The sequence below is a fragment of the Bradyrhizobium sp. Ken01 genome (genome assembly GCF_055807355.1).
Map to the genome: position 1 here is coordinate 114,914 of NZ_JBVVPC010000014.1, position 41,111 is coordinate 156,024.

Sequence of the window (41,111 nt, forward strand, 5' to 3'; positions counted from 1 at the left end):
TGCGGCCGCGGTCGCACCGGGCCACGAGCCCGACAATTCGGGCACCGACTTCAACGGCCATGCAGTGATGAGCGCGGCGAGCACTGTGCCGAAGCTCGGCTGGAGCGTGTTGTTCGAGCAGCCGACCACGCAAGCCCTGATGCCGATCCGCGACCAGCTGGTGCGCATCGCGCTTTTGATCGGCATGGGCCTTCTGGTCGCGATCCTCGCCGGCACGCTTCTGGCGCGCCGCATGATCATTCCGATCACGGCGCTGCGCGACGGCGCGCACAAGCTCGGCGAGGGCGATTTCAGCCATCGCATCGAGGTCCACACCGCGGACGAGCTGGAAGATCTCGCCGGCCAGTTCAACCGCATGGCCGACCAGATCCAGGAGACCTATTCGGACCTGGAGACCAAGGTCGAGGAGCGCACCCGCGATCTCGCGCAGTCGATCAACGAGCTCAAGGTGCTGGAAGAGGTCGGCCGCGCGGTCGCCGCCTCGCTCGATCTCAACGCCGTGCTGCCGACCATCGCCGCGCGTGCGATCGAGATCACCCATGCCGACGCGGTGCTGATCTACGGCTATGACGCCGAGGTGCGCCGCTTCAATCTGGTCGAGGCCAACGGCATCGACAAATCCGCCGACGGCGCCCATGTCACGATCGACGAAGGCGAGAATATCCTGAGCGATGCGGCCGGGAGCGGCGAACCGATCGCGATTGCCGATCTCGACCAGGCCTCCGAGCAGCCGCTGCGCGACGTCGCGGTCGATGCCGGCTTCCATTCGGTGCTGGTGGTGCCGCTGGTCGACCAGCAGGGCACGCTCGGCTCGCTGGTGGTGCTGCGCCGCGCCAACGGCGAGTTCGCCCCAAGCATCATTGGCCTGATGCGCACCTTCGCCAACCAGGCCGTGCTGGCGATGCGCAATGCGCGGCTGTTCACCGAGGTCGACCACAAGGGCCGCGAGCTCGCGGCTGCGCACGAAACCGTGCAGCAGCAGGCCGCCAAGCTCCAGGAGCAAACGGAGCAACTCCGCAACTGGAACCGTTCGCTGGAAGAGCGGGTCGAGAAACAACTCGGCGAGATCGGCCGCATCAAGCGGCTCGAACGTTTCCTCGCGCCGCAAGTCGCGCAGCTGATCGCCTCGTCCGACGGCCACGACGCGCTGCTCGACAGCCATCGCCGCGAGGTCACCGTCGTGTTCTGCGATTTGCGCGGCTTCACCTCGTTCACGGAGGCGACCGAGCCGGAAGAGGCGATGAACGTGCTGCGCGAATATCACGCCGCGCTCGGCGAGCTGATCCACCGCTATGAAGGCACGCTCGACCGCTTCGCCGGCGACGGCGTCATGATCCTGTTCAACGCGCCGATTCAATTTGCCGACCACACCAAGCGCGCGGTGAAGATGGCGGTCGAGATGCGCGATGTGATCGGCCAATTGACCGAGAAATGGAAGAACCGCGGCCACTCGCTCGGCTTCGGCGTCGGCGTCGCCATGGGCTACGCCACGCTCGGCCAGATCGGCTTCGAGCAGCGGCTCGAATATGCCGCGATCGGCAGCGTCACCAATCTCTCCTCCCGCCTCTGCGACGAAGCCAAGGCCGGCCAGGTCGTCGTCAGCCGCCGCGTCTACGGCATGGTCGAGCCCTGGGTCGAAGCCCGCGCGCTCGACGATCTCGTGCTCAAGGGTTTTAACCACCCCGTGCTCGCGATGGAGATCCTGTCGTGGCGCGAGGAGGTCGAGAACGTCGTGGATGCCGCCGCAGCAAGGCGGCGCGGGTAGCCAAAACAAAAGTGCGAAAAGAACCCCATGCACAGTAGCCGGGGCCTGCAAGATCAATGGGTTACGCGGCGCCGAAAATGACCGGAAGCGGTTTGACTCGTCGGGCAAAACACCGGCAGGATGGCAGCATCCCCGCGAACCACATCTCTCATCGTCGCGACTAACGATCGCCTCCGCGTCGAGGCGTTCGGATGGAGACGACCTGTGGCGTTTGCCTTGCCTTCGCGTGCGTATGATTTGCAGATGCTGGACCGGCCCGCCGATCACGCGCGTGATCACGGTTGGGTCTATGGTCTGCCGCCGGGCATCAGCAGCGAGCAATGGCCGCTTGATCCCGTCACCGGGTTTCCGCTGATGCACGGCTTCACGCTAAAACTGCCGGACGATTATCGCGTGCACGGCGAGGACATCGTCGCGGTGTCGTTCTTTGCCACGGCGTCCGATCACAATGACGGCGGGGCGCCCGACGATCCCGAAATTCGCGAGGCGGTGCAGGCGCGCCCCTCGCATCCGCGGCTCTCGCGCATGACTGACATCCTTGACTACGAATATGCCGCGCTGCTGTTGACGAAGCGTGAGTATGAGGGCGCGTTCGCGACGCCGCCGGCACCGCTTGCGCTTGTGACGGCGGAGCGGCCGCGCTGGCTCGATGTCGGCGGCGCCAGCGCTTTCTTCGAATCCGCCCCGCCGTTCGCGCAGAAGATGTTCGCACGCCCTCCGCGCGCCGATCTGGCGGAGAATCTCGCGATCGCCTTGATGCCGCGCGCGACCGATCCCAATGCCGGCAAGGCCCCGCAGGACCCGCACTTCCCGCGCAACCCGCCGAGCGGCTATCAGCCCTATTACCATTATGCCGGCGGCGTGCCGAGCCGCGACAATTTCCGCTTGCACGATTGGAGCAAGGACCACGCCCACAACCATCTCGGCGGCACCATGCGACCCTGCCAGGCGGTGCCGGAGATGAGCCCGTTCTACGTCGAGTTCGAGGAATATTTCGGCGGCTATAATTTCGGCGGCGGCAACGCGCAGCTCGACTTCAAGGACATGAAGTTGGAGTGGGCGTGCGGGTGATCACACCCCGCGCTTCGGCCCCATCGCCTCGAACCCCGCCTTCTGCTCGTCGCTCAGATCCGCCTCGAAATCATCGAGCGCGTCGCTGACGCCGTTCACCGCTTGCAGCATCGTCTCCAGCCGCGCCTTCACGGCGGTGAGGCGGGCCTGTGGTGTCGCTGCCGCCTGTGACGGACAGGCGCTGAGCGTTTCCATGGTGCGCAGCGTGGTGTCCTGGAGCACGTCGAGGCGGGCGCGGCCGGTGTCGTCGAGCTTGAGCGTGGAGGCGATCTCGGCCGCGGGCCATTGCTGCTGCACGAGCTGCTCATATTGGCGCTGCAGCTTCTCGTCGTAGCGGGGATCGCTGTCCGCCTGGCAGGCCGATGCCGCCTGCGGATTCTTTTGCTGGACCGCTGCGAGCGCGGCGCGACGGTCCTTGGCCAGGCCATCGAGTTTGGCCTTCTGGTCGCCGTCGAGGAGGTCGACGAATTTTGCCAGCGCGGGTGCGACGGCGTCCGTGGCCTTGATCATGGCCTCGATGCGCTCGCGCATCAGGCCGAGGCGCTCCATGGCTGTCGCGGGGACCTGCGTCGGACAGGCAGCGCGGATGGTGTCGCGCGCGGACAGCCAGGCGGTCGCGAGTTCGTCGAGCGCTGTGCGCTGCAATTCATTCGGCTGCACGATAGCGGCGATGCGATCGACCGGCAGTCCGCCGGTGTCGCTGGCATCGCAGACCGTCTCCGCGGTCGGGACTCGCCGTCCGCGCCGGCCGTGCGGCGCGGTGTAGGCGGCGAGCTCGGTGGCCGCATAAGGCGCGAAGATCGCGGCATAGATGTCGCCATAGCCATAGAGCGAGAGGCTGGTCGTATCGCCGAGGATGATTGCAGTGGTGAGATCGTCATGCGCGAACGGCCAGAACACCGGGCCGACCCAGCCGTAGCTGCCGTCGGGGTGGCGCCACCAGCCCTGCGGACGGCGGCCGCCACGCCAGCCGGACAGCGCGGCTTGCGCCGTCATCGCTGCACGCATGACGTAAGGATTGGCAGGCTGCCCTCGTTCAACACCGCGGGGATCTTGCGACCTCAATGCTGCGGAGCGGTATCGGCCGCCCCGCACCGCCATCCGGGCATGGCGCAGGCGCGACATGCCGATCATGTGGCCGACGGCAAAGCGCGCGACACCGAGCGGACCGCCGCGGAAGCCGAACTGCGCCTCGGCGCGACCCGGCAACAGCACCGCCAGAATCACCAGGGTTGCGCCTGATAGCGCCAGCCCCAGCCTTGGCCTGAGCCCCAAGCGTGATCTCGACATGACCACTGACCTGTCCACCTTGGCCCTCCTCCGGCGCCAAGCACGCATCGCGTCGCATCACAATGACGCTCGAGGGAACCAAATGTTCCGGAAGCGCACAGGGCAAAGCGTCGCAACGCGCCCCGGCAGAGCCGATGCGGTGTTACTCCGCCTTCTGCGGCACCACGAAGGTCTGGCCGGGATAGATCAGATTGGGATTGTGGATCTTGGCGCGATTGGCGTTGTAGATCACGGCAAAGCGCGCGCCGTCGCCGTAAGCGAGCCGGCTGAGCGCCCACAGGCTGTCGCCGCGGGAGATCACCCGGCTGCCGCCCGTTTCCGCCGGTGCACCGCCGACGATTTCGGCCGGCGATGCCGATGCGACGGTCGTGGCCGCGGGCGCCCGCGCCATGCCCCCCGACGCGCCCTTGGGTTTCGGTGCGCCCATCATTCGGGGCCGGGCCGCGGGCCTATCCGATACTGATGCCACGGCATCCGACTTGTCGTCGGGCTTCTCGGCCTTCGCTTCCTGCTTCGTCTCTTGCCGCGCGACCGGAACAGGGCGCGCGGGCGGCGGTGCGGCTTCGGCGATCGTCACCGGCATGCTGCGGCCGGATTGCGTGACGGTGCCGTCAGGCGATTTCGCCCGCAAGGTCAGCTCATAGGAACCGGCGGGAAGCTGCGGCGGCGTTATCACGAACTGGCCCGACGCATCCGCCACCACCGTGTCGAGCGGCTTGCCGTCGCGCAGCAGCTCGACCTTGGCGCCCGGCGTCGCCCGGCCCGCGATCACCGCCGCCTCGCCGTGATCGTCGACGCGCGCCACGTCGAAACGGGGGCCGATATCGGCAACCGCCGACGGCGGCTTGACCGGTGCAAGATCGGCAAGCGCGGCCGTGACCTGCTTTTGCGTCTCGGCCAGTGCACCCGCCTTCGACTCGGGGGGCGGCGCCGGAGATGCAGCTGGTGCCGGCGCCGCGACAGCGGCGAGCTTGGGCTGTTCCGGCTTGGGTTCGACCTTGGGCTCGACCTTGGGTTCCGGCTTGGCGGCGATGTCGGTCTTCGCCCCCATCGGCAGCAGGCGACGCAGCTCGGTGGGGCCGATCACCAGCACGGCGCCGCCCACCGCGAGCAGACAGAATGCAATGAAGGCCTTGGTTGCGGTCACCATCGGAAACGAACCTTGATCAGGAAGAACCTTGATTTGGAAGAACCTGCAAATCAATCGAGCCGGCAAGTTGCGCCGTTTTGGCCACGGCAGCAAGACGGTCGATAGGATGATGAGCCGGCGTCGGGGATGAACCAGCGCAGGCCCGCCGGCGTCAAATGATCGAGGCCGCACCGGGGCATTTTTCTCGAGGAATTTTTACCGTGACCGCATTTTACCGTCCCGCACAATTGCCGGTACTTGGGCTGGTGCTTGCCCTCATCCTGGCCGCAACTCCGGGACTCGCCGCGTCCGGCCCGCCGCCGGATTACATCCTCACCGACAATGCCGATCTCGCCTTCACCTCGCCCGACGGCACCACGGCGATCGAGCAGTACATGAAGGACAGTGGAGATTTCGACGTCAAATGGCAGGCCTGGGCGAGGCGTGGTGGACAGATGACGGAGCTGAAGCCCGAACAGGGCTATGGGGCCGGCTTCCGTTGGACACCCGACTCGCAATGGCTGATGCGGATGCAGAAGACCGGCTCCGGCGAGCAGGATCTCTTTCTCTATCATCTCGAGAACGGCGCCTTCGTCAGCGCGACGAAAAAGAAGTCGCTCGGCGATCTCGCCTGGGCCTATTTCTACGGCCGGCCGGAGACGAAGCGGTTCGCCAAACTCGACTTCCATATCTCGGCTCATCTCATGCAAGGCAGCGAAGAGGCCTATCGCGGATTCGGCGTGGAACAGCCCGAGAACCGCTATCTCGTGATCTCGCTCGCGGGCGAATACGACAAGCACCCCAGGAATACCGTCATGAAGGGCCTAGGCGGCTGGCACTGCCGCTACGATCTCACGACTGGGCGCTTCGACGTGCCGGCGGTGTTCGCCAAGATCAACGCGGAGGCGTTGAGATGGGAGGTCCGGCGCTGATCGCGATGGAACCCGCGGGAACCCCAACCCTCTGATTCCATTCCGATTCATGTTTTCCTAACCCTTACTGGTAACGCGCTCTTGTCGGTTTTGCCGCATCTTGCATCCCACGGGAGGGCTGCATGGGCACATCGATCCGATGGAGCGCGCGCATGCGCGCGTTGCTGCGCCGTTGGCGCGGCGCGCCGCTGACATGGCTGATCGCAGGCGGCTTCGTGCTGATGGCCGCAATGGCTGTGGGCACCGCGCTCACCGTCGACCGCTTTCGGCAGAATGCAATCGAGAGCGGCCGTGACAGCGTGGAGAGCGCGGTCCGGTTGCTCGCCCGCCATTTCGACCGCGAGTTCGAGGACTTCGCGGTGCTGCAGAAGAGCATCATCGCCGAGCTCGAAAGCCATGGCATCGAATCCGCCGATGTCTTCCGCAGCGAGATGGGCACGCTCGCCGTGCACGAAGTGCTGCGCGCCAAGGCCAGCGGCTGGTCGGACGTCGCCGGCGCCAACGTGTTCGACGCCAGGGGCGTGCTGATCAACTCGTCGCGGCGCTGGCCGGTCGCCGATGTTTCGGTCGCCGACCGCGGCTATTTCAATCGCCTCAAGAACGATCCGGCTTCGCAGGAAGAGGTCGAGGTCGTGCCCGGACGGCTGGGCAGCGGACCGGCCATCGTGTTCGCGCGCCGCGTCTCCGGTCCCCACGGCGAATTCCTCGGATTGGTCTCGCGTGCGATCGCGCCGGACCAGCTCGAATCCTTCTTCGCCTCGAGCGGACTCGGCGAGGATTTCTCGATCGCGATGCATCACCAGAACGGCCAGTTGCTCGCGCGCATTCCGCATGTCGACGCGATGATCGGGCAGAACTTCCGCAACGGCACGCCCGAGCAGATGGCAGTGTTCGAGCGCACCTTCGTCACGACTCAGCTCGCAAGCCCGATCGACGGCAAGGATCGCATCGTCGCCGCGCGCCTCCTGACCGGCGAGCCGCTGGTCGTGGTCGCGACCAAGTCGCTGGACGCGACGCTGGCCACATGGCACACGCAAACCAAATTCTTCGTGACCGTTGCCGTGCTCTCGATCGGCCTGCTCGTGCTGACGCTCTATTTCATCTTCCGCCAGATGACGCGCCGGCTCGCCGTGGAGAAGCAGCAGCTCGACACCGCGATGAACACGATGACGCAGGGCCTCCTGATGTTCGACCAGGACGAGCGGCTGATCGTCTGCAACCGGCGCTACATCGAGATGTATGGGCTATCCGCCGATGTGGTGAAGCCCGGCACTTATTTCCGCCAAGTGATCCAGCACCGCCATGACACCGGCTCGTTCCACGGCGATGTCGATTCCTATTGCGACAGCATTTTGGGCAATGCCGGGGAGACGCAGAGCACGATCGTCGAGACCTCCGATGGCCGCCTGATCGAGATCAAGAACCAGCCCGGCGCCGCCGGCGGCTGGCTCGCGACCCATGACGACGTCACCGAGCGCATTCGCGCCGACGAGCGCATCGCCCATATGGCGCATTACGACGCGCTGACCGACCTGCCCAACCGCGTGCTGATGCGCGGCCATCTGGAGCGGCGCGTCGCGGAGCTTGCCCAGGGCAAGCCGTTCGCGATCCTCTATATCGACGTCGACGAGTTCAAGGGCGTCAACGATTCGCTCGGACACGAGGTCGGCGACGAGCTGCTGCGCCAGGTCGCGAACCGCCTGCGCGCCTGCGTCAGCGGCAACGACATGGTCGCACGGCTGGGCGGCGACGAATTCGCCATCGTCAAGGCCGGCACAAGCGATGAGGCCGCGCTGACGGCGCTCGCCGAGCAGATCCTGAAGGCGCTGCGCGCGCCCGTGGATTGCAACGGCCAGGAAATTCCGACCGATGCCAGCATCGGCATCGCGATCGCACCCGACCACGGCGACAATCTCGACGATCTGCTCAAGCGCGCGGATCTCGCGATGTATGCGGCGAAATCCGAGGGTCGCCGCACCTTCCGCGTCTTCGCGCCCGAATACGACGCCAAGGCGCGGCTGCGCCGCCAGCTCGAGTTCGATCTGCGCCAAGCGCTGGCTCGCGGCGAATTCGAGGTGCACTACCAGCCGCTGGTCGATCTCGCGGCCAACGTCGTCACCGGCTGCGAAGCGCTGCTGCGCTGGCACCATCCGGAACGCGGCATGGTGTCGCCCGCCGACTTCATCCCGGTCGCGGAAGAGACCGGATTGATAGGCGAGATCGGCGAATGGGTGCTGAGGCAGGCCTGCCTCGAGGCCGCCTCCTGGCCCGGCCAGATCCAGATCGCTGTCAACGTCTCACCGGTGCAGTTCCGCTCGCGGACACTGGCGCTCAAGGTCGCAGCCGCGCTCGCCGAGTCGGGTCTCGCGCCCGGACGGCTCGAGCTCGAGATCACCGAGACCGTCCTGATCCGCGACGACCAGGAGGCGCTGACGATCCTGCAGCAGCTGCGCGAACTCGGGGTGCGCATCGCGCTCGACGATTTCGGCACCGGCTATTCGTCCCTGAGCTATTTGCATCGTTTCCCGTTCGACAAGATCAAGATCGACCGCAGCTTCATCAGCGACATCGGCGAACCCGAAGATTCCTCGCCGATCGTACAGGCGGTGGTGCACATGGCCGCCGCCCGCCACATGGCGACGACCGCCGAAGGCGTCGAGACCGAAGCGCAGCGCGCGGTGCTGCTCGAGCTCGGATGCAGCCAGATGCAGGGCTGGCTGTTCAGCCCTGCCGTGCCGGCGGCGAAGTTGAAGCAGCTGTTGTCGGCACAGGCGGCCGCGGCCTAGCGGCGCCCCGGTCGTCCCAGCCCCTCCGTTTGGAGGACTGTGTCGCGGAATCGGACAAGGCTTGTCCGCTTCGAGGTTCGGCCGTCCCGCGCCACAGGCGTGCCCGATCGCGACATCGATGTGACGGCCGTGTGGCGGCCCGCCCCCCCTTTTTTCACAGGCACTTCTCCTCCACTCCCGCCCGCCGTGCGTTCGCGAAAGCGCGGGCCGGCTTGGAGCAGGATCGGACAAAGCATGCCGGGTTCAGGAAATACGCACCGCAACCGCGGCGCATAGAACACGCGCCGTTCCGTACAAATGCGGACGACTGATCAAAAGCCCGAGCTGATCAGCAGGAGCCACATCATGACCGGGAACACTGCACTCATGTGCAATCCCTCGCACAAGGGCTTGCCGCCCGCACCCGACGCACAGCCCGACGCACAGCCCGACGACCGCTCGACGTCCGAGCGGCGCGCCGCCGACGCGGAGATGGCGCGCGTGCTCAGGACCCAGCCGTTTCGCATGGCGCTGGACTCCTCCGGTGCGGGTATCGCGCACTGGAAGCACGATCCGCTGCACGACGTCGTCGAGCCCATGCGCCACCACGTGATCATGGCGCATAAGGGCGTGATGCAGCGCATGGAGCGGCGGTCGGGAAAGTCGATCGCAATCGGCACGTTTCGTTCGGGGGTCGTGAACATCGTTCCGGAAGGGTCGAGCTCCCGATGGGACATTCCGAAGCCCGTCGACGTCGTGCAGCTTTACCTTCCCGACGCAACGCTGCAGCGCGTGGCCGGCGAGGCCGGGACCGCCGGGCCGGCCGAATTGATTGAGCGAACGGCGCATCCCGACACGATCACGTCCCGACTGCTCCTGAGCGCGGCGGATTCGCTGGAGGGCCATGGCGTCCTAGATGCGCTGTTCCGGCATCAACTCACGGATCTTCTGGCCACGCGCCTTTTGGCTGCGCATGCGGGATCGCCGACCACGTTCCAGCCGACCATGGGCGGGCTGGCGCCGAAGGTCCTGCTCCGTGCGATCGAACGATTGCGCTCCGATAGCGAAGCGGACGTCTCGCTCGATGCGCTGGCGTCCGATGCCGGACTGTCGCGCTTTCATTTCTGCCGGTCCTTCAAGGAGAGCACGGGGCTGTCGCCGCATGCCTGGCTGCGCCAGCACCGGCTCGAGCAGGCCATGAACATGCTGCGGGAGAGCGATGAAACGATCGTCTCGGTCGCCGCGGCGCTTGGCTATTCCTCGCAGACCGCCTTCGCCGCGGCATTCAAGAAGCTGACGGGCGAGACGCCGAGCGATTGGCGCAGGCGCATGCGTTAGCAGCAATCTCTCGACAGCGACGGCAATCGCGCTGGGGCAACGGCAAATCGGGTCGGCTACATCATCTCCATGTCCAGACCAATCGAGGGAGACCAAAGATGACCTGGAAAAATTTCGTCAGCCGACGGCTGATGTCGTCACGCCGCCGAAGCCTCGCGACCGCGACCTTGTACGGACTCTCGCTGGCCGTTCGCTTCACGTCGGCGACGGGCGAGGAGGTGGAAATTCCGGCTTACACCATGCACCCGGCACAACCGCCCGTTTCCATCATGATCCGAAATGGCCCCGGCCTCCCCTATCAGGACTGGAATCGAAGTGAGCTGCAGCCCGTCGTCCTAGGCTACGGCCGACCGCCGAGATCGCTGCCAGCACGCTGCATCGCGCCTTAAGGCCAGCGATCCAACTCACCCCCACGCCCCGACGCCGGACGCTGAACTCAACGCAGCAGCGCGGTCGCGCGCGGTCTTTCGAAAAGCAACAAAGGAGAGAATCCATGCGACTCATCATCATCGGTGCCGGCTTCGCCGGCATGTACGCCGCCCTTTCCGCAGCCCGGCTGCGCGACATCCGCGGCGTCTCGCCGCAAGATCTGCAGATCGCGCTCGTCTCACCGGAGCCGACGCTGGTGGTCCGTCCGCGGCTCTACGAGCCGAAGCCGGAAACCCTGACGGCCCCGCTGCTCGAGGTCCTCGAAGCGATCGACGTCGACTACATCCAGGGCAGCGCCGAGACGATCAACACCGAGGCCCGAACGGTGCAGATCACGCCATCGAAGGGCGCGCGAAAGGCCTTGTCCTACGACCGCCTCGTCGTGACCACCGGCAGCCGGCTGTTCCGTCCGAACATTCCGGGCCTCGCGGAGCACGGCTTCAGCGTCGATTCGCTCGACGATGCCGTAGCGCTCGACAAGCACCTGCATGGCCTCACGAAGCGGCCCGCCGCGAACGGACGCGACACGGTCGTCGTCGCCGGCGGCGGCTTCACCGGGATCGAGGCGGCCACCGAAATGCCGGCGCGGCTGCGCGAAATCCTGGGCCCCAATGCCAGCACTCGCGTCGTCATCGTCGATCGCAACACTGCGATCGCACCCGACATGGGTGCAGGCGCCCGCCCCGTCATCGAGGAAGCCTTGCGCAAGGTTGGCGTCGAGACAAGGCTCGGTGCCGGCGTCGCCGCGCTCGATGAGACCGGTGTCACCTTGTCCAGCGGTGAGCACATTGAAACCGAGACGGTGATCTGGGCGGCGGGCATGCGTGCAGCGCCGCTGACCGCCCAGATTCCCGCCGAGCGCGACAATTTCGGACGGTTGCTGGTCGATCGCTGCTTGCAGGTGTCAGGCGTTCAGGGTGTCTTCGCGGCCGGCGACGCAGCACGCGCCGCCTGCGACGACGAGGGCAATTACGCACTGATGTCGTGCCAGCACGCCACGCGAATGGGCGCCTTTGCCGGCAACAATGCCGCGGCCGAATTGCTCGGCGTTCCGACCAGGCCCTACCACCAGAAGGCCTACGTCACCTGCCTGGACCTCGGCGAAGCCGGCGCGCTGTTCACACGCGGATGGGAGCGCAAGGTCGAGCTGGTCGGCGACGTCGCCAAGAAGACCAAGCGTGAGATCAACACCGTCTGGATCTATCCGCCGAAGGCGGAGCGCGCCCTCGCGCTCGCGTCGGCCGATCCGGAACGGGTGACCGAAGTCTAGCGCACCAAGCGATCACGGGCTGCGCTCTCCCCCGGCGGCGCGGCCTGCTCAACCACCAGCGGGAAGCCTCTATCTTTGAAACAGGAGACCAACATGAATCTGCACAACACCTCATATCCCGTGTCGTCGGGACCCGAAGAGCTCGTTCCGTCGCGCTACGCGCTGAAGATCGGCGAGATCGACGTGCTGGTGGTCAGCGACGGCGTGCTGCCGCTGCCGACCAAGATGCTCGCGCACAACGCCGACCCGGCGGTGCGGGCGACCTGGCTGCACGACATGTTCCTGCCGCAGGACGCTTTCGACTGGGCGCTGAACGCCGTCATGGTCCGCAGCGGCGGCAAGACCATCCTCATCGACGCCGGACTGGGCTCGGACCCGAACCTGAACTTGCCGCGCGCCGGGCAGTTGATCAGGCGACTGGCAGCCGCCGGCATCGATCTCGCGGCGGTGACCGATCTGGTGTTGACCCATCTGCACATGGACCACATTGGCGGCCTGCTGGTCGACGGCGTGAAGCAGCAGCTGCGGAAGGACCTGCGGATCCACGTCGCGGCCGCCGAGGTCAAATTCTGGGAAAAGCCTGATTTCTCCCGCACCGCCATGCCGGAAGGGTTTCCGGACGCGCTTCGATCGACCGCCAAGCAGTTCCTGAAGGAGTACGGCCCTCAGCTGCAGCTGTTCGATGACGAGCAAGAGATTGCGCCAGGCGTCGTCGCCCGTCGCACCGGCGGTCACACCCCGGGACACAGCGTGGTTCGCATGGCGGCCGGCGACGACGCGCTGACATTCGCCGGCGATGCCGTGTTTGCCGTCGGGTTCGAGCAACCCGACTGGCACAACGGTTTCGAGCACGACCCCGAGGAGGCCGCGCGCGTTCGCGTTCGTCTGTTGCGACAGCTTGCCGAGACCGGCGAAATGCTGGTGGCCACGCACCTGCCATTTCCGTCCGTGGGCCGCGTAGCAGCCGACGGCGACGCCTTCCGTTGGGTGCCGGCGTTCTGGGACTACTGACCGCTTGCCGGGCTAGAGCCGAAGCAGGGCGCGGACCCGATAAGTCCGCGCCCTTGAAAATAGGATCAAACATCGACCCTCGCGGTTGCCCTGCTGAGACGGCTGGAACCCGATCAGCGGGCGCCAGCCAGCATTGCGTCACGTGCAGCGCAGGCGGCTCCTCGTCTGCGCTCGTGCGCGCGCGGGATCGAGCGAGGCGACATGGCGATCGTGGCATTCAGGATGATCACTCTCGTAGCGGTTGCTGTCATGATCGGCCCATCCGTGGAGGCCCGCGACGACGGTCGCTACGCGAACTCTCCCCTCAAGGGCTGGTTCGAGAGCCTGCACAGCAAGGGCGGCGGTCCGTGCTGTGCCGACGCCGATGGCACGGCGCTGGACGATGTCGACTGGGACACGAGCAACGGACATTATCGCGTCAGGCTCCTGGGCGACTGGATCGAGGTGCCCGACGACACCGTGATCACCGAGCCAAACCGCGCCGGCCGCACCATGGTCTGGCCGTATTATGTCAACGGCCGCGCCATGATCCGCTGCTTCATGCCCGGCAGCATGACTTGAGATTTTAAGTTCTGATGTCCCGGGCGCGGCGCAGCATGCAACGATGCGCCGTTGAACCGGACGGTGCGGGCTCACTTGACCTGCTTGGCCGCGTGGATCTCGACGAACTCTGAGTCGGGATGGGCGACGATGGTGGCGAACATGATGCCACTGATGATGAGCGACCAGGCGGTGTCCCAATAAATCCAAAACACGTGCCAGCCTCCGTTTCGATCTGCTCCGCCCGCGGGATCAGGGTAACGGCAAGGCGAGGCTGCCGTTCCCGGCGCCTGTGCGGCGCGGCCGAGGTGCTATTTTGGTTTGGTCGGCGCGGAGTTGGGATCGGTTTGGCCGGTGTGGCGCTTTGCCACGACGTCCTCGTCGCGCTCGCCCTGACGCGGGCGCGGCGGCGACTTGGGCTGGCCGGCCTGACCGCCATGCTTGCCGCCCATGTCGGGCTTACCTTCAAGATCGTTTTCACGGGGCATGCCGGTTCAATGCGCTCGCGCGGCATTGGTTCGGTTCGCCTGTGAACGAGTTCATAGGATCGCCGCGATTTGCAGTGCACGATCGCCAGGCCCGCCCCTCGCGAGCATTCTCATTCATATGACTGACGGATACGGCCTGATGCGGAAGCCACTCGTCGCCTGGACGATCCTGACCTGCGCGCTGCTCGCGGTCACCGTGTGGACCGTGCTCGGGCCGCCCCACATCCCGCCCGGGCCCCATCTGCCCTCCCGCACAGCGGCGATACGGTAGATCTCCCACCGATACCATTTCGGCATCGATTGATCCCAATTGGAGTTTGGTGCGGCGGGGCGGCTGCCGCTATCCTCGCCGGCAAAACGACAAATGCCGCACCGGCATCCAGGAGGACCCCCATGGTGAGATCGACCCGACGCATCAGATCCGGCGTACCACGTGCCGCGATCGCCACCACACTTGCTTTCCTCACTCTCGTTTCTGGAGTCCGCGCCGGCATGGCCGAGACCTTCGCCTATGTCGGCAACGCCGACAGCAACGACATCAGCGTGTTCAAGATGGCCGAGAGCGGCGAGATGACGCCCGTGCAGACGGCTACCTTCCCCGGCGTCGAAAAGCCGGGGTCCTCGACACCGCTCGCGATCACGCCCGATCATCGCGTGCTGATCGCCGGTGTCCGCTCGCAGCCGTTCGTTGCGGTGAGCTTTGCGATCGATCCCAAGACGGGCCAGCTCAGCCATATCGGCAACGGCCCGCTCGCCGACAGCATGGCCAATATCGCCATCGACCGTAGCGGCAAATTCCTGTTCAGCGCCTCCTATGGCGGCAACAAGGTTGCGCTGAATCCGCTGCTTGCCAATGGCGTCGTGGGCGAGCCGAAGCAGGTGATCCCGACCGGGCTGAACGCGCACGCCTTCCTGCCCTCGCCCGACAACCGCTTCGCGTTCGCGACCAATCTCGGCTCCGACCAGATCCTGGCCTTCGCGTTCGACGCCGCGACCGGCACGCTCACGCCGAGCGATCCGCCGGCTCACAAGGTGCCGGAGAAATCGGGGCCGCGGCATTTCGTATTCCACCCCAACGGCAAGTTCGTCTATCTCCTCCACGAACTAAACGGCGACGTCGCGGCGTTCGCCTATGAGGCGAAAGGCGGCGCATGGGACGAGATCCAGCGCACCAGCGCTTTGCCCGAAGGATTTACCGGAAAGGCCTGGGCCGCCGACATCCACGTCACCCCCGACGGCCGATTTCTCTATGCCTCCGAGCGCACCACCAGCACGCTCACCGCCTACAAGGTCAATGCGACGACCGGCAAGCTCACCACGATCGGCAGCGTGCCGACCGAGAAGCAACCACGCGGCTTTCACATCGATCCCGGCGGGCGCTACCTCGCCGCGGTCGGCGAGCTCTCCGACAGCATGACCGTCTATGCGATCGACCAGAGCAGCGGGGCACTCGCCAAGCTGAAATCCTACGCCACCGGCAAGAAGCCGAACTGGGTGGAGTTCTTGAGCCTGCCGTGAGGGGGCTCCCTTTGGAGGCTGCGTGATGAGTTCGGCCTGCATGGTTCGAGACGCCCACTCTGGCGGGCTCCTCACCATGAGGGTCTGACATCTCGCCGCGAAGCATGACCTCATCCTGAGGGCCCGCCGCAGGCGGGCGTCTCGAAGGATGGCCGCAGGGACGGAGGGAGACGGCGAACCTTGGCGCCGGTCCCGTAGACTAATTCAACGGGCGGCATCGCGCCGCCCGTGCGGCTGCGGCATTCTCATCCGGCCGGCCCATGGTCCGCCGCGGTTGCTTCTGCTAACGATGAGGCCGTCAAGGCCCCAACCGGAATGACCCATGCGTTCATTGCCTGCGCGTTCTGTTTCCAGACATCTCGTTGCGCTCGCCGGACTGCTTTTGCTGTCCGCCCAGCCCGCTGCCGCCGCCGATGACGACGCGCCCAAGGGGCCGGCGGTCACGGTGCTGAAGGTTGCAAAATCCTGTTTCTCCGACATCGTCGAGGGCACCGGCACCATCCTCGCGCGCGAGGCAAGCTCGGTGCGGCCGGAGCGGCCCGGCCTGAAGGTGACGGAGGTGCTGGCGGAAGCCGGCGACACCACCACCGCAGGCCAGGTGCTGGCGCGGCTGGCACTGCCCGAGGGCGGCACCCTTCAGGTCACCGCGCCCGTCGCAGGCGTGATCGCGACCTCGACCGCCCAGATCGGCAACCTCGCCTCCGCCAAGGGCGAGGCGCTGTTCACGATCGTGGCGCGCAGCGAGTACGATCTCGTCGCCCTCGTCGCGACCAGCGATATGCGCAAGCTCGCGGTCAACCAGGTGGCGACCGTGCGCATTGCCGGCGCCGGCGATATCGACGGCAAGGTGCGCCGCATCGGCCCGACGGTCGAGCCGAACATCCAGCAGGGCATGGTCTATATCGGCATCTCCTCGCAGAAACGCCTGTTGCTGAACGCGAGCGGCCGCGCGCTGATCAAGTCGGGGCAGAGCTGCAACGTCGCGGTGCCGCTGACATCGGTGCAGTATTCCTCCGCGGGCACCGTCGTGCAGGTGATCCGCCGCAATCGCGTCGAGACCAAGCGGGTCGAGGTCGGACTGATGTCGGGCGGCAATATCGAGATCCGCGACGGCCTCAACGAAGGCGATATCGTCGTCGCCCGCGCCGGCGCGCTGCTGCGCGAAGGCGATCCGGTGCGCACGGTGATGGCCGCGGAAGCAGCGAAGTAGGGTTGGCTCGTGTCCCGGACGCGCTGCAGCGTGTAACGCTGCCGCGCAGAGCCGGGACCCATCTCCCGTCCAAGCGGCAACCTAAAAAACTGGGCCCCGGCTCAGCGTCGCATCATTGCATGATGCGCCGCGTCCGGGGCACGAGACTTCGCAGAACCTAGGAAAAACTAGCCGCCGGCTTCGCCGAAATGGACGTCCTCGAGCAGCGAGGAAGAGACGGTCGGGACCTGGTCGCCTTCGCTGGCGCGGGAGATGGCAAGGCGGGTCTTGTTGAAGACGCTCTCGGCGCTGCCCTGCGCATTGAGGTTGTTGAGGAACTCGCCGACCAGCACGCTGTGCTCGCCCTTGCCGTCGTCGACGACCTTGCCGGGCGAAGCCGAGGAGAGGATCAGCGCATTGTCGGTCGCGCTGATCGGCGCGAGGCCGTGGCTGTAGGAACGGAAGCGGCGCTCATAGGGATTGCGGCGGGAGGCGTCGACCACGACGAGCTTGGCCTTGGCGCCCTGCTCCTTCATCATGTCGAGCACGCCCTCGATGGAGACGCCCTGGCGGCGGACATCGTTTTCCTTCCAGATCACGGCATCGACCGGCAGCATGTAGCTCTCGCGGCCGGCCTGCACGCCGTAGCCGCCGAAGAACAGCATGACGACGGTGTCGCGCTTGATCCGGGACTTCAGGCGATTGACGGCGCGGACCATGTCGTCCTTGGTCGCGTCTTCCACCATGTCGACGTCAAAACCGTTCTTGCGCAGCGACGAGGACAGCGCGCGGGCGTCGTTGATCGACTGCGTCAGCGGCGCATTGGCGTCGGGGTAGTGCCCATTGCCGATGACGAGGGCGAGACGCGAGGCCTGACCGATCGAGCCGGTGACCTGGTCGGTCGAAACGGCCTTGGCGGCATCGAGCGTACGCATATTGAGAGCAGCATGGGCGCCGATCACGAGCGACACCGTGCCGATGAGGGCTGCGGCCACCGCGATCGTGCGTCGGGAAATATCGAGCTGCGTTACATTCATCTCGCGTCATTCCTGTCAGTGCCAAAGACCAGCCAAGCACGCGCACACTGTTTGAGTAGCGCGATAGCGTCTTTGGGTTTGAGGGATTGGCCGGGGGTGTGCCCCCGAATTGCGCGCAATTTGCGGCGCCGCACCAAACAAAGCCTTAACCGGATATCGCCTCCCCGGCAATAGATCTCCGAAAATTTGATCTAAGTCTCTGGAAACATGAGCTAATTCGCACCGCCCAATGTGTGATTTTTTTGCGTCTCCGTAGCCTTCCGGGGGCTGATTATGCAGGCTTCGTGCCGGCTTTTTCTGTGACTGTCATCACATTTGTATTTCCTGCGAATCCGGGTAGCTTTTTCAACGACTTGCAGGGGGTGGTACGCGGCTGGGAGCGTGCCGGCCGGCCCCCCGGCCAATTCCCGCGACCAGGTTATTTCATGAGCTTTCAATATTTTGCCGGCGCCGCCTGCCGGGCGCTGACGGCGCGGAAGGACGGCCCCTCGCTTTACGATGTCTGCGATCCCGTCTTGTCTGTTGCGGCCAGCGGCGATCCGCATCTGGCCAAGTTCTACAAGACCGCGCTCGGCAATCCCGCATTGCGGGTGCTGCTCCGCCGGGCGGGACTGCCCGAGCTGCGCGACGAAGGGAAGCTGGCCCGGCTGCGCGAAGTGCTGGTGCGCGCCCGCGACGAGGCCGAGCCCGATTGGGCGGCGGTCGGCCAGCCGGTCGCCGATCTCGTCGACAGCATCACGCTGGATCATCCCAAGCCGCCGCCGGCCATGTTCACCGGCGCCATGCCGCAACAATCGCAGATCGACGGCGTGATCCGCGACTGCGCGCAGCATCTGCTGGGCTCCTACCGCAAAAATGGCTTTCTGCCGACCTACGCCGCGTTCAACCTGATCGGCGATCCCGATTTCCGCGGGCGCGAGCTGACCATGGCGCTCACCGGCCTCAACGCGCGTGGCTACAAGAACTCATCGCTGCTGTTCAACCTCGCCCGCGTCTTCATCGCACGATCGCCGGCGCGCGCCGTCGTCAATCCGCCTTGGCGAGGGGTTGCCGAACCGATGTGGGAGCCGGTGCAGATCCGCCACCGCTCGGCCTATTACGACGCGTTCTTCATCGAGGCGCTGTTGAGCTACGCCGAGACCGGTCTGGCCTCGTCCGCCGACAAGATGGCGGCGGAGCGCGCGGTCGCGGACATGGTCGATTTCTGCGTCAACATCAGCCGCGAAGAGGTCGAGGGCCTCGACGGGGCGCGGTTCAACGTCATCACCGCGCTCGCGCCCGCACCGCATCCGCGCTTCTCGCGCTACTTCGCCCAGATCAAGCAGGACCTCGGTTTCGGCGTCTACGTGCCGGATTGCGACACCACGGCGTGTTCGATCTCCGCGGCGACCCAGGCCGGCTGCACCGATCCGATCCTCGACCAGCCGCTGCTGGATTTCTATGCAGGCTATCAGGTGCGCGCCGGCGTCAACGAACCGCGCGTGACCGTGCCGATCAACGACAATATCGACTATGAGGGCGGGGTCGCGACCTGGATCGACAACCTCAAGGGCGAGCGCCCCTACGGCAACGATCTCGATCCGACGCTCAATCTCGACATTCTCGAGGTCAGCTTCCGCAACCTCGCACGCTGGAAAGTCTTGGAGACGCCGGCGCGGCTTGCCACCGTGCAGCGCATCATCGGCTTCCAGAAGCGGCTGGCGGCGAGCGGCGCCTTCGCCAATCCGCGCTCGCACATCTATTATTTGCCGGAGCTCTACAGCGCCTATTTCGGCCGCTGCTACGCCGCCTTCCTGGCGCTGCCGCTGGCGGCGCAGGCGATCATCGATCCCGACGGCGATTTCGATTTCATCCGCCACCGCGTGCTCTCCTACGTCAAGGGCGAGCTGATGGCCGCCGAGATGAACGTGTTCGACGCAGCGCTCGCCCTGATCGCGCTCGGCCATCTCGGCGCCGACCCGCGCGCCTTTGCGCCGGCGCTGAACGTGATCGTCGCGAGCCTCGGCGAAGGCGGCCGCCGCGGCCCGTTCCGCGCCTATGAATGGAACAAGATGAAGACGCCGACGAGGATCCTTGTGGGCGGCCCGGAGGTCACGTCGGCGTTCGTGCTGATGGGGCTGGCGGTCGCCAAGCGGGCAATGACGCGGGGATAGGTTTCGTAGAGTGGGTCAGCGAAGCGTAACCCACCACTTCTGCCGCCGTGGAGACGAAAGATGACGGGAAGTTGAAAGCCCAACTGCCAGGCATATGCTGGCCGGGCGGACAAAAGCCGACCACAATTGCGAGGTCTATCGCAATTTTCATCACACGCGGACCGGCATGTTGCGAAAATTCCTGATTGCGCTGTCATTGCTTGGCTTCTCCCTGCCCGGCTTGCCATCGTCGGCTGAGGCCGCCGACATCGCGGGCACCGCGAAGGTTCGCGCCGGCGACGCCGTGATGATCGGCAACACGCGGATCAGGCTCGGCGGCATCGACGCGCCCGCGGTCGACCAGCTCTGCCTCAACAACAAGGGCGAGCGCTGGACCTGCGGCATCGCTGCCCGCGACGAGCTCGCCAAATACGCCGACGGCAAGAGCTGGGTCTGCCATGCGAGGTCGATCGACCGGCGCGGCCGCACCGTGGCGCGCTGCGACGTCGGCGGCGAGGATATCCAGAAATGGCTGGTGCGCACAGGCTGGGCGCTGGCCTACACCCGCATGTCGCACGACTACGAGGCGGACGAGAAGGCCGCGCGGGAGGCCAAGGCCGGCATGTGGCAGGGCGCCTTCATCGCGCCTTGGGACTGGCGCGTGCGCAACAAGAAGACCACCATCCTCGGCGCCACCAAGCCGCCCGACGGCGCGCATGCGATCCTGCTCGCTTCGGCCTCGGGCCCGGTCGCGCCCTCGCCGGACTGCACCATCAAGGGCAACGTCAACTCCGCCGGCGAATGCATCTATCACCGGCCGACCAGCCGCTGGTATGCGCAGATCAAGATGAAGATCAGCAAGGGCACGCGCTGGTTCTGCTCGGTGGAGGAAGCCGAAGATGCGGGCTGCCGCGAGACTAAGAGATAACCCACGTCAGACCTGCGTTTTCCGGTCTTTTCTTGCACCGCAGCGCCGCGTAAAAGTGTGAATCAGCGACCCACCATCCTGTTCTCAGGCAACAAGGACCAACTGCAATGACCGTTCGCGCGGGCCGGGAATTTCTGGCCATCCCCGGGCCCACCAATATGCCCGACGAGGTGCTGCGGGCGATGCATCGTCCGGCGATCGACATCTACTCCAAGCAGATGACCGATCTGACCGAGAGCCTGCTCAGCGACATCTCGAAATTGTTTGCGACCAAGGGCAAGTCCTACATCTACATCGCCAACGGTCACGGCGCCTGGGAAGCGGCGCTGAGCAACGTGCTGTCGCGCGGCGACAAGGTGCTGGTGCTCGAAAGCGGACGGTTCGCGATCGGCTGGGGCCATGCGGCTTCCTTGATGGGCGCCGAGGTCGAAGTGCTCAAGGGCGACTGGCGCCGCGCGGTACGGCCGCACGAGGTCGAGGAGCGCCTGCGCCGCGACAAGGAGCACACCATCAAGGCCGTCGTCGTCGTCCAGGTCGACACCGCCTCCGGCGTGCAGAACGACATCGAGGCGATCGGCAAGGCGATCAAGGCAAGCGGCCATCCGGCGCTGTACATGGTCGACACCGTGGCCTCGCTCGGCTGCATGCCGTTCGAGATGGACAAATGGGGCATCGACGTCGCGATGTCGGGCTCGCAAAAGGGCCTGATGACGCCGCCCGGCCTCGGCTTCGTCACGGCCAATGCGCGTGCGCTCGAGGTGCACAAGAAGGCCAACATGGCGACGCCCTATTGGAGCTGGAGCGAGCGCGAAGGCAGCGAGCATTATCGCAAATATGCCGGCACCGCGCCGGTCCATCTGCTGTTCGCGCTGCGCCAGGCGATCGACCTGCTGCACGAGGAAGGGCTGGAGAACGCCTTCCGCCGCCACAGCCTGCTCGGCGAAGCCGCGCGTCGCGCGGTCGGCGCGTGGTCGGAAGGCCAGGTGCTCGGCTTCAACATCGCGGAAGCCAGCGAGCGTTCCAACACCGTGACCACGGTGACCATGAGCAACGGCCACGACCCGGCAGTGCTGCAACGCTATTGCAAGGAGAAATGCGGCGTGGTGCTCGGCAACGGCATCGGCGACCTCACCGGAAAGGCCTTCCGCATCGCCCATATGGGTCACGTCAACGCGCCGATGCTGCTCGGCACGTTGGGCGTGATCGAGGTCGGGCTGAACGCGCTGAAGATCCCGCACGGCAAGGGCGGGCTTGAGGCAGCGGTCGCGTATCTCGGCGAAGAGGTGGCGGTGTAAAGCGCCCGTCCGAATTCCGCTGTCGTCCCGGACAAGCGAAGCTCCTGGCAACGCGGAGCGTTGTCCAGGACGGAGCGCAGATCCGGGACGACAGTTGAGTTTGCCGCGGCTACTGCGGCATCCGATACGCCTCGATCTGCGCCTTCAGCTCGTTCAGCGGCGCCAGCGGCGCCTTCAGATCGACCCGGTATTCCCCGCTCGCCAGCCACGACAACACCTTCGCATCGATCACCGGCGAATGGTGGATGACATCAGCGTAATTGTTGAGATCGTGCGTCACCTGCTTGATCGCGCGGAAATCATGCAGGCGTACATTTGCAAGCTGCGTCAGGCGTTCCGCGATGCGCGCCGTGAGATCGGTGACGATCTTCAGCGTCGCCGGCGAAGCGTCGCGCATCGCGACGAATTGCAGGATCGAATAGGGCGGGAAGTAGATGTCGAAGGTCACGTCCGGATGGCGCGCGATCAGGTCGACGGCATCATGCTCGAAATGCCGAACCATCGCGTCGTAACGATAGCCTTCGCCGAGAAAACGGCTGCGCACGGGATCGGTGATATAGGCGAAGGCCGCGAGCGTCCTTTTGGCATTATAGGCGCGCGCAACGTCGGCATCCCGCGACAGCGCATAGATGTCGTCGACGTCTTCAAGCGCGAACTTGACGGGCAGATAAGGCGCGGCCCGGGTCAGCGGCTCTCGCAGCGGCGGAACCGACCGCAGCAATGCGAACAGGGATTCCTTCGCCATCGCCGCGCTGAACAGATAGGACGCGATGCCTTTTGCCCTCCCGCGATAGAGATCGGCGGAGAGATAAGGATCGCTCTCGATATCGGCCGCATCGACAAAGATAAAATCGTCCATCGCCCAGATCACGCGCCTTGCGCCGCGATCGATGGCCTGCTCGAGCACAAAACCCTGCTGGCGCGAATTGGATCCGGTCATCGCCAGCTTGAGCGAGTGCACGCCAAGCGCATGGTCGATGTCGCTCTGGCGGAAATGGATCGCGAGCGAGGTGCCCATGAACGCGGTGTCGAACGACTGGCTGCGGATCAGCCCGGCATTCTGCACGCGCGTGTCATCGGAATAGAACGGCGCGACGAGGCGCGAGGGGCGAAACAGCTGCAGGGGATCGACGACATAGGTGAGCGCAGCCGCGCCCAGCACGCACGCGATGCTCGCGAGGAGAAGTCGCCCTGGATGTGTGAACGCGCCTCGCATCAGAACCGGAAATAGATGAATTCGCTGTGGCTCTGGATACCCAAAATCCCAAACGCAAGCACCAGCGACGCGCCATAGAGGACCAGCGGCCGCATCCGTCCGGTCATCAGGCCGTCGCCGACCGTGCGATTGGCATGATCGTACCCCATGATTCCTTGCGTGTTCGGCGCGAGCCACACCAGCGCGGCATAAATTGCGACCATCACCGACGCCGCAATCTCTTCGCGGCCGAACACGATATTCGAGGGATCGGCCATCGCATTCAGAATCCGCATGGCCCAATCGACCCGTTCGGCACGGAAGAAGACCCAGGCGACAACGACGGCGAGGAATGTCAGCACGGCCCCGGCGACGCGAGTTGGGCGCGCGAGCAACTTCGGAACATTCGGCAACAACGCGTTGAAAGCGTGATTGACGCAGAGATAGGCGCCATGCAGCGCGCCCCAAATGACAAAGGTCCAGGCCGCGCCATGCCAGAGCCCGCCGAGTAGCATCGTGATCAGCAGATTGACGTAACGGAGCACGCGGCCGCGCCTGTTGCCCCCGAGCGGGATGTAGAGATAGTCGCGCAGGAAGTGCGACAGCGTCATGTGCCAGCGCCGCCAGAACTCCACGATGCTGGTGGCCTTGTACGGCGAGTTAAAATTGATCGGCAGGAAGATGCCGAACATCAGCGATATCCCGATCGCCATGTCGGAATAGCCGGAGAAGTCGAAATAGAGCTGGAACGTGTAGGCAAGCGCGCCAAGCCAGGCCTGGTCGAAGCTCGGCGCGCGCGCATCGAAGGCGAGCGCGACCAGCGGCTGGATGCCGTCGGCGAGGCACGTCTTCTTGAACAGGCCGATTGCGAAGATGATGATTCCGCACAGGATCAGATGCGCATGCGGATGCTTGGTTTCCTCCCGTTCGAATTGCGGGATCATGTCCTTGTGGTGAAGGATCGGCCCCGCGATCAGATGCGGAAAGTATGTCACGAACAGCGCGTAGTGCGGCAGCGCGTAGGCCGCCACCTGCCCGCGCCAGGCGTCAACCAGGAACGCGATCTGGGTGAATGTGTAGAAGGAGATGCCGACCGGCAGCAGGATGTGGACCGCAAAGTGCGTCCCGGTGAGCGCGTTGATGTTCTCGGTGACGAAGCCGGCATATTTGAAGATGCCGAGCACGAGGAGATCGCCGGCGACGCCGAGGGCCAGTGCCGCCTTTCGTTGCGACGGAGCAAGCTTCGCCACGATGAGGAGGTGGCCCATGCCGTAGTTGAAGGCGATCGATATCAGCAACAGGGCGACGAATTGCCAATTGCCGATGGCATAGAAGGCGACCGACGCCACCGCCAGCCAGATCACCGGTGCCAGATTGCTGCACCGCCCGAGCCAGAAATAGCCAGCCAGCGCGGCCGGCAGGAACAGCAGGATGAACGGGTAGGAATTGAACAGCATCAGGCTGGACCGGCGGCGGGACTAAAGACCCGGCCCCTAAAGCATACAAGCGGCCGGTCAACAACCCGGCAACGGGCCCGCAGCGATGCTGGCAATCCACGGAATCGGGACGATATAAAGTGAAACACGCATCTGAATGAGGATCGAGTGACACAAGCCAAAACACCTTCCCAGCCCCCCGTCGCGCCGCGCCGGCCGCATTCGTTCACGCGGCACGGGATCACCGTGACCGACGACTATGCCTGGCTGAAGGACGAGAAATGGCAGGAGGTGCTGCGCGATCCCGCGGTGCTCGATCCCGACATCCGCAGATATCTCGACGCAGAAAATGACTACACCGAGAGCCTGCTTGGCCATACCGCGGCCCTCCAGAAGACGCTGGTGCGCGAGATGCGGGGGCGGATCAAGGAGGACGATTCCAGCGTGCCGTCGCCGGATGGTCCCTTCGCCTATTTCCGCAAGTTCCGCGAAGGCGGCCAGCACGAGCTGTTCGGCCGCATGCCGCGCGATGGCGGCGAAGGCCACATCGTGCTCGACGGCGATGCGCTCGCCAAGGACCACACCTATTTCAAATTCGGCGGCAGCCGGCACTCGAACGACCACAGGCTGCAGGCCTGGAGCGCCGACACCAAAGGCTCGGAGTATTTCTCCATCCGCGTGCGCGACTGGGCGACCGGAAACGACCTTGACGACGTCGTCGAGGAGACCGACGGCGGCGTGGTCTGGAGCAAGGACGCCACGTCGTTCTTCTACGTGAAGCTCGACGACAATCATCGCCCGATGCAGGTGTGGCGGCACAAGCTCGGCACTGGGCAGGCCGACGACACGCTGGTCTACGAAGAGCAGGATTCCGGCTGGTTCACCCATTTGCACGAGAGCACCAGCGGCCGCTTCTGCGTGATCGCGGGCGGCGACCACGAGACCTCGGAACAGCGGCTGATCGACCTCGCCCATCCCGACGCACCGCCGCGCCTTGTCGCGGCACGCGAGGAAGGCGTGCAATATTCGCTCGCCGACCGTGGCGACGAACTGTTCATCCTCACCAACGCCGACGACGCGATCGACTTCAAGATCGTCACCGCGCCGCTCGCTTCCCCCGAGCGCAGGAACTGGCGCGATCTGATCCCGTATCGCCCGGGCATCTATATCATCGACCTCGATCTCTATGCCAGCCACATGGTGCGGCTGGAGCGCGCCAATGCGCTGCCGTCGATCGTGATCCGCGACCTCGCGACCAAGGAGGAGCACGCCATCGCGTTCGACGAGGCGGCCTATTCGCTGGATACAATGGGCTCCTATGAATTCGAGACGACGAATTTGCGTTTCGCCTATTCGTCGATGACGACGCCGTCGGAAGTCTATGATTACGACATGGTCAAGCGGACGCGCACCCTGCGCAAGCGGCAGGAGATTCCGTCCGGCCACAATGCGGCCGACTACGTCACGACGCGCATCATGGCGAAGGCGCATGACGGGGCCGAGGTGCCGGTCTCGATCCTCCATCGGCGCGGGCTTACGCTCGACGGCGCGGCGCCGCTTCTGCTCTACGGCTACGGCTCCTATGGCATGGCGATGCCGGCCTCGTTCAGCGCCAACCGGCTGTCGCTGGTCGATCGCGGCTTCATCTACGCCATCGCCCATATCCGCGGCGGCGCCGACAAGGGCTGGGGCTGGTATCTCGACGGCAAGCGCGAGAAGAAGACGAATTCGTTCGACGATTTCTCAGCCAGCGCCCGCGCGCTGATCGACGCGAAATACACCAGCGCAAAACGCATCGTCGGCCACGGCGGCTCGGCCGGCGGCATGCTGATGGGGGCGGTCGCCAACCGCGCCGGTGAATTGTTCGCCGGCATCGTCGCCGAAGTGCCGTTCGTCGACGTGCTCAACACCATGCTCGACGACACGCTGCCGCTGACGCCGCCGGAATGGCCGGAATGGGGCAACCCGATCGAGAGCGAGAAGGATTTCCGCACCATCCTGTCGTATTCGCCCTACGACAACGTCGCGGCGAAAGACTATCCCGCGATCCTGGCGATGGGTGGCCTGACCGATCCGCGCGTCACCTATTGGGAGCCCGCCAAATGGATCGCACGCCTGCGCGCGACTATGAGCGACGGCGGCCCGGTGCTACTCCGCACCAACATGGGCGCCGGCCACGGCGGCGCCTCGGGACGCTTCAACCGGCTGGATGAAGTCGCGATCGTCTATGCGTTCGCGCTCTGGGCGGCGGGGATGGCGGAGGCCGGGGTGTAGGCCACGCTCTCCCTGGTCGTCCTGGCGAAAGCCAGGACCCATGCCAGGTGATCTATCCGATAAAGCTCGGTATCAGTACCGCGCGAAAAGACGACTACTCCCTGGGGTGATGGGTCCTGGCATTCGCCAGGACGACGACAGAGATTGTGGGACGAGTTGCCGGCCTTTACCTTCCGTTCGCCTTCCGCCATGCGGCGAAGTCGGTCAGCGTCTGCGGGTCCGTCGCGGGATAGAGACCGAAAATGCCGCGGCCCCTGTTGACTTCCTCGGTGACGAAGTCCTCGAACGCGGTCATCTCGAAGGTCTCGTTGGCGATCTCGTCAGCGAGATGCGCGGGAATTACGATCACGCCGTCGCTGTCGCCGAGAATGACGTCGCCGGGAAACACCGGCGCATCGCCGCAGCCAATGGGAACGTTGATCTCGATGGCGTGATGCAGCGTCAGATTCGTCGGCGCGCTCGGGCGGTGGTGGTAGGCGGGGATACCGAGCTTGGCGATCTCGGCCGAGTCGCGAAAGCCGCCGTCAGTGACGACACCGGCGACACCGCGCTTCATCAGCCGCGTGACCAGGATTGCGCCGGCGGAAGCGGCGCGTGCGTCCTTGCGGCTGTCCATCACCAGCACGCTGCCAGCCGGGCAATCCTCGACCGCCTTGCGCTGCGGATGGGAGCGGTCCTTAAAGACCTCGATGGTGTTGAGGTCCTCGCGGGCCGGCATATAGCGCAGCGTGAAGGCTTCACCGACCATCGTCGGCTGGCCGGCGCTGAGCGGGTGCACGTCCTGGATCATCTGGATGCGCAGGCCGCGCTTGAACAGCGCGGTTGCGACCGTGGCGGTGGAAACGGATTTGAGCTTGGTGCGGGTGGCTTCACTGAGTTTTGTCATTGCATTGGCTCTCTCTTTTCTCATTCCGGGGCGCGCATAGCGCGAACCCGGAATCCATCGGGCGGCACAGACTGCGGCCCAATGGATTCCGGGCTCATCGCTTTGCGATGCCCCGGAATGACAGGGTCATCAGTAAATCGAGGGCTCGCCGATCGGCGCGCCGAAATCGGTCTCGAGGAAATCGAAGTCGCAACCGTCATTGGCCTGCTTGATGTGCTTGGTGAACATCCAGCCATAGCCGCGCTCGAAGCGGCGCTCGGGCTGCTTCCAGGCGGCGCGGCGCTTTTCTAGCTCGGCCTCGGACACATCGAGATTGATGGTGCGGGCGGCAACATCGAGCGTGATGCGGTCGCCGTTTCGCACCAGTGCCAGCGGCCCGCCGACATAGGATTCGGGCGCTACGTGCAAAATGCAGGCGCCGTAGCTGGTGCCGCTCATGCGCGCATCGGAGATCCGCACCATGTCGCGGACGCCCTGCTTCACGAGCTTGGTCGGGATCGGCAGCATGCCCCATTCCGGCATGCCCGGTCCGCCCTGCGGCCCCGCATTGCGCAGGATCAGAATGTGGTCTTCGGTCACGTCGAGATCGGGATCGTCGACGGCCTTCTTCATCGAAGGGTAGTCGTCGAACACCAGCGCAGGTCCGGTGTGCTTGAGGAAGCGCGGCGCGCAGGCGGAGGGTTTTATGACGCAGCCGTCGGGCGCGAGATTGCCCTTGAGCACGGCGAGCGCGCCTTCCTTGTAGATGGGATTGTCGATCGAGCGGATCACATCGTCGTTGTGAACCTCGGCGTGCGCGATGTTCTCGCCCAGAGTCTGGCCGGTGACGGTGATGCAGTCGAGATGCAGATGCGGCTTGATCTGACTCATCAGCGCCGGCAGCCCGCCGGCATAGAAGAAGTCCTCCATCAGATAGGCATCGCCGCTCGGTCGCACATTGGCGATGACGGGCACCTTGCGGCTCGCAATCTCGAAATCGTCGAGGCCGATGTCGAGACCGGCGCGGCGAGCCTGCGCGATCAGATGGATGATCGCATTGGTCGAACAGCCCATCGCCATCGCCACGGCGATCGCGTTCTCGAACGCCTTGCGGGTCTGGATCGTCTTCGGCGTCAGATCTTCCCAGACCATCTCGACGATGCGGCGGCCGCATTCGGAGGCCATGCGGATATGGTTGGCATCGGCGGCGGGAATCGAGGAGGCGCCGGGCAACGTCATGCCGATCGCCTCGGCAATCGCGGTCATGGTGGAAGCCGTGCCCATGGTCATGCAGGTGCCGTAGCTGCGCGCAATGCCGGCTTCGATGTCGAGCCAGTCCTTGTCGGAGATCTTTCCGGCGCGCCGCTCGTCCCAATATTTCCAGCCGTCCGAGCCCGAGCCCAGCGTCTTGCCCTTCCAATTGCCGCGCAGCATCGGGCCTGCCGGCAGATAGATCGCCGGAATGTTCATCGAGGTGGCGCCCAGCAGCAGCGCGGGCGTGGTCTTGTCGCAGCCGCCCATCAGCACCACGCCGTCGACGGGATGGCTACGCAGCAACTCCTCGGCGTCCATCGCCAGCAGATTGCGATAGAGCATGGTGGTCGGCTTCAACAGCGACTCCGACAGCGACAGCGCCGGCAACTCCAGCGGCAGGCCGCCGGCCATCAGGATGCCGCGCTTCACGTCGTCGACGCGCGACTTGAAATGCATGTGGCAGGGCTGCGCGTCCGACCAGGTGTTGAGGATCGCGATGATCGGGCGGTCCTTCCACTCCTCCGGCGCGTAGCCCATCTGCATGGTGCGGGAGCGATGGCCGAACGAGCGGAGATCGTCGGGTGCGAACCAGCGCGCGCTGCGGAGCTGGTCGGGCGTCAGTTTCTTCTTGGTCATGATTGGGTGCCCCATTTCTGCACGGTGTTCCGCTCGATGGCGCGGAAGATCAGGTTCTCGACAAAAAGCCCGATGATGATCACCGTCAAGAGGCCGGCGAAGACCGCAGGTATGTCGAGGAGGTTGCGGTTTTCGAAGATAAACCAGCCGAGCCCGCCCTGCCCGGAGGACACGCCGAACACCAGCTCGGCCGCGATCAGCGTGCGCCAGGCAAAGGCCCAGCCGATCTTGAGGCCGGTCAGGATCGAGCCGAACGCCGCGGGAATCAGGATTTTCGCCACGTAAGGCAGCCCGCGCAGGCCGTAGTTGCGGCCGACCATGCGCAGCGTGTTGGACACGCTCTTGAAGCCGGAATGGGTGTTGAGCGCGACCGGCCACAGCACCGAATGGATCAGCACAAACACCAGACTGCCGTTGCCGAGACCGAACCAGATCAGAGCCAGCGGCAGCAGGGCGATCGCCGGCAGCGGATTGAACATCGCCGTGACCGTCTCGAGGAAATCGGTGCCGATGCGGGTCGAGATCGCAAGCACGGTGAAGATCGCGGCGAGCGCGATGCCCGCCGAATAACCCATGAACAGCACTTTGAGCGAAGCCCACGCCCGCATCGGAATTGTGCCGTCCTTGACGCGATCGTAGAGCGTGAGGATCGTGTCGTGCAGCGTCGGAAACAGCAGGGGATTGTCGAGCGTGAGGCCATAGGCCTCCCAGACCGCCGCGAGAAACAGGATGATGACCGTCTTGCGGACAAAGCCATCGTTCCACAACAGCTCGGGCACGCTCAGCTTGCGCTCGACTTCGGCCGCGCCGCCGGCGACCGGCGCCTCACGCAGCAGGATCCTGGCTTCGCCCATCAGATGCTCCCTCAATGCGCCGTTGCTTCGGCGGCGAACAGGAGATCGTGAATCTCCTTCTCGAGCCGACCGGCACTGCCATCCTCATTGGAGACCTTGTCGACGTCGATCACCTCGGCTTTGACGCGGCCTGGATGCGGCGACAGCAGCAGGATGCGGTTGCCGATACGGATCGCTTCCGCAATCGAATGCGTCACAAACAACACGGTGAATTTGGTCTCGCTCCAGAGCTGGAGCAGCTCGTCCTGGCAGGTCCGGCGCGTCAGCGCGTCGAGCGCGGCGAACGGCTCGTCCATCAGCAGGATGTCGGGCTCCATCGCCATGCCGCGCGCGATCGCGACGCGCTGCTTCATGCCGCCGGACAGCGTGTGCGGATAGGCATCGACCACGCGTGTCAGCCCGACCTTCTCGATATAGGCCCGCGCCCGCGCTTCGGCGTCCTTGCGCGACAATTTTCGCGCGGTCAGCAGCGGAAACATCACGTTGGCCAGCACGCTCTTCCACGGCAGCAGCTGGTCGAACTCCTGGAAGATCATCATGCGATCGGCGCCCGGACCGTGGATCTCGCGATCGTTGATGGTCATGCGGCCTTCGCTCGGCGCCATGTAGCCGCCGACGGCCTTGAGCAGGGTCGACTTGCCGCAGCCGGACGGCCCGAGCAGCACGAACCGATCGGACCTGTCGACGGTGAAGCTGACCCTTTCCGTGGCGGTGACGACGGCGCTGGAGGTCTTGTAACGCAGCGTCACGGAGCTGACGTCGAGCAGCGCCATCAGTTGCCCTTCAGATCGTGGGCGACGGGAAGATAATAATCAGTCCATGCCTTGGGCTGAGTCTTCAGCGTGCCGGTCTTGAACAGATGGGCGGCGAATTTCATCGTGCCCTGCGGCTCGAGATTCCACTCCATCATGCCGGGCTCCTTCAGGAGATCGAGCAGCTCGTCTACCGAGGTCTTGTCGCCGGTGATCTCCTTGTAGATCTCGACCGCCTGTCTGGTGTCGCTGCGGATCAGATCCTGCGCTTCCTTGGTCGCATCGCGCACGGCCTGGATGATTTTCGGGTTGGCATCCGCGAACTTCGTGGTGGTGAAGAACTGCGCCTGGCTAAGCGGCCCGCCCATCACGTCAGGCGACGACAGCACGACATGCGCACCCGGCACGTTCTTCAGCTCGAGGAAAGTGAACGGCGGAATCGAGAAATGGGTGTGCACCTCGTGCTTGGAATTGGACAGCGCCGCATAGGCGTCGGGATGGCCGAGCTGCACCGTGTTGACGTCCAGCTTCGACCATTGGTCGGCACCGAAGGCCTCGGCGGCGGCGATCTGGAGCACGATCGCCTGGGTCGAGACTTTTACGGTCGGCACCGCGATCTTGTCGCTGGGGCCGAAATCCCTGATCGACTTGATGTTAGCGTCGCGGCTGATCAGCGTCATCGGCTGCGCCGACGTCGCGACAATGCCCTTGACGCCGCCGCGGGTGCGGTCCCACAGCAGCAGCAGATTGCCGGTGCCGGTGTTGAGGATGTCGACGCCGCCCGCGAGCAGCGCATCGGTCTGCGCACCGCCGCCGGAGAAGGTGACCCATTTCGTGGTGACACCCGCGACCCCGAGCTGAGCTGCGTGCTTCTCGATCAGCTTCTGCTTTTCCATGATGTGGCTCGGCATGTAGAAAATGCCGGGCTGGCGTGACAGCGAGATCTCGGATTTTTGCTGCGCCTTCGCCGGCGAGGCCGTCAGCGCCGTTGCGGCGATCAGGGCGACGGCCGTGAGGCCATACTGCAATTGCTTGATCATTGTTGTTCGTTTCCTCCGGACGCCATTGACGAGCGATCTCGCTAATGCACTAATGTATTAGTGCATCAAAGGCAAGGCGGCCGGAGCTCTTCGCATGGAAACAGCCCAACCCGCGGCCCGCACGGTGGCCCGCCCCGGCGCGCGGCTCGACCGGGCCCGGCAGGCCGCACCGCAAGTGTTCGAGCGGCTGCGCAACGCCATTCTCGCGCTCGAACTGCCGCCGGGCTCGCCGCTGTCGCGCACGGATCTCGCCGCACAATTCGGCGTCAGCTCGACGCCGATCCGCGACGCCTTGATGCGGCTGGAGGAAGAAGGGCTCGTCGACGTGTTTCCACAGCACGCCACCGTCGTCAGCCGGGTCGATGTCGGTAGGGCCGAGCAGGCCCATTTCCTGCGCCAGGCGCTGGAGCTCGAAATCGTCCGGCTGCTCGCGCAGCAGCACGGCGAAGCCCTGGTCTTACGCCTCGACCACACGATCGCGCTCCAGCAGCAATTCGCCAAGGCCGGAGACTTCCAGAGCTTCATCGCCGGCGACAATGATTTTCACGCGCAGCTTTATGCCGCGGCCGACAAGCAGGAGCTCTGGACGCTGGTGCGCAGCCGTAGCGGACATATCGACCGGCTGCGCCGACTGCATCTGCCCTCTCCCGGCAAGGCCCAGAACATCGTCCGCCACCACAAGCTGATCACGCGCGCGATCGAGGCCGGCGACGCCTATGCCGCGCAACAGCATCTGCGCAAGCACCTGTCGGGCACGCTGAGCGAGCTCGACACGATCCGGAGCCACTATCCCGAATACCTGACCGACTAGGCCTATGGCGCGCGGTCGTCGCGCGCTTGTGCACGTCACCGTGCATAAGTTGCGCAACCGATTCGCCTTTTGCGAGCAATCGTCGGATCGATGGCGAAGTGCTTGCAGGCCGGATGCAATCCGCGCGACAATTTCAGAGTTGATGGTTTGATTTGCGGTCGCTGGGAAACCCCATCCGGCCCGGGAGGATACCAGACGTGGCCAACATCCTGATCGTGGATGACGATCCGGCCGTGCAGATGACGATTCGGCTGCTCCTGGAGAGGGCCGGTCATCACGTCACCGTCGCCGGAGACGGCCGCAAGGGACTTGCGCTGTTCGAGGCCAGCCAGTTCGACCTGCTGTTTCTCGACATCTTCATGCCAGGCATGGACGGCCTGGAGACGATGCGCCACATCCGGGCGCTGCAGCCGGCGATTCCGATCGTCGTCATTTCCGGCCGGTCGTTCGCGCCAGACGCGTATGCTGAGCCGGACTTCCTCAAGATGGCGACCAAGCTCGGCGCGGTGGCGAGCTTGCAGAAGCCGTTCCGGGCCGACGCACTGCTTGCCGCGGTCGCTGGCAGCCTGGACGCAGCGCGGACGGCATCGGTGAGGAATCCGGATGTCAGCACCGGCCGCCGATGACAAGAACCTTCATTCTGTTCCAACCGAGCACGGGCACGGCCCTTCAGGGAGCGGTGCGAATATCCCCATGACGCTAGCTACGCGGCTCGCTATCGCGATGATCCTGCTGGTGGCGGTCACCGTGGCCGCGGTCGGCTGGCTCGGCTATCGCAACATCACCCAAGCCGTCATTCCGCGGGTCCTGGAACGGATCGAAGCCCAGTCGAGCCTGCTGGCCACCCATCTTGAATCTTACGTTGCCGGCGCTCGTGGCGATCTGCTCGGTTATCGCTCCGCCGCTGCCATCAATGGCCTGATCCGCGCTCATGTCGGTGGAGGCATCGATGCAGTCGACGGCGTTTCGGAGCAAACCTGGCGCGAGCGCATCGCCACGCGGTTCGCAGCCGAGATCGACGCGAAGCCGAGCTACGGGCAATTTCGAATCATCGGCCTTGACGACGACCAGCGCGAACTGGTCCGCGTCGATCGCGCCGGCCCTAACGGAGCCGCACGGATTGTCCCCAACGGCGAACTCGAACGCAAGAGCGAACGAACGTACTTCCAGGAGACGATTCGATTGGCGCCGGGCGACATCTATGTTTCGCCCGTCGATCTCGCCACCCGGCAAGGAGGAACCACGGACCCTCACATTCCGACGTTGCGCGTCGCGACGCCGCTGTTCACGCCTGATAGCAAGCCGTTCGGCATCATCATTGCCAATATCGACATGCGTCCCGCACTCGACCGCGTCCGCTCGACCGCGAGCGCCGGGGGAGACATCTATGTCGTGAATTCGCGTGGCGACTATCTGGTCCATCCCGATCGCGCGCGGGAATTCGGTACATTGCATGGCAACGCCAACGATTGGCGCCGGGACTTTCCTTTCTTTGCAGCCCGGGCCGGCCAGCCGCAAGGATCCACGCAGCTGACGAGCGACCGGTCGGGCCGGCCGAGTGGAGCGGCGATCGCACCGGCGCTGCTTGCCGGCAAGGAGTGGTTGGCTATCATCGAGACGGCCCCCGCATCCGTGTTCAGCCGCGTTCCGGCGGCCATTCAAAAAACCTCCTCGCTGGTCGGCCTGCTTGCCGTTCTTGCCGCAGCTTTGCTTGCGGTATTGCTGGCGCGCTCATTGACGCGGCCGATCGGGCGTTTGACCGCGGCGGTGGAGGCGATCGGCAGCGGACGGCGCGCCGATATTCCCGTCGATGCGAGCGGAGAGACAGGCGTGCTGGCGCGGGCATTTGCTCAGATGGTCGACGAAACGAGAGCGAAGACGGCCGCTCTTGAACGCGAGATCGAGGAGCATCGCCGCACCGAGGCCGCGCGAAGCCATCATGAAGCGCGCGAGCGCTTGTTCAGCGCCGCCGTCGAATCCTCCGACGACGCGATCGTGATGCAATCGCTCGACGCCGTCATCACCGGCTGGAATGCCGCCGCCGAGCGCCTCTACGGCTATTCGGCGGATGAGGCGATCGGGAAATCCACCTCGATCATCGTCCCGCCCGACCGACGCGAGCAAGGCAAGGACTATTTGCAGCGGCTCGCCCGGGGTCAACCGATCGAACGCTTCGAGACCGTGCGCCTGCGCAAGGATGGCACGCCGGTCGAAATCTCACTCAGCCTGTCCCCGATCAGAGGCCCGTCGGGCGAGATCGTGGGCGCCTCCGGCACCGCGCGCAGCCTGACCGAGGCGCGGCGGGCCGAGCGGGCGCTGCAGCAGCAGCTCGAGGAACGGCGCCAGATCTTCGAGACCTCGCAGGATCTGATCATGGTGATGGACGCGCACGGCCACATCGCGCAGATCAGTCCGAGCAGCGAGGCCATTATCGGCTACCGGCCGGAGCAGATGATCGGCCGCAGCGGCGCCGATTTCATTCATCCCGGCCATCTCGACCAGTCGCGCGACGAGATGCGCGCGCTCAGGCGCGGCGAGCGGCTGAAGCTCGCCGACACCCGCTGCTTCCACAAGGACGGACGCGAGGTCTGGCTGTCCTGGCTCGGCAGCTGGTCCGACCATGCGCAGCGCTACTTCTTTGTCGGGCGCGACATGACGGAGGCGAGGCTTGCACAGGAGTCGTTGCGGGAGAGCGAGCAGCTTGCGCGCAACATCGTCGAGACCTCGCTCGACGCTTTCACCCAGACCGACCAGGCCGGTGCCATCCTGAGTTGGAACTCGCAAGCCGAGAAGCTCTTCGGATGGGCGCGTGAGGAAGCAATCGGCAAGAATGCGATCGAGCTTTTCGTCGCCCCCAGTGAGCGCGAAAGCGTCAGGGCCAGACTCAAGCTCTTTCTCGAATCCGAGCAACAATCCCTCGCCAATCCACGTCGCGAACTCTTGGTACGGCGGCGCGATGGCAAGGAATTCAGGGCCGAGCTCAGCGTCACGGCGCTCCGGCGACGCGAAGGTGTCCTCTTCAATTCGTTTTACCGCGACCTGACCGACAAGATCGCGGCCGACGAGCGCATCCGCCAGGCCGAGAAGATGGAGGCGGTCGGCCAGCTCACCGGCGGCGTGGCGCACGACTTCAACAACATCCTCACCGTCATCACCGGAACGATCGAGATCCTGGCCGACGCGGTGGCCAAGGAGCCGGAGCTCGCGGCGATCACGAAGATGATCGACGAGGCCGCCGGGCGTGGCGCCGAGCTGACGCAGCATCTGCTGGCGTTTGCGCGCAAGCAGCCGCTCCAGCCGCGCGAAATCGATGTCAACGCACTGATCATCGACACCGCGAAACTATTGCGGCCGACGCTGGGCGAGCAGATCCATGTCGAATCCGTGTTCGAGAACGAGAACTGCGTCGCAATCGTCGATCCCAGCCAGCTCACCACCGCGATCCTCAACCTCGCGCTCAATGCCCGCGATGCCATGCCGGGCGGCGGCAAGCTGATCGTGGAGACGGGCGCGGCCTATCTGGACGAGATCTATGCCAGCGTCAACGACGTCCCGCCGGGACACTACGTGCTGATCGCCGTGAGCGACACCGGCAGCGGAATTCCCGCCAACATGCTGGCCAGGGTGTTCGACCCCTTCTTCACCTCGAAGGGACCGGGCAAGGGCACCGGACTCGGGCTTTCGATGGTCTACGGCTTCATCAAGCAGTCCGCGGGCCATATCAAGATCTACAGCGAGGAAGGCCACGGCACCACGATCAAGATGTACTTGCCGCCCGGCAAGACGCCGACGGTGGTCGGCGAGGGCGTGACGCCGGCGAGCATCGAGGGCGGACACGAGACGATCCTCGTGGTCGAGGACGACCGGCTGGTGCGCGACTACGTGCTGGCCCAGCTGCATTCGCTCGGCTACGTCACCTTGCAGGCTGCGAACGCCGCGGAGGCGCTCGCAATCGTCGCCGCCGGAAAACCGTTCGACCTCCTGTTCACCGACGTCATCATGCCCGGCAAGATGAACGGACGGCAGCTCGCCGACGAACTGCAGAGAACGCGCCCCGATCTCCGGGTGCTCTACACGTCCGGCTATACCGAGAACGCGATCATCCATCACGGCCGGCTGGATTCGGGCGTTCTGCTACTGGCGAAGCCCTATCGCAAATCCGATCTGGCGCGGGCCATCCGCAAGGCGTTGAGCAGTTGATGTGAGGGGCCGTAGCCCGGATGGAGCGTAGCGCAATCCGGGACGTGTCTTGCCGTGGACACGGATCCCCGGATTTCGCTACGCTCCATCCGGGCTACTGCTGATAAATTTACGACGCGCGCTGCGCCGCGGTCATCACGATCCGGATCAGATCGGCGGCATTGCGCGCACCGAGCTTCTTCATGATGTTGGCGCGGTGGTCCTCGATGGTGCGCGGGCTGATGCCGAGCGTGCGGCCGGCCTCCTTGTTGGAGGCGCCGGCGGCGAACTGCTCGAGCACCTCGCGCTCCCTGCGCGTCAACGGCTCGCGCCCGGGGAAATGCAGCGAGCCGAACTTCGGCGCTGCGTTCTCCGACTGCCTGCGTGCATAGGCGCCGATCGCCTCGTCGAGCCGGCCGACGATCTCGCTGCCGCGGAACGGCTTCTCGATGAAGTCGAGCGCGCCGCTCTTGATGGCCCCCACCGCCATCGCGATATCGCCCTGTCCGGAGATCATGAAGATCGGTGCCGGATAGTCTTCGCCGTGCAGCTCATTGAGAATATCGAGGCCCGACTTGCCGGGAATGTGCACGTCGAGCAGGACCGCTGCAGGTGTGCGGCTTCGCGCGACGGAGAGCAATGCTGCGCCGTCCGCAAAACAGATCACCTCATAGCCCGCCGCCTTCAACACCATCGACAAGGTGTCGCGAACGGCAGCGTCGTCGTCGACCACGAAGATTTCACCGCGAGAGCTTTGTTCGGCCATGTGCCACACATCCGGTTGGCATGAAGGACTCGCGTCCGCCCCAACCGTTATGGCGTTCGGCGCGGATTCGGCCCACCGTATTTGTACGGGACATGGACTTAACGCACAAGTAGCGGCAAGGCGCCTAATTGCAGAGGACAGAGAATATCCATGCTAAATCGGGCCGCTACGCCGCCTCTCGTCGCAATGCCCGAAGTCGAGAGCCGTGAGCTGATTGCGGCTGACCTTCGCATGCTGATCTCGCAGATCGAGACCAATATGCGCCGGACCGCCACAGCCATGGATCAAGAACACGGCAGCGATCCGGAAGGTTCCGCCGACGTTTTCGTGCTTGACGACGTCACATCCCGGTATGCCATGGCGATCGCCGCTCTCGACGCCTGCCGGGCGAACCTTGCCCACGCCGTTAATTGCCTGTCGGAAACCGGCAGCACGGTCCAGATCGTGGTTGCTGCGGCGCGACGACCGCATTCATCGCATGGCAGGCCGGCGGCTCAGGCGCGGTGCCGCTCCACGATCGCGTCGGTGGCGACACCACCCCAGGTGTGCATCGCCGGCAGGCCCATCGCGGTCTTGCCGAGATTGGCGAGGCTGATGCGCAACGCGGCCAGATCCAGCGGCTTGGGCAGGCTCTGGAGCTCGATCCCGACGGAACGGGCGAAGCTGCGGGCCGCGCTGCGGCGCTTGCCATCCATGCCGCTGATGACGATCACGGCGCCGCCAAATTTCGCCTTGGCCATCTCGCCCAGCACGTCGATGCCGTCGCCATCCTCCAGCAGGAGATCGAGTGTCACGCAGTCGAAGCGCGCAGTGCGGAGTTTTTCGATCGCTGCGGCCACGGACGGCGCCACGGTGACTTCATGGCCGGCCTGCTTGGCCGCGACCGTGATCAGGCTGCGCTGGGTGGCGTCGTCATCGACCACCAGAAGCTGAAGTGCGCGCCGCTCGGCGCCGTCGGGCAGGTTTGACGGGAGAGGGGAAAAAGAGCTTCTGGGCATTGCGGTATCCTGAGATTGAGACCGGCAATGCATACACGGCTCGCGCTTAGGCGACGTAAAGTCGCTACGGCAAATTCAGTCGGATGTTTCAGCAAATGTGAACCAACTTCGCGGCAAACGGCGACGAGACGCACGTGACGATCACGCTGCCTCGTCACGGCCACCGGCGGCGCCGCGCTTCTTCCGGTTCTTGCCACGCAGGAATTGGATGTCCATTTCGACGCCATTGACGCGCACCAGTTCACAGCGGCGGTAGGCAAGCCCGGTGGACGACAGCAGCAGGAAGAACTCCTTGAGGTTCAGGCCCTGAATCGAGCCTTCCACCGTCAGGATGGCGTCGGTGTCGGAGATCGCGTTGAGCTTGCAGTCGCGGCGCCAGGTGCCGTCGATGGCCATGATGCAGACATCATAGCCGCGACTGAACGTCACGCGTTCCGCGCCCTTGCCATCCTCGGCCATGCCTATCGTCCTGCCATGACCGCTACGCGCGGCGCTGCGCCGGCAAGAGCCGGCTTGGCGGCCGCGGCACGCGGGTCGTTCGGCTTGTAGAGACCGCGCCGCTCCGGAATCGGCCTGAACGTGTCGGTCAGTCCGACCACCGTTTCGGCCGCGCCAAGCACCAGGAAACCGTCTCCCTCGATCTGGCGAGCCAGCCGGTTGAAGATGTTGATCTTGGTGTCCTGATCGAAATAGATCAGGACGTTGCGGCAGAAGATGACGTCGAAGGTGCCGAGCTGAGCGAAATCGTGCAGCAGATTGAGCTGCCGGTGCTGGATCATCGCCCGCAGCTCGGGATTGATCTGCCAGGTCTCGCCGGTCTGCTTGAAATATTTCATCAGCATCTGGATCGGCAGGCCGCGCTGCACTTCGAACTGGCTGTAGATGCCGGCCTTGGCCTTCTCGAGCACCTCCTGCGACAGATCGGTCGCGATGATCTCGACGCGCCAGCCGGTCAGGGCCGCCCCCATCTCCTTCAGGCTCATCGCCAGCGAATAGGGCTCCTGCCCGGTCGAGCCGGCGGCGCACCAGATGCGCACGCTGCGGCGGCCGGCGCGGGCCTTGATGATCTCCGGCATGATGGTGTCGCGGAAATGATCGAACGGGACCTTGTCGCGAAAGAAGAAAGTCTCGTTGGTGGTCATCGCCTCGACCACGCTGGTGACGAGCGCGCCCGAGCCAGCGCCTTGCAGCTTCTGCACGAGCTCCCCGATGCCAGAGATCCCGGCCTTGCGCGCCAGCGGCAACAGCCGGCTTTCAATCAGATATTGCTTGTCTGCGGACAGATCGAGCCCGGAATGATCCCTCAGGAACTTACGCAGATACTCATACTCGGTCGGGGTCACGGATAGGCCTCTCGGAAGCTGTACTGGGAACACTCTGGCTGGAACACTCCGCCAGACAACTCAGACCATGGCTTGTCCGACCGGAATCAAGCCGACTTCAGCGAATTTGTCGGCGATGATGTCTTTGTCGAAGGGCTTCATGATGTACTCGTTGGCGCCGCCGCTGAGCGCCTGAGCGATATGAGCTACGTTATTTTCGGTGGTGCAGAACACCACCTTGGGCTGGTCGCCGCCCGGCAGGCGGCGCATGTGGCCCATGAATTCGAAGCCGTCCATCACCGGCATGTTCCAGTCCAGCAGCACCGCGTCGGGCAGCTTGTGCTGACAGACCTCGAGCGCCTTGGAGCCGTCCTCGGCCTCCGTGACTTCGAATTCCAGGCCTTCCAGGATCCGGCGTGCGATCTTGCGCACGACGCTGGAATCATCGACCACCAAGCACGTCTTCATTTTGGTTCTCCCGCTTCGATGTTTTTGGGCTCACGCAGCCATTTGAACTTCGGTTTTGAGCTCGAGGACGCGATCGACGTCGAGGACGACCATGAGCTGGCCGTCGAGACGGTGGACACCGCCGGCGAGCTTGG

At 64.9% G+C, this 41,111-nt stretch carries 36 protein-coding genes and 2 pseudogenes (1 of these 38 cut by a window edge); 20 read left to right on the top strand and 18 right to left on the bottom strand.

Annotation, left to right across the window (positions count from 1 at the left end):
- Together AC0L3S_RS16265 and AC0L3S_RS16270 are read left to right on the top strand one after the other, a co-directional pair.
- Window positions 1-1,765 carry the 3' portion of an adenylate/guanylate cyclase domain-containing protein gene (locus AC0L3S_RS16265; RefSeq protein ID WP_473279833.1) on the top strand. It extends 683 nt beyond the left edge of the window, so 1,765 of the gene's 2,448 nt are visible here — the last part of the coding sequence; the start codon falls outside the window, past its left edge; it ends in the stop codon at window positions 1,763-1,765.
- Window positions 1,766-2,008: 243 nt separating this feature from the next.
- Window positions 2,009-2,836: a hypothetical protein gene (locus AC0L3S_RS16270; protein WP_473279835.1), complete on the top strand. Its 828-nt coding sequence runs from the start codon at window positions 2,009-2,011 to the stop codon at window positions 2,834-2,836.
- Here AC0L3S_RS16270 and AC0L3S_RS16275 read toward each other — a convergent pair whose 3' ends face one another.
- Together AC0L3S_RS16275 and AC0L3S_RS16280 are read right to left on the bottom strand one after the other, a co-directional pair.
- Window positions 2,837-4,126 (bottom strand): Spy/CpxP family protein refolding chaperone, encoded by a 1,290-nt coding sequence (locus AC0L3S_RS16275; protein WP_473279837.1) that lies wholly within the window; start codon window positions 4,124-4,126, stop codon window positions 2,837-2,839. It lies immediately after the preceding gene.
- Between the two features lie 142 nt (window positions 4,127-4,268).
- Window positions 4,269-5,276: a LysM peptidoglycan-binding domain-containing protein gene (locus tag AC0L3S_RS16280; RefSeq protein ID WP_473279839.1), complete on the bottom strand. Its 1,008-nt coding sequence runs from the start codon at window positions 5,274-5,276 to the stop codon at window positions 4,269-4,271.
- Between the two features lie 200 nt (window positions 5,277-5,476).
- On the opposite strand from AC0L3S_RS16280, the gene AC0L3S_RS16285 reads away from it, so the two are divergent.
- The 7 genes from AC0L3S_RS16285 to AC0L3S_RS16315 all read left to right on the top strand — a co-directional run bounded on the left by AC0L3S_RS16285 (window position 5,477) and on the right by AC0L3S_RS16315 (window position 13,561).
- Complete coding sequence (locus tag AC0L3S_RS16285; RefSeq protein ID WP_473279841.1) at window positions 5,477-6,187, top strand: TolB-like translocation protein; 711 nt, start codon at window positions 5,477-5,479, stop codon at window positions 6,185-6,187.
- A gap of 122 nt (window positions 6,188-6,309) precedes the next feature.
- A complete protein-coding gene (locus tag AC0L3S_RS16290; RefSeq protein ID WP_473279844.1) occupies window positions 6,310-8,973 on the top strand; it encodes a bifunctional diguanylate cyclase/phosphodiesterase in 2,664 nt (887 codons plus the stop codon).
- A gap of 345 nt (window positions 8,974-9,318) precedes the next feature.
- Window positions 9,319-10,290, top strand: coding sequence for a helix-turn-helix domain-containing protein (locus AC0L3S_RS16295; RefSeq protein ID WP_473279846.1), 972 nt, complete (start codon window positions 9,319-9,321; stop codon window positions 10,288-10,290).
- Window positions 10,291-10,388: 98 nt separating this feature from the next.
- Window positions 10,389-10,679 carry a hypothetical protein gene (locus AC0L3S_RS16300; RefSeq protein WP_473279849.1) on the top strand — a complete coding sequence of 97 codons (291 nt, stop codon included), beginning with the start codon at window positions 10,389-10,391 and terminating at the stop codon, window positions 10,677-10,679.
- 104 nt (window positions 10,680-10,783) lie between these two features.
- On the top strand, window positions 10,784-11,989 hold the full coding sequence (locus tag AC0L3S_RS16305) for an NAD(P)/FAD-dependent oxidoreductase (RefSeq protein WP_473264169.1): 1,206 nt from the start codon (window positions 10,784-10,786) through the stop codon (window positions 11,987-11,989).
- A 93-nt stretch (window positions 11,990-12,082) separates the two neighbouring features.
- Entirely contained in the window at window positions 12,083-13,000 is a 918-nt protein-coding gene (locus tag AC0L3S_RS16310; RefSeq protein WP_473279851.1) for an MBL fold metallo-hydrolase, read from the top strand.
- 201 nt (window positions 13,001-13,201) lie between these two features.
- Complete coding sequence (locus tag AC0L3S_RS16315) at window positions 13,202-13,561, top strand: hypothetical protein (RefSeq protein WP_473264167.1); 360 nt, start codon at window positions 13,202-13,204, stop codon at window positions 13,559-13,561.
- Window positions 13,562-13,632: 71 nt separating this feature from the next.
- Here AC0L3S_RS16315 and AC0L3S_RS16320 read toward each other — a convergent pair whose 3' ends face one another.
- A complete protein-coding gene (locus tag AC0L3S_RS16320) occupies window positions 13,633-13,755 on the bottom strand; it encodes a hypothetical protein (protein WP_018456612.1) in 123 nt (40 codons plus the stop codon).
- A 96-nt stretch (window positions 13,756-13,851) separates the two neighbouring features.
- Window positions 13,852-14,028 carry a hypothetical protein gene (locus AC0L3S_RS16325; protein ID WP_157642977.1) on the bottom strand — a complete coding sequence of 59 codons (177 nt, stop codon included), beginning with the start codon at window positions 14,026-14,028 and terminating at the stop codon, window positions 13,852-13,854.
- 139 nt (window positions 14,029-14,167) lie between these two features.
- On the opposite strand from AC0L3S_RS16325, the gene AC0L3S_RS16330 reads away from it, so the two are divergent.
- The 3 genes from AC0L3S_RS16330 to AC0L3S_RS16340 all read left to right on the top strand — a co-directional run bounded on the left by AC0L3S_RS16330 (window position 14,168) and on the right by AC0L3S_RS16340 (window position 16,756).
- Window positions 14,168-14,299 carry a hypothetical protein gene (locus AC0L3S_RS16330; RefSeq protein WP_473264166.1) on the top strand — a complete coding sequence of 44 codons (132 nt, stop codon included), beginning with the start codon at window positions 14,168-14,170 and terminating at the stop codon, window positions 14,297-14,299.
- A gap of 122 nt (window positions 14,300-14,421) precedes the next feature.
- Window positions 14,422-15,546, top strand: coding sequence for a lactonase family protein (locus AC0L3S_RS16335; RefSeq protein ID WP_473279853.1), 1,125 nt, complete (start codon window positions 14,422-14,424; stop codon window positions 15,544-15,546).
- A 322-nt stretch (window positions 15,547-15,868) separates the two neighbouring features.
- Window positions 15,869-16,756: an efflux RND transporter periplasmic adaptor subunit gene (locus tag AC0L3S_RS16340; RefSeq protein ID WP_473279855.1), complete on the top strand. Its 888-nt coding sequence runs from the start codon at window positions 15,869-15,871 to the stop codon at window positions 16,754-16,756.
- Window positions 16,757-16,923: 167 nt separating this feature from the next.
- On the opposite strand, the gene AC0L3S_RS16345 is transcribed toward AC0L3S_RS16340, so the two are convergent.
- Entirely contained in the window at window positions 16,924-17,772 is an 849-nt protein-coding gene (locus AC0L3S_RS16345; protein ID WP_473279857.1) for a caspase family protein, read from the bottom strand.
- A gap of 425 nt (window positions 17,773-18,197) precedes the next feature.
- Here AC0L3S_RS16345 and AC0L3S_RS16350 point away from each other — a divergent pair, with 425 nt between their 5' ends.
- The 3 genes from AC0L3S_RS16350 to AC0L3S_RS16360 all read left to right on the top strand — a co-directional run bounded on the left by AC0L3S_RS16350 (window position 18,198) and on the right by AC0L3S_RS16360 (window position 22,127).
- On the top strand, window positions 18,198-19,925 hold the full coding sequence (locus tag AC0L3S_RS16350; protein WP_473279859.1) for a hypothetical protein: 1,728 nt from the start codon (window positions 18,198-18,200) through the stop codon (window positions 19,923-19,925).
- Window positions 19,926-20,091: 166 nt separating this feature from the next.
- Window positions 20,092-20,832, top strand: coding sequence for a thermonuclease family protein (locus AC0L3S_RS16355; RefSeq protein ID WP_473279861.1), 741 nt, complete (start codon window positions 20,092-20,094; stop codon window positions 20,830-20,832).
- A 107-nt stretch (window positions 20,833-20,939) separates the two neighbouring features.
- Window positions 20,940-22,127 (top strand): pyridoxal-phosphate-dependent aminotransferase family protein, encoded by a 1,188-nt coding sequence (locus tag AC0L3S_RS16360; protein WP_473279864.1) that lies wholly within the window; start codon window positions 20,940-20,942, stop codon window positions 22,125-22,127.
- Between the two features lie 109 nt (window positions 22,128-22,236).
- Here the strand turns inward: AC0L3S_RS16360 and AC0L3S_RS16365 are convergent, their stop codons facing one another.
- Together AC0L3S_RS16365 and AC0L3S_RS16370 are read right to left on the bottom strand one after the other, a co-directional pair.
- A complete protein-coding gene (locus tag AC0L3S_RS16365) occupies window positions 22,237-23,343 on the bottom strand; it encodes a hypothetical protein (RefSeq protein WP_473279867.1) in 1,107 nt (368 codons plus the stop codon).
- Entirely contained in the window at window positions 23,343-24,779 is a 1,437-nt protein-coding gene (locus AC0L3S_RS16370) for an MBOAT family O-acyltransferase (protein ID WP_473279869.1), read from the bottom strand. Before AC0L3S_RS16370 ends, AC0L3S_RS16365 begins: the two co-directional genes overlap by 1 nt.
- 147 nt (window positions 24,780-24,926) lie before the next feature.
- Between AC0L3S_RS16370 and AC0L3S_RS16375 the strand changes: the two genes are divergently transcribed.
- Window positions 24,927-27,032 carry a S9 family peptidase gene (locus tag AC0L3S_RS16375; protein ID WP_473264157.1) on the top strand — a complete coding sequence of 702 codons (2,106 nt, stop codon included), beginning with the start codon at window positions 24,927-24,929 and terminating at the stop codon, window positions 27,030-27,032.
- A gap of 166 nt (window positions 27,033-27,198) precedes the next feature.
- Here the strand turns inward: AC0L3S_RS16375 and AC0L3S_RS16380 are convergent, their stop codons facing one another.
- From AC0L3S_RS16380 to AC0L3S_RS16400, 5 genes are all read right to left on the bottom strand, one after another.
- Complete coding sequence (locus AC0L3S_RS16380) at window positions 27,199-27,918, bottom strand: ribonuclease activity regulator RraA (RefSeq protein ID WP_473264156.1); 720 nt, start codon at window positions 27,916-27,918, stop codon at window positions 27,199-27,201.
- A 129-nt stretch (window positions 27,919-28,047) separates the two neighbouring features.
- Entirely contained in the window at window positions 28,048-29,787 is a 1,740-nt protein-coding gene (gene araD / locus AC0L3S_RS16385) for an L-arabinonate dehydratase (protein WP_473279871.1), read from the bottom strand.
- Window positions 29,784-30,641 carry an ABC transporter permease gene (locus AC0L3S_RS16390; protein ID WP_473264154.1) on the bottom strand — a complete coding sequence of 286 codons (858 nt, stop codon included), beginning with the start codon at window positions 30,639-30,641 and terminating at the stop codon, window positions 29,784-29,786. Before AC0L3S_RS16390 ends, araD begins: the two co-directional genes overlap by 4 nt.
- 11 nt (window positions 30,642-30,652) lie before the next feature.
- Window positions 30,653-31,414 (bottom strand): ABC transporter ATP-binding protein, encoded by a 762-nt coding sequence (locus AC0L3S_RS16395; protein WP_473279873.1) that lies wholly within the window; start codon window positions 31,412-31,414, stop codon window positions 30,653-30,655.
- A complete protein-coding gene (locus AC0L3S_RS16400; RefSeq protein ID WP_473279875.1) occupies window positions 31,414-32,433 on the bottom strand; it encodes an ABC transporter substrate-binding protein in 1,020 nt (339 codons plus the stop codon). Before AC0L3S_RS16400 ends, AC0L3S_RS16395 begins: the two co-directional genes overlap by 1 nt.
- 94 nt (window positions 32,434-32,527) lie before the next feature.
- Here AC0L3S_RS16400 and AC0L3S_RS16405 point away from each other — a divergent pair, with 94 nt between their 5' ends.
- The 3 genes from AC0L3S_RS16405 (at window position 32,528) to AC0L3S_RS16415 (ending at window position 37,444) form a co-directional block, all read left to right on the top strand.
- A complete protein-coding gene (locus tag AC0L3S_RS16405; protein ID WP_473264151.1) occupies window positions 32,528-33,244 on the top strand; it encodes a GntR family transcriptional regulator in 717 nt (238 codons plus the stop codon).
- A gap of 197 nt (window positions 33,245-33,441) precedes the next feature.
- Complete coding sequence (locus tag AC0L3S_RS16410) at window positions 33,442-33,870, top strand: response regulator (RefSeq protein WP_473279877.1); 429 nt, start codon at window positions 33,442-33,444, stop codon at window positions 33,868-33,870.
- Entirely contained in the window at window positions 33,848-37,444 is a 3,597-nt protein-coding gene (locus AC0L3S_RS16415; protein WP_473279879.1) for a PAS domain S-box protein, read from the top strand. The genes AC0L3S_RS16410 and AC0L3S_RS16415 overlap by 23 nt, the downstream gene beginning before the upstream one ends.
- A gap of 109 nt (window positions 37,445-37,553) precedes the next feature.
- Here AC0L3S_RS16415 and AC0L3S_RS16420 read toward each other — a convergent pair whose 3' ends face one another.
- Window positions 37,554-38,189 (bottom strand): response regulator transcription factor, encoded by a 636-nt coding sequence (locus AC0L3S_RS16420; protein ID WP_007604420.1) that lies wholly within the window; start codon window positions 38,187-38,189, stop codon window positions 37,554-37,556.
- A 150-nt stretch (window positions 38,190-38,339) separates the two neighbouring features.
- Here AC0L3S_RS16420 and AC0L3S_RS16425 point away from each other — a divergent pair.
- A pseudogene (locus AC0L3S_RS16425) lies at window positions 38,340-38,621 on the top strand (hypothetical protein); the annotation flags it as partial.
- A 62-nt stretch (window positions 38,622-38,683) separates the two neighbouring features.
- Here the strand turns inward: AC0L3S_RS16425 and AC0L3S_RS16430 are convergent.
- The 5 genes and pseudogenes from AC0L3S_RS16430 to AC0L3S_RS16450 form a co-directional block, all read right to left on the bottom strand.
- Entirely contained in the window at window positions 38,684-39,187 is a 504-nt protein-coding gene (locus AC0L3S_RS16430; protein ID WP_473264148.1) for a response regulator, read from the bottom strand.
- A gap of 141 nt (window positions 39,188-39,328) precedes the next feature.
- Complete coding sequence (locus AC0L3S_RS16435) at window positions 39,329-39,646, bottom strand: hypothetical protein (protein WP_007598957.1); 318 nt, start codon at window positions 39,644-39,646, stop codon at window positions 39,329-39,331.
- 2 nt (window positions 39,647-39,648) lie between these two features.
- Window positions 39,649-40,530, bottom strand: a complete 882-nt coding sequence (locus tag AC0L3S_RS16440) for a CheR family methyltransferase (RefSeq protein WP_275174421.1) — start codon at window positions 40,528-40,530, stop codon at window positions 39,649-39,651.
- A gap of 60 nt (window positions 40,531-40,590) precedes the next feature.
- On the bottom strand, window positions 40,591-40,977 hold the full coding sequence (locus tag AC0L3S_RS16445; protein WP_007598955.1) for a response regulator: 387 nt from the start codon (window positions 40,975-40,977) through the stop codon (window positions 40,591-40,593).
- A gap of 30 nt (window positions 40,978-41,007) precedes the next feature.
- Window positions 41,008-41,111, bottom strand: a pseudogene (locus AC0L3S_RS16450) (chemotaxis protein CheW); the annotation flags it as partial.

Excerpts from the sequence above, each read along its gene's own strand:
- AC0L3S_RS16270 (WP_473279835.1), top strand. The coding sequence starts at position 2,009 with ATGCTGGACCGGCCCGCCGATCACGCGCGTGATCACGGTTGGGTCTAT.
- AC0L3S_RS16275 (WP_473279837.1), bottom strand. The coding sequence starts at position 4,126 with ATGTCGAGATCACGCTTGGGGCTCAGGCCAAGGCTGGGGCTGGCGCTA.
- AC0L3S_RS16280 (WP_473279839.1), bottom strand. The coding sequence starts at position 5,276 with ATGGTGACCGCAACCAAGGCCTTCATTGCATTCTGTCTGCTCGCGGTG.
- AC0L3S_RS16290 (WP_473279844.1), top strand. The coding sequence starts at position 6,310 with ATGGGCACATCGATCCGATGGAGCGCGCGCATGCGCGCGTTGCTGCGC.
- AC0L3S_RS16295 (WP_473279846.1), top strand. The coding sequence starts at position 9,319 with ATGACCGGGAACACTGCACTCATGTGCAATCCCTCGCACAAGGGCTTG.
- AC0L3S_RS16300 (WP_473279849.1), top strand. The coding sequence starts at position 10,389 with ATGACCTGGAAAAATTTCGTCAGCCGACGGCTGATGTCGTCACGCCGC.
- AC0L3S_RS16305 (WP_473264169.1), top strand. The coding sequence starts at position 10,784 with ATGCGACTCATCATCATCGGTGCCGGCTTCGCCGGCATGTACGCCGCC.
- AC0L3S_RS16310 (WP_473279851.1), top strand. The coding sequence starts at position 12,083 with ATGAATCTGCACAACACCTCATATCCCGTGTCGTCGGGACCCGAAGAG.
- AC0L3S_RS16315 (WP_473264167.1), top strand. The coding sequence starts at position 13,202 with ATGGCGATCGTGGCATTCAGGATGATCACTCTCGTAGCGGTTGCTGTC.
- AC0L3S_RS16325 (WP_157642977.1), bottom strand. The coding sequence starts at position 14,028 with ATGCCCCGTGAAAACGATCTTGAAGGTAAGCCCGACATGGGCGGCAAG.
- AC0L3S_RS16330 (WP_473264166.1), top strand. The coding sequence starts at position 14,168 with ATGCGGAAGCCACTCGTCGCCTGGACGATCCTGACCTGCGCGCTGCTC.
- AC0L3S_RS16335 (WP_473279853.1), top strand. The coding sequence starts at position 14,422 with ATGGTGAGATCGACCCGACGCATCAGATCCGGCGTACCACGTGCCGCG.
- AC0L3S_RS16340 (WP_473279855.1), top strand. The coding sequence starts at position 15,869 with ATGCGTTCATTGCCTGCGCGTTCTGTTTCCAGACATCTCGTTGCGCTC.
- AC0L3S_RS16345 (WP_473279857.1), bottom strand. The coding sequence starts at position 17,772 with ATGAATGTAACGCAGCTCGATATTTCCCGACGCACGATCGCGGTGGCC.
- AC0L3S_RS16350 (WP_473279859.1), top strand. The coding sequence starts at position 18,198 with ATGAGCTTTCAATATTTTGCCGGCGCCGCCTGCCGGGCGCTGACGGCG.
- AC0L3S_RS16355 (WP_473279861.1), top strand. The coding sequence starts at position 20,092 with ATGTTGCGAAAATTCCTGATTGCGCTGTCATTGCTTGGCTTCTCCCTG.
- AC0L3S_RS16360 (WP_473279864.1), top strand. The coding sequence starts at position 20,940 with ATGACCGTTCGCGCGGGCCGGGAATTTCTGGCCATCCCCGGGCCCACC.
- AC0L3S_RS16365 (WP_473279867.1), bottom strand. The coding sequence starts at position 23,343 with ATGCGAGGCGCGTTCACACATCCAGGGCGACTTCTCCTCGCGAGCATC.
- AC0L3S_RS16370 (WP_473279869.1), bottom strand. The coding sequence starts at position 24,779 with ATGCTGTTCAATTCCTACCCGTTCATCCTGCTGTTCCTGCCGGCCGCG.
- AC0L3S_RS16380 (WP_473264156.1), bottom strand. The coding sequence starts at position 27,918 with ATGACAAAACTCAGTGAAGCCACCCGCACCAAGCTCAAATCCGTTTCC.
- araD (WP_473279871.1), bottom strand. The coding sequence starts at position 29,787 with ATGACCAAGAAGAAACTGACGCCCGACCAGCTCCGCAGCGCGCGCTGG.
- AC0L3S_RS16390 (WP_473264154.1), bottom strand. The coding sequence starts at position 30,641 with ATGGGCGAAGCCAGGATCCTGCTGCGTGAGGCGCCGGTCGCCGGCGGC.
- AC0L3S_RS16395 (WP_473279873.1), bottom strand. The coding sequence starts at position 31,414 with ATGGCGCTGCTCGACGTCAGCTCCGTGACGCTGCGTTACAAGACCTCC.
- AC0L3S_RS16400 (WP_473279875.1), bottom strand. The coding sequence starts at position 32,433 with ATGATCAAGCAATTGCAGTATGGCCTCACGGCCGTCGCCCTGATCGCC.
- AC0L3S_RS16405 (WP_473264151.1), top strand. The coding sequence starts at position 32,528 with ATGGAAACAGCCCAACCCGCGGCCCGCACGGTGGCCCGCCCCGGCGCG.
- AC0L3S_RS16415 (WP_473279879.1), top strand. The coding sequence starts at position 33,848 with ATGTCAGCACCGGCCGCCGATGACAAGAACCTTCATTCTGTTCCAACC.
- AC0L3S_RS16420 (WP_007604420.1), bottom strand. The coding sequence starts at position 38,189 with ATGGCCGAACAAAGCTCTCGCGGTGAAATCTTCGTGGTCGACGACGAC.
- AC0L3S_RS16430 (WP_473264148.1), bottom strand. The coding sequence starts at position 39,187 with ATGCCCAGAAGCTCTTTTTCCCCTCTCCCGTCAAACCTGCCCGACGGC.
- AC0L3S_RS16435 (WP_007598957.1), bottom strand. The coding sequence starts at position 39,646 with ATGGCCGAGGATGGCAAGGGCGCGGAACGCGTGACGTTCAGTCGCGGC.
- AC0L3S_RS16445 (WP_007598955.1), bottom strand. The coding sequence starts at position 40,977 with ATGAAGACGTGCTTGGTGGTCGATGATTCCAGCGTCGTGCGCAAGATC.